52 protein-coding genes (2 of these 52 cut by a window edge) are annotated in these 57,671 nt (G+C 57.1%); 45 read left to right on the top strand and 7 right to left on the bottom strand.

Going from position 1 to position 57,671, the window contains the following annotated elements:
- The 20 genes from mltG to L6966_RS01920 all read left to right on the top strand — a co-directional run.
- Positions 1–1,036 carry the 3' portion of an endolytic transglycosylase MltG gene (gene mltG / locus L6966_RS02015; protein ID WP_083091088.1) on the top strand. It extends 182 nt beyond the left edge of the window, so only the last 1,036 of its 1,218 coding nucleotides appear in the window; the start codon falls outside the window, past its left edge; it ends in the stop codon at positions 1,034–1,036.
- A complete protein-coding gene (locus L6966_RS02010; protein WP_083091087.1) occupies positions 1,036–1,962 on the top strand; it encodes a shikimate dehydrogenase in 927 nt (308 codons plus the stop codon). Before mltG ends, L6966_RS02010 begins: the two co-directional genes overlap by 1 nt.
- Positions 1,963–2,069: 107 nt before the next feature.
- Positions 2,070–3,284: a chorismate synthase gene (aroC, locus tag L6966_RS02005; protein WP_083091086.1), complete on the top strand. Its 1,215-nt coding sequence runs from the start codon at positions 2,070–2,072 to the stop codon at positions 3,282–3,284.
- A 2-nt stretch (positions 3,285–3,286) separates the two neighbouring features.
- Complete coding sequence (locus tag L6966_RS02000) at positions 3,287–3,907, top strand: shikimate kinase (RefSeq protein WP_083091085.1); 621 nt, start codon at positions 3,287–3,289, stop codon at positions 3,905–3,907.
- Positions 3,904–4,998: a 3-dehydroquinate synthase gene (aroB, locus tag L6966_RS01995; protein ID WP_083091084.1), complete on the top strand. Its 1,095-nt coding sequence runs from the start codon at positions 3,904–3,906 to the stop codon at positions 4,996–4,998. Before L6966_RS02000 ends, aroB begins: the two co-directional genes overlap by 4 nt.
- Before the next feature lie 155 nt (positions 4,999–5,153).
- Positions 5,154–5,717: an elongation factor P gene (gene efp, locus L6966_RS01990; protein WP_083091083.1), complete on the top strand. Its 564-nt coding sequence runs from the start codon at positions 5,154–5,156 to the stop codon at positions 5,715–5,717.
- 5 nt (positions 5,718–5,722) lie between these two features.
- Positions 5,723–6,133 carry a transcription antitermination factor NusB gene (nusB, locus tag L6966_RS01985; protein ID WP_083091082.1) on the top strand — a complete coding sequence of 137 codons (411 nt, stop codon included), beginning with the start codon at positions 5,723–5,725 and terminating at the stop codon, positions 6,131–6,133.
- A gap of 175 nt (positions 6,134–6,308) precedes the next feature.
- Entirely contained in the window at positions 6,309–6,938 is a 630-nt protein-coding gene (pyrR, locus tag L6966_RS01980; protein WP_237223917.1) for a bifunctional pyr operon transcriptional regulator/uracil phosphoribosyltransferase PyrR, read from the top strand.
- A 4-nt stretch (positions 6,939–6,942) separates the two neighbouring features.
- Complete coding sequence (locus L6966_RS01975) at positions 6,943–7,926, top strand: aspartate carbamoyltransferase catalytic subunit (protein ID WP_237223915.1); 984 nt, start codon at positions 6,943–6,945, stop codon at positions 7,924–7,926.
- Between the two features lie 18 nt (positions 7,927–7,944).
- On the top strand, positions 7,945–9,255 hold the full coding sequence (locus L6966_RS01970; protein ID WP_083091079.1) for a dihydroorotase: 1,311 nt from the start codon (positions 7,945–7,947) through the stop codon (positions 9,253–9,255).
- A gap of 27 nt (positions 9,256–9,282) precedes the next feature.
- On the top strand, positions 9,283–9,807 hold the full coding sequence (locus L6966_RS01965; protein WP_083091078.1) for a PH-like domain-containing protein: 525 nt from the start codon (positions 9,283–9,285) through the stop codon (positions 9,805–9,807).
- Positions 9,808–9,854: 47 nt separating this feature from the next.
- A complete protein-coding gene (gene carA, locus L6966_RS01960) occupies positions 9,855–11,018 on the top strand; it encodes a glutamine-hydrolyzing carbamoyl-phosphate synthase small subunit (RefSeq protein WP_237232789.1) in 1,164 nt (387 codons plus the stop codon).
- A gap of 12 nt (positions 11,019–11,030) precedes the next feature.
- Complete coding sequence (gene carB, locus L6966_RS01955; RefSeq protein WP_237223912.1) at positions 11,031–14,336, top strand: carbamoyl-phosphate synthase large subunit; 3,306 nt, start codon at positions 11,031–11,033, stop codon at positions 14,334–14,336.
- Positions 14,336–15,178, top strand: a complete 843-nt coding sequence (pyrF, locus tag L6966_RS01950; RefSeq protein WP_237223910.1) for an orotidine-5'-phosphate decarboxylase — start codon at positions 14,336–14,338, stop codon at positions 15,176–15,178. The genes carB and pyrF overlap by 1 nt, the downstream gene beginning before the upstream one ends.
- 252 nt (positions 15,179–15,430) lie before the next feature.
- Entirely contained in the window at positions 15,431–15,745 is a 315-nt protein-coding gene (mihF, locus tag L6966_RS01945) for an integration host factor, actinobacterial type (protein ID WP_083091074.1), read from the top strand.
- 9 nt (positions 15,746–15,754) lie between these two features.
- Positions 15,755–16,327 carry a guanylate kinase gene (gmk, locus tag L6966_RS01940; protein WP_083091073.1) on the top strand — a complete coding sequence of 191 codons (573 nt, stop codon included), beginning with the start codon at positions 15,755–15,757 and terminating at the stop codon, positions 16,325–16,327.
- A 249-nt stretch (positions 16,328–16,576) separates the two neighbouring features.
- Positions 16,577–16,963, top strand: a complete 387-nt coding sequence (gene rpoZ / locus L6966_RS01935) for a DNA-directed RNA polymerase subunit omega (RefSeq protein ID WP_336603620.1) — start codon at positions 16,577–16,579, stop codon at positions 16,961–16,963.
- A 14-nt stretch (positions 16,964–16,977) separates the two neighbouring features.
- The gene (gene coaBC, locus L6966_RS01930) at positions 16,978–18,285 is read left to right on the top strand and encodes a bifunctional phosphopantothenoylcysteine decarboxylase/phosphopantothenate--cysteine ligase CoaBC (RefSeq protein WP_237223909.1); all 1,308 of its coding nucleotides are present in this window, start codon (positions 16,978–16,980) and stop codon (positions 18,283–18,285) included.
- Positions 18,286–18,289: 4 nt separating this feature from the next.
- Positions 18,290–19,495: a methionine adenosyltransferase gene (gene metK, locus L6966_RS01925; protein ID WP_083091070.1), complete on the top strand. Its 1,206-nt coding sequence runs from the start codon at positions 18,290–18,292 to the stop codon at positions 19,493–19,495.
- Between the two features lie 24 nt (positions 19,496–19,519).
- A complete protein-coding gene (locus L6966_RS01920) occupies positions 19,520–21,619 on the top strand; it encodes a primosomal protein N' (protein WP_237223907.1) in 2,100 nt (699 codons plus the stop codon).
- Between the two features lie 58 nt (positions 21,620–21,677).
- On the opposite strand, the gene L6966_RS01915 is transcribed toward L6966_RS01920, so the two are convergent.
- Positions 21,678–22,796, bottom strand: a complete 1,119-nt coding sequence (locus L6966_RS01915) for a glycosyltransferase family 4 protein (protein WP_237223905.1) — start codon at positions 22,794–22,796, stop codon at positions 21,678–21,680.
- A complete protein-coding gene (locus tag L6966_RS01910; RefSeq protein ID WP_237223903.1) occupies positions 22,793–23,683 on the bottom strand; it encodes an alpha/beta fold hydrolase in 891 nt (296 codons plus the stop codon). The genes L6966_RS01915 and L6966_RS01910 overlap by 4 nt, the downstream gene beginning before the upstream one ends.
- Positions 23,684–23,952: 269 nt before the next feature.
- Here L6966_RS01910 and leuS point away from each other — a divergent pair, with 269 nt between their 5' ends.
- The 6 genes from leuS (at position 23,953) to holA (ending at position 32,275) form a co-directional block, all read left to right on the top strand.
- Positions 23,953–26,391: a leucine--tRNA ligase gene (leuS, locus tag L6966_RS01905; RefSeq protein WP_237224051.1), complete on the top strand. Its 2,439-nt coding sequence runs from the start codon at positions 23,953–23,955 to the stop codon at positions 26,389–26,391.
- A gap of 92 nt (positions 26,392–26,483) precedes the next feature.
- Positions 26,484–27,413 (top strand): DegV family protein, encoded by a 930-nt coding sequence (locus L6966_RS01900; RefSeq protein ID WP_237223902.1) that lies wholly within the window; start codon positions 26,484–26,486, stop codon positions 27,411–27,413.
- Positions 27,414–27,781: 368 nt separating this feature from the next.
- The gene (locus L6966_RS01895; protein ID WP_237223901.1) at positions 27,782–28,630 is read left to right on the top strand and encodes a helix-hairpin-helix domain-containing protein; all 849 of its coding nucleotides are present in this window, start codon (positions 27,782–27,784) and stop codon (positions 28,628–28,630) included.
- Positions 28,627–30,249: a ComEC/Rec2 family competence protein gene (locus L6966_RS01890; RefSeq protein WP_237223900.1), complete on the top strand. Its 1,623-nt coding sequence runs from the start codon at positions 28,627–28,629 to the stop codon at positions 30,247–30,249. The genes L6966_RS01895 and L6966_RS01890 overlap by 4 nt, the downstream gene beginning before the upstream one ends.
- Complete coding sequence (locus L6966_RS01885; RefSeq protein ID WP_180377804.1) at positions 30,246–31,211, top strand: ComEC/Rec2 family competence protein; 966 nt, start codon at positions 30,246–30,248, stop codon at positions 31,209–31,211. Before L6966_RS01890 ends, L6966_RS01885 begins: the two co-directional genes overlap by 4 nt.
- A 53-nt stretch (positions 31,212–31,264) precedes the next feature.
- Entirely contained in the window at positions 31,265–32,275 is a 1,011-nt protein-coding gene (gene holA / locus L6966_RS01880) for a DNA polymerase III subunit delta (RefSeq protein ID WP_237232788.1), read from the top strand.
- Between the two features lie 87 nt (positions 32,276–32,362).
- Here the strand turns inward: holA and rpsT are convergent, their stop codons facing one another.
- Complete coding sequence (gene rpsT / locus L6966_RS01875; RefSeq protein ID WP_083091062.1) at positions 32,363–32,626, bottom strand: 30S ribosomal protein S20; 264 nt, start codon at positions 32,624–32,626, stop codon at positions 32,363–32,365.
- Between the two features lie 189 nt (positions 32,627–32,815).
- Positions 32,816–33,499 carry a type II toxin-antitoxin system PemK/MazF family toxin gene (locus L6966_RS01870; protein ID WP_083091061.1) on the bottom strand — a complete coding sequence of 228 codons (684 nt, stop codon included), beginning with the start codon at positions 33,497–33,499 and terminating at the stop codon, positions 32,816–32,818.
- 156 nt (positions 33,500–33,655) lie between these two features.
- Between L6966_RS01870 and lepA the strand changes: the two genes are divergently transcribed.
- Entirely contained in the window at positions 33,656–35,512 is a 1,857-nt protein-coding gene (gene lepA / locus L6966_RS01865) for a translation elongation factor 4 (protein WP_083091060.1), read from the top strand.
- A complete protein-coding gene (hemW, locus tag L6966_RS01860; RefSeq protein WP_237232787.1) occupies positions 35,512–36,759 on the top strand; it encodes a radical SAM family heme chaperone HemW in 1,248 nt (415 codons plus the stop codon). The genes lepA and hemW overlap by 1 nt, the downstream gene beginning before the upstream one ends.
- 87 nt (positions 36,760–36,846) lie before the next feature.
- Here hemW and L6966_RS01855 read toward each other — a convergent pair whose 3' ends face one another.
- Both L6966_RS01855 and L6966_RS01850 read right to left on the bottom strand, forming a co-directional pair.
- Positions 36,847–37,269 (bottom strand): DUF4870 domain-containing protein, encoded by a 423-nt coding sequence (locus L6966_RS01855; protein WP_237224913.1) that lies wholly within the window; start codon positions 37,267–37,269, stop codon positions 36,847–36,849.
- Positions 37,270–37,443: 174 nt separating this feature from the next.
- Positions 37,444–38,304, bottom strand: coding sequence for a DUF3097 family protein (locus L6966_RS01850; RefSeq protein ID WP_237232786.1), 861 nt, complete (start codon positions 38,302–38,304; stop codon positions 37,444–37,446).
- A gap of 177 nt (positions 38,305–38,481) precedes the next feature.
- Here L6966_RS01850 and hrcA point away from each other — a divergent pair, with 177 nt between their 5' ends.
- The 12 genes from hrcA to L6966_RS01790 all read left to right on the top strand — a co-directional run bounded on the left by hrcA (position 38,482) and on the right by L6966_RS01790 (position 52,217).
- Positions 38,482–39,477, top strand: coding sequence for a heat-inducible transcriptional repressor HrcA (hrcA, locus tag L6966_RS01845; RefSeq protein WP_237232785.1), 996 nt, complete (start codon positions 38,482–38,484; stop codon positions 39,475–39,477).
- 49 nt (positions 39,478–39,526) lie between these two features.
- Positions 39,527–40,654, top strand: coding sequence for a molecular chaperone DnaJ (dnaJ, locus tag L6966_RS01840; protein ID WP_237232784.1), 1,128 nt, complete (start codon positions 39,527–39,529; stop codon positions 40,652–40,654).
- Between the two features lie 5 nt (positions 40,655–40,659).
- The gene (locus L6966_RS01835; protein ID WP_237232783.1) at positions 40,660–41,421 is read left to right on the top strand and encodes a 16S rRNA (uracil(1498)-N(3))-methyltransferase; all 762 of its coding nucleotides are present in this window, start codon (positions 40,660–40,662) and stop codon (positions 41,419–41,421) included.
- A 180-nt stretch (positions 41,422–41,601) separates the two neighbouring features.
- Positions 41,602–42,699, top strand: a complete 1,098-nt coding sequence (locus L6966_RS01830; protein ID WP_237224918.1) for a PhoH family protein — start codon at positions 41,602–41,604, stop codon at positions 42,697–42,699.
- Between the two features lie 5 nt (positions 42,700–42,704).
- Entirely contained in the window at positions 42,705–43,211 is a 507-nt protein-coding gene (gene ybeY / locus L6966_RS01825; protein ID WP_083091053.1) for an rRNA maturation RNase YbeY, read from the top strand.
- A gap of 5 nt (positions 43,212–43,216) precedes the next feature.
- Positions 43,217–44,509: a hemolysin family protein gene (locus L6966_RS01820; RefSeq protein WP_237224919.1), complete on the top strand. Its 1,293-nt coding sequence runs from the start codon at positions 43,217–43,219 to the stop codon at positions 44,507–44,509.
- 153 nt (positions 44,510–44,662) lie between these two features.
- The gene (locus tag L6966_RS01815) at positions 44,663–45,745 is read left to right on the top strand and encodes a GTPase Era (protein WP_237224920.1); all 1,083 of its coding nucleotides are present in this window, start codon (positions 44,663–44,665) and stop codon (positions 45,743–45,745) included.
- Positions 45,746–45,849: 104 nt separating this feature from the next.
- Positions 45,850–47,319 (top strand): LCP family protein, encoded by a 1,470-nt coding sequence (locus L6966_RS01810; RefSeq protein WP_237232782.1) that lies wholly within the window; start codon positions 45,850–45,852, stop codon positions 47,317–47,319.
- 188 nt (positions 47,320–47,507) lie between these two features.
- The gene (gene leuA, locus L6966_RS01805; RefSeq protein WP_237232781.1) at positions 47,508–49,250 is read left to right on the top strand and encodes a 2-isopropylmalate synthase; all 1,743 of its coding nucleotides are present in this window, start codon (positions 47,508–47,510) and stop codon (positions 49,248–49,250) included.
- Positions 49,251–49,536: 286 nt separating this feature from the next.
- Positions 49,537–50,301 (top strand): DNA repair protein RecO, encoded by a 765-nt coding sequence (gene recO / locus L6966_RS01800; RefSeq protein WP_237224923.1) that lies wholly within the window; start codon positions 49,537–49,539, stop codon positions 50,299–50,301.
- A 5-nt stretch (positions 50,302–50,306) separates the two neighbouring features.
- Positions 50,307–51,107 carry an isoprenyl transferase gene (locus tag L6966_RS01795; protein WP_083091048.1) on the top strand — a complete coding sequence of 267 codons (801 nt, stop codon included), beginning with the start codon at positions 50,307–50,309 and terminating at the stop codon, positions 51,105–51,107.
- Between the two features lie 24 nt (positions 51,108–51,131).
- The gene (locus L6966_RS01790) at positions 51,132–52,217 is read left to right on the top strand and encodes a quinone-dependent dihydroorotate dehydrogenase (protein WP_237224924.1); all 1,086 of its coding nucleotides are present in this window, start codon (positions 51,132–51,134) and stop codon (positions 52,215–52,217) included.
- 86 nt (positions 52,218–52,303) lie between these two features.
- On the opposite strand, the gene L6966_RS01785 is transcribed toward L6966_RS01790, so the two are convergent.
- A complete protein-coding gene (locus tag L6966_RS01785; protein WP_237224925.1) occupies positions 52,304–52,915 on the bottom strand; it encodes a DUF3043 domain-containing protein in 612 nt (203 codons plus the stop codon).
- 58 nt (positions 52,916–52,973) lie between these two features.
- On the opposite strand from L6966_RS01785, the gene L6966_RS01780 reads away from it, so the two are divergent.
- From L6966_RS01780 to L6966_RS01760, 5 genes are all read left to right on the top strand, one after another.
- A complete protein-coding gene (locus L6966_RS01780) occupies positions 52,974–54,371 on the top strand; it encodes a dipeptidase (RefSeq protein ID WP_237224926.1) in 1,398 nt (465 codons plus the stop codon).
- 80 nt (positions 54,372–54,451) lie between these two features.
- Entirely contained in the window at positions 54,452–54,808 is a 357-nt protein-coding gene (locus tag L6966_RS01775) for a HesB/IscA family protein (protein ID WP_237224927.1), read from the top strand.
- Between the two features lie 225 nt (positions 54,809–55,033).
- Positions 55,034–55,903, top strand: a complete 870-nt coding sequence (ctaC, locus tag L6966_RS01770; RefSeq protein WP_083091043.1) for an aa3-type cytochrome oxidase subunit II — start codon at positions 55,034–55,036, stop codon at positions 55,901–55,903.
- 10 nt (positions 55,904–55,913) lie between these two features.
- On the top strand, positions 55,914–57,614 hold the full coding sequence (gene ctaD, locus L6966_RS01765; protein WP_083091042.1) for an aa3-type cytochrome oxidase subunit I: 1,701 nt from the start codon (positions 55,914–55,916) through the stop codon (positions 57,612–57,614).
- A 9-nt stretch (positions 57,615–57,623) separates the two neighbouring features.
- On the top strand, positions 57,624–57,671 hold the beginning of the coding sequence (locus tag L6966_RS01760; RefSeq protein ID WP_083091041.1) for a cytochrome c oxidase subunit 4. It continues 354 nt past the right edge of the window; the window shows 48 of its 402 coding nt (coding positions 1–48); the start codon lies at positions 57,624–57,626; its stop codon lies off the right edge, out of view.

Below are 57,671 nucleotides of genomic sequence, written 5' to 3'. Positions count from 1 at the left end.
CCTCATTTCCGCAGGTATCCTTTTCACCGTGGCTCTCATCTTGGTGCTCTCTGTGCTAGCCCCTCAATTTGGCTGGTTCGAGCGGAAAGATTACGCCGGTGAAGGTAACGGAACTGAAGTGACCTTTGTTGTTAAGGAAGGCGAGGGAGCTATTTCCATCGCTGCTGCCCTCGAAGAGCAGGGCATCATTGCCAACGCTGACCGCTTCCTTGATGTCTACAGTGAGACCGCGCCCGGCCAGTACTTCCAACCCGGTGAATACAAGCTCCAAGAAGAGATGAGTAGCTCATCCGCCCTAAGCAAGCTCCTGCGCTTTGACGATGCCAACACAAACTACGTAGCCGTTGACCGTACCTGGCGTATGGACAAGACCTTCGAGGCCTTGGCCACCGGCACCGGTATTAGCGTGCAAGAATTTAAGTCTCTGGGGGAGAACCCCGAGGAATTTGGTATTCCCTCCCAGTTCCCCACGATAGAGGGCTTCCTCTACCCGGGTGAGTACAGATTCCCCAAGGACGCAGGTGCCAAGGAAATCCTGCAGATGATGGTCGATAACACCAAGCAGCAGCTTGAGGCTGATGGTGTAACCGGTGACGACCGTATCTTCCATGTCATTACAGTCGCGTCTATTCTGGAGTTTGAGGGTAGAGAGGCTGACTACAAACCCATCGCTGGTGCTATTGAAAATCGTATGAATAATCCCGACGGTGAAACCAGCGGCTTCTTGCAGTCAGACGCTACTGTAGCCTACGGTCTGGGTATTCAGAGCTACCATATCTCGAATGAGCAGAAGCAGGACGCCAGCAACAAATACAACACCTTCTACTACAAGGGACTACCGGCTGGCCCCATTGGTTCACCCGGTGCAGCAGCCATCAAGGCGGCAGCTGATCCAGAAAAGAATAATTACTACTTCTGGGTGACAGTTGATCTTTTCACCGGTGAGACCCTCTTTGCCGAGACCTATGAAGAGCACCTCCAGAACGTAGAGATCTACGATAGGTTCTGTGAGACTCACGAAGGCGTCTGTTCCTAATGACGTGTGAACCGATTGCGTGCCCCAAGGCTTTTGTCTTGGGGCACCCCATTAAGCACAGCAAGTCACCCCTGCTGCACCGGGCCGCCTACCAGCAGCTCAATGAGCACATCATCTATGAGCGGCGTGACACTACGGAGGAGCAGGTAGCGGCCGTTTTCGACGAGCTTGGCCCAGATGCGGGCACCTGCGGTTTTTCGGTCACTATGCCGCTCAAGACCGTGGTCATGGAACACCTAGACGAGCTGACCCCTTTCGCGCAGGCCGTGGGAGTGGTCAACACCGTCTTCTGGCGCAAGAACGCCGAGGGGAATAGACGAGCCTACGGGCACAACACGGACGTATCGGGTATCGTCAATGCCCTGCGTCAGGCCGGAGTGGAAGGAGCACCCCGTTCTGCAGCCATTATTGGTGGCGGGGGTACCGCAACAGCAGCACTAGCTGCCTTAGCCTACCTGGGCACGGAAAACGTCCTGGTCTTCGTACGTGACCCAGCACGAGCCCTCGGCGTATCGGATGCTGCGGCCCGTCTGGGCCTGAACATCAACTTTGCCAATATCGCCAGTTTCAGCCAGCTTTACCAGAGCTTTGATGTGACCGTATCCACCCTACCCTCCGGGGCAGCCGATGCCTTACTGATGGGAGCTCCCCGGCACCCGGCCAAAGTGCTCCTTGATGTCTCGTATGACCCCTGGCCCTCACCGCTTGCCAGCGCCTGGCAACAGCGAGGAGGGGCGGTCACCAGTGGGCTAGAGATGCTCATGTACCAGGCCGTCGACCAGGTTAAGCTCTTTACCGGGCGCACCCTGGAGGAGCGGTTACCGAACCAGGCTGAGGTTCTAGCCGCTATGCGCCAGGCTATCGGGTTAGCTGTAACTGGTTTTGCCCCCGAACTCGTGAGCGATCCCGCCAAGCTCACCCGCTAATACGAAATCTCTCGCATGGTGAAGCCAAGGTTTGCTATCAGCGCCCAGATTTGCCAATCTTAGAACACTAGACCCACAAAGTAACGGCACAACAAAGAAGGTTAGAGATGCTGCGTTGGCTCACAGCCGGGGAATCACACGGTGAAGCTCTGGTCGGAATTATTGAAGGTGTACCCGCAGGCGTCGAACTGACCAGTGAGATGGTCCGCGATGCCCTGGCCCGCCGCCGTCTCGGTTACGGCCGCGGTGCCCGCATGAAGTTTGAAGAGGACCGCGTCCGCATCCTTGGCGGCGTGCGCCACGGTCTTACCCAGGGCGGGCCCGTTGCTCTTGAAATCGCCAACACGGAGTGGCCCAAGTGGGTTGATGTTATGTCATCTGATCCCGTAGATCCAGCTCTCATCGAGAACCGTGCCCGCAATGCGGCGCTGACCCGCCCCCGCCCGGGCCACGCCGACTTTGCCGGTATGCAGAAGTACGGCTTTGACGAATCCCGCCCCGTATTGGAACGCGCCAGTGCCCGCGAGACCGCAACCCGCGTAGCCCTGGGTGTTGTCGCGGCCCAGATCCTCAAGGCTCTAGGAGTAGAGCTGGTCAGCCACACCACCGCTATTGCCGAGGTGGCAGCGCCGATTGACGCGCCGCGTCCTACCCCTCGCGATGTAGCCGCCCTCGATGCTGACCCCCTGCGCTGCTTCGACGCAGCTACCTCTGAAGCTATGGTAGCTACTGTCGATAAGGCTCACAAGGACGGTGAAACCCTGGGCGGTGTGGTTGAAGTTCTGGCCTACGGCCTGCCCCCGGGCCTTGGCTCCTACGTGCACTGGGACCGCCGCCTTGACGCGCGTTTAGCCGCGGCCCTCATGGGTATTCAAGCCATCAAGGGTGTAGAAGTTGGCGACGGCTTTGAAACCGCCAAGCGCCCCGGCACCCGCGCCCACGACGAAATTGTACCCGGCGAACACGGGGTACACCGCGTCTCTAACCGCGCAGGAGGCATTGAAGGTGGCATGACCATCGGTGACCTTCTCCGCGTTCGCGCGGCCATGAAGCCTATCGCCACCGTACCTAAGGCTTTGGCCACCATCGACACCTCTACCGGTGAGGTGGCCCGAGCCCACCATCAGCGCTCAGATGTATGTGCGGTGCCAGCAGCCGGCGTCGTTGCAGAAGCCATGGTCGCCCTGGTGCTGGCCGAAGCCGCCCTCGAAAAGTTTGGCGGAGACTCCATCACCGAAACCCGCCGTAATATGGATTCCTACCTGGCAGCCATCCCTGAGTCCCTTGCCTGGGAATCAAACGTAGCAGGGTGGAACGACTAGAGATGCCCAACCGATCACGTGACCGCGCGATCGACATGACCGAGGCGCTCGCGCCCAACCAGGTGCGCGAGGTGCAAGAAACCTATATCGAAAAATCTCGCCCGGTCGTGATTATCGGCCCTATGGCAGCGGGTAAATCCTACATAGGTACGCATCTGGCGCGCTTCTACGGCTACGAATTCCTCGACTCTGACTATCTCATCGTCGAGAAATACGGTGAGGTATCGCAGCTTTTCGTTGACTACGGTGAAGCCGAGTTTAGACGCATTGAGGCGGAGATTATCAAGGACGTGCTCACCTCGCCCTCCCGCCGCAACACCATTTTCTCCCTGGGAGGGGGAGCGCCTATGACCCCGGCCGTCGCTGATATGCTGGCCGCCGAAACCGTTATCTACATTAAGGTTGACGCTGAAACCGTGGCACCTCGCATTCAAAACAGCAAGACCCGGCCCCTGCTGCAACCCAACCCAATTGAAAAATGGACCCAGATTTTCGAGGCCCGCCGCCACCGCTACGAAGAGCTCGCCAGCTATACCCTAGATGCTTGCGGTGGCCGCGGTATCGCAGATATGGCCGCAGAAATTCAGAACTTCATCATCAACAGTCGCAAGGAGACGGCATGAGCGAAGCCCCAACCACCGTCATTTCCGTCACCGGCAATCAGCCTTCTGAGAACTACGACGTTTTAGTTGGCCATAATTTGCTCGGTGAAATCCCCGGCATACTCGGGCCACGCACCCAGCGGATTCTCGTGATTCATCCCCGGGCCCTGCGTTCGACCGGTGAGCTGGTTATGGACCAGATGCGCACTGCGGGGTTTGATGCCTTTTCGGCTGAAATTCCGGATGCTGAAGAAGGTAAACATATTCAGGTCGCAGCCTTCTGCTGGCAGGTGCTGGGCCAAAACGACTTCACCCGCACCGACGCTATCATCGCTGTAGGCGGCGGCGCCGTCACCGACCTCGCAGGCTTTGTAGCAGCCACCTGGTTGCGCGGCGTCCGCGTCATTCACGTCCCCACCACCCTGCTGGGTATGGTCGATGCGGCTGTGGGTGGTAAAACCGGTATCAATACCGCCGAGGGCAAGAATCTGGTGGGGGCCTTCCACCCGCCCGCCGCTGTGCTGTGCGAACTGGGTGTGTTACGTACCCTGCCTCTCAATGAGCTGTTGACCGGTATGGCCGAGGTGATTAAATGCGGCTTTATTGCCGACCCGGTCATTCTTGACCTGCTGGAGGCTAAACCTGGCGAGATTCGTGATTCTCAGTCTGACGTGGTGCGTGAACTGATTGAAAGGTCCATCCGTGTTAAGGCTAAGGTCGTCTCAGAAGACCTCAAGGAGTCAGGCCGCCGAGAGTTCCTCAACTACGGCCATACTCTGGGCCACGCTATCGAACACGCAGAGCGCTACCAGTGGCGACACGGTGCCGCTGTTGCTGTGGGCATGGTTTTCGCAGCGGAGCTTTCTTTGGCCGCTGGCTACCTGGACGAGGCCACTGTTGAGCGAACCCGCACCATTTGCGCCGCCCTGGACCTGCCCACGTCCTACCCCGCAGACCGCTGGCCCAAGCTGCTTGAAACCATGCGCCGTGACAAAAAAGCTCGCGGCAATATGCTCCGGTTCGTTGTGCTCGAAGGCGTCGGCCGCCCCCGCATCTATGAGGTACCCGATGACTCTATTCTCTTTATGACCTACCAAGAGATCGCCGCCTAACCCTTCGGCGAAAGCCGTCCTCCCAATATCTCGTGTGAGTCTCACCAAGAAACCCCGCAAAGGCGTGGAGCACACGGTAGACTTGTCTACGGTTTATCGCGGGAAGCCCCGCAACGATTATTGAAAACTTAAATTTTTTTTTAGAGGAGAGTCTGTTGGCTACTACCGCAGATATCAAGAACGGTGTCGTACTCAAGATTGACGGAAATCTCTGGTCTGTCATTGAATTTCAGCATGTCAAGCCCGGTAAGGGCGGTGCTTTTGTGCGCACCAAGCTGCGCAACGTCACCTCCGGTAAGGTCGTCGATAAGACCTTCAACGCAGGCGCTAAGGTTGAGACCGCAACCGTCGACCGCTCCGACTACCAGTACCTCTACCAGGACGGCACCGACTATGTCTTTATGGATATGAAGACCTACGACCAGATTAATGTATCTGAGGTCACCGTCGGTGATGCCGCCAAATACATGCTCGAAAATCAGACCGCAACCATCGCCATGCACGAAGGTTCACCCCTCTACATCGAGCTACCTGCCTCTGTCGTCCTCGAAATCACCTACACCGAACCCGGCCTGCAGGGTGATCGCTCCACAGGCGGAACCAAGCCAGCGACCGTTGAAACCGGCGCCGAAATTCAGGTTCCCCTTTTCCTTGAGACCGGCACCAGGGTCAAGGTCGATACCCGCACAGGCGACTACCTCGGCCGCGTCAACGACTAAGCACCGTGAATTCAAGAACTAAAGCTCGACTTCGCGCCCTCGAAGTTCTGTTTGAGGCAGATCAGCGGGGCGACGATATCATCGACGTTCTGGTTCGTCGCCGTGCCTACACTGCCGCGCAGATTTCCCTCTATTCTGAGCAGATTGTTCGTGGAGTGCGTGACCATGATGAAGAGATTCGAGAGTACATAGAAACATATGCCCAGGACTGGACTATGGATCGCATGCCCTCCGTTGATCGCGTTGCCCTGCGCTTAGGTGCCTGGGAGCTACTTTTTAACGACGAGATTCCTGATGCGGTAGCTATTTCAGAAGCCACCGGGCTGGTTCGGCTGCTGTCAACGGGTGACTCACCCAAGTTCGTCAACGGCCTGCTCGACCGTCTGCGTCAGGTCAAGCCGACCCTGCTGGCCTAGACCCATAGGTACCATCTAAGTCAGAAAAACCCACCAACTAGGTGGGTTTTTCTGACTTAGATGGTACCTACTGAAATGTGTCTCAAATTTAGCCGTCGTGAGGGTGGACGTGGTAAATTGTGTGGTGACAGCAACCTTTAAGTCCGTCCTGTGAGGCGGGAAAGGAGGCCGGCATATGACCGATACCACCGGTGTACCCACACCCAGCGCATCAGATGCGACCCAGCGGACTATTCTCGAAGCAGCCGATATCGAGCGTGCGCTTACCCGTATTGCCCACGAAATTCTAGAGGCTAACAAGGGTAGCCAGGGCCTGGTTCTTCTCGGTATTCCGCGCCGTGGTTTTCCTTTAGCGCAGCGTCTAGCGGCAAAGATTGCCCAGACTGACTCAGACTTTGACCCAGCTTTTTCTCTCGGGCAGCTTGATATCACCATGTACCGGGATGACCTACGCACTAAGCCCGGGCGAACCCCCGAACCCACCCGCCTGCCGGCATCCGGTCTGGAAGGCAAAAGAGTCGTACTGGTTGACGACGTTCTTTACTCCGGGCGTACGATTCGTTCGGCCCTCGACGCCCTGAAAGATTACGGACGCCCGGCTGTAGTCCGCCTTGCGGTTTTGGTTGACCGGGGGCACCGACAACTTCCCATCAGGGCAGATCATGTGGGTAAAAACCTCCCCACGAGCTCTGACGAGGCAGTCAAAGTTCTCCTTGAATCCATTGACGGGGTCAGCGATCGCGTCATCATTGCCCAAGCCGAACACGCGACAGCCCAGATCACCGACCAGCAATCGGGGGAGTAGTTCCGTGCGCCATTTACTTGACACTAAAGACCTGACCCTGGGCGATGCCCTCAACATTCTTGACACCGCCGACTATATGGGCGAGGTTGGCAGGCGCGAGGTTAAGAAGCTACCCGTACTGCAGGGCCGTACCGTGGTCAACCTCTTCTTTGAAGACTCCACCCGCACGAGGCTTTCCTTTGAAGCCGCAGAAAAGCGCTTGTCAGCCGACATTATTAACTTTTCAGCCAAGGGTTCTTCGGTATCAAAGGGTGAGTCGCTGAAAGACACCGCTCAGACTTTGGCCGCTATTAACGCCGACGCTGTCGTCATTCGGCATTCGGCTTCGGGCGCTCCGCAACGGTTGGCAGAAACCGCCTGGATTGATGTTCCCGTACTCAACGCTGGTGATGGTACCCATGCCCACCCAACCCAGGCCCTGCTGGATGCCATGACTCTGCGCCAGTTCAAGGCTCAGGTCGAGGGCGTAGCGACCCGGGGGCTCACCCTTGAAGGTATGCGTGTGGCAATCGTGGGGGATATTCTGCACTCCCGTGTGGCGCGTTCAAACCTTTGGTTACTTCATACCCTGGGGGCCGCTGTAAAGTTTGTTGCTCCTCCCACCCTGCTACCCGTTGACATTGCACACTGGCCTGCTGAGGTCTACTACAGTCTTGATGATGCCATCGAGTCTGGTGTGGATGCGGTGATGATGCTCCGTATTCAAAAGGAGCGCATGAACTCAGCCTTTTTCCCGTCATCTCAGGAATACTCTCGCCTGTGGGGGCTGACGCCCGAGCGTTTTTCCGCCCTTGATACAGCGGGCCACGAAACCGCAATTTTGCACCCGGGCCCGATGAACCGAGGCCTCGAGATTTGTGCTGAGGCTGCTGACTCACCCCGCTCCTGGGTACTGCGCCAGGTCACTAACGGTGTCTCTGTGCGTATGGCTGTGCTTTACCTGCTCATGACCGGTGGTTCTGCCGCCGACTTTTACCCCGGCATCTAAGCGATGAAAGAGAAGAACATGACTGAAACTGCGTACCTCATCAAGGGCGCCTCACTGCTGGGCGAGAAAACCGCCGATATCCTGATTAGCGCTGGGCTTATTGCGCAGGTTGGTGAGAACCTCCAGGACGACACCGCACAGGTCATCGAGGCTGGAGGGCTAATCGCTTTGCCTGGGTTGGTTGATCTGCACACCCACCTGCGCGAGCCCGGTCAAGAAGATGCCGAGACCGTTGAAACCGGTACCCGGGCGGCGGCCCTGGGCGGCTACACCGCAGTCTTTGCGATGGCTAACTCTAACCCTGTGGCAGATACAGCAGGTGTGGTGGAACAGGTCTACGAGCTGGGTAAGAATTCTGGCTGGGTCAAGGTGCAGCCCATTGGCGCTGTGACTGTTGGCCTGGCGGGGGAGCGGTTGAGTGAGATTGGTGCTATGGCGGAGTCTCGCGCCCAGGTGCGTGTCTTCTCTGACGATGGTATGTGTGTCTGGGACCCGGCCCTCATGCGCCGGGCCCTCGAATACGTGAAGACCTTCAAAGGCGTCATTGCCCAGCACGCTCAGGAGCCCCGCCTGACCGAGGGCGCTCAGATGAATGAGGGCAGGGTATCGGCTGAGCTGGGCCTAGCTGGCTGGCCCGCAGTAGCCGAGGAGTCTATTATCGCCCGCGACGTTCTGCTGGCCGAGCACGTTGGCTCCCGCCTGCACATCTGCCACTTGTCTACCAAGGGGTCGGTTGAGATTGTGCGCTGGGCTAAGGAGCGCGGTATCGAGGTGACTGCTGAGGTAACCCCTCATCACCTGCTCCTGACCGATGAGCTGGTACGCACCTATGACCCCGTGTATAAGGTCAACCCGCCCCTGCGCACCGAGGAGGACGTGCTGGCTCTGCGCCAGGCTGTTGCTGACGGCATCATCGACATTATCGGTACCGACCATGCACCCCATCCCGCTGAATCTAAAGACTGCGAGTGGGCCTGTGCAGCCAACGGTATGACCGGTCTGGAGCAGGCTCTGTCCATCGTTCAGAAGACCCTGGTCGATACCGGGTACATCACCTGGTCTGATGTTGCGCGCATCATGAGCACCAGGCCCGCCGAGATTGGGTTGGCAGCTGATCAGGGGCGGCCGCTCGAAGAGGGCGAACCCGCCCACCTGGTGCTGGTTGATCCCTCAGCCGTCCGCGTCATCGACCCTGCCACTCAGGCCACCAAGGGCAAGAATAACCCCTACCGAGGCCTCGAAGTACCCGGTTCGGTCGTGGCTACCTTCTTTGGCGGCCACCCAACAGTGCTTGACGGCAAACTCAACACCCCCGTAAACCGGTCCTAAACCTCTCACGTCTGGTAGGAGAAACCCGTGACTGACAAGCTGATACCCACCCTGATTCTTGCTCTGCTCTGCGTCCTGATTTTCTGGGCTATGCGCAGGGGCTGGCGTGGCCGCCAAACCCGTCAGGCAGGGGTGGGGGAGCTGGCACCGGTTCCGAATCAGTATGAGGATGCCGAGTCAGCCCTGGCCGTTCCAGGTGTGTATATTGCCACCACCGCTATGGGAGACTGGCTCGATCGCATCGCCACCCATACCCTGGGCGTGAAGGCCACTGGCACCTTCTTCATCTTTGACGACGCTGCCATTATTGCCCGTGATGGGGCCGAAGACGTCTTTATTCCCGCTACCGATATTCTTGCTGTGCGCACCGAAGCCGGTATGAGTGGCAAGTTCGTAGAAAAGGACGGCCTGGTGGTCGTCACATGGTCGCTGGCAGGCACCCCGGTCGATACCGGCTTCCGCACCCAGTTCGCTGCCGACAAGGCGTCCCTCACTCAAGCCCTTCACCACATAGCACCCGCCGCAGCTGACCAGCTACCAGCCCACCCCTAAGTTTTCCGCCGGTTCACCGGCGAACCAACCCACAGGAAGTGTGTGAATTGTTCCACCTAGACTCTACCCAGAATGCCGCCATCCTGGTCCTTGAAGATGGCACCTACTATCGCGGTGAAAGCTACGGAGCTCGTGGCTGTACCCTGGGCGAAGCGGTTTTCTCCACCGGTATGACCGGTTACCAGGAAACTCTGACAGACCCCTCCTATGCCGGTCAGATTGTCGTGCAGACTGCGCCCCACATCGGTAATACCGGGGTAAATGACGAGGACGCCGAGTCCCGCAAAATTTGGGTTGCCGGTTATGCTGTACGTGATGCCGCCCGCCGCCCCTCTAACTGGCGTTCTGAGCGTTCACTCGATGACGAACTGGTCGAACAGGGGATTGTTGGCATTCAGGGTATCGACACCCGCGCCCTTACCCGCCACCTGCGTAGCGCCGGTGCCATGCGTGCCGGCATCTTCACCGGCGCTGAGGCTGAACTTCCTGTAGCTGAACTCGTAGCAAAAGTCCAGGCCTCAGCAGAAATGAAGGGCCAGAAGCTAGCTGACTCGGTGTCTATCGAGGAAGCCTACGTTGTAGAGCCTGCTGACCATGGGTGGGAGGGAGAGATTAAAGCCACCCTAGTTGCCCTCGACCTGGGCATCAAGGCCATGACTCCTAAGCGCTTTGCCGAGCGCGGCGTCCGCGTGCACGTACTGCCCGCAACCGCCGCCTTGGAGGACATCACCGCCCTGAACCCCGACGGGGTCTTCTTCTCCAACGGGCCCGGCGACCCCGCGACTGCGGACGACCAGGTTCAGCTACTCCGGTCAGTGCTGCGTACCGGCACCCCCTTCTTCGGCATCTGCTTTGGCAACCAGCTACTGGGCCGGGCACTGGGATTTGGCACCTACAAGCTGCCTTTCGGTCACCGCGGCATCAACCAGCCCGTCATGGACCGCACCACAGGCAAGGTAGAAATCACCGCCCAGAACCACGGCTTCGCCGTAGACGCCCCCCTTGATGGAGCCGTCACCGCACCCAATGCTGAATTCGGTCGCGTCGAAGTTTCCCACGTAGGACTCAACGACCGGGTAGTCGAGGGGCTGCGCTGCCTTGATATTCCTGCTTTCTCCGTGCAGTACCACCCCGAGGCAGCCGCAGGACCTCATGACGCTGCCTACCTCTTTGACCGTTTCATCGACCTCATGCTCGAGAAGAAGAACTAAGGACACCGAACCATGCCCAAGCGTAACGATCTCAACTCAATTCTCGTCATAGGTTCCGGCCCGATTGTCATTGGTCAGGCCGCCGAATTCGACTACTCGGGCACCCAGGCCCTACGCGTGCTCAAGGAAGAAGGCGTGCGCGTTATTCTGGTCAACTCCAACCCGGCCACTATCATGACCGACCCCGAGTTTGCCGATGCCACCTACATCGAACCGATTACCCCCGAGGTCATCGAAAAGATTATCGCCAAGGAAAAGCCGGACGCCATTCTGCCCACCCTCGGTGGTCAGACCGCCCTCAACGCCGCTATCGCCCTCGATGAGCAGGGCATTCTCGATAGATACGGGGTTGAGCTGATCGGTGCCAACATCGAAGCCATCAACCTGGGCGAAGACCGCGAGGCCTTCAAGGGGGTTGTCGAACGTGCCGGTGGCGAGTCTGCCCGCTCCGTCATCGTCCACACCATGGACGAAGCCCTCGAAGCCGCCAAGGAACTGGGCTACCCCATGGTAGTGCGCCCCTCCTTCACTATGGGCGGCCTGGGCTCGGGTATGGCCTACAACGAAGAAGACCTGCACCGCATCGCAGGTGCCGGTATCCAGTACAGCCCCACCAGCGAGGTTCTGCTCGAAGAATCCATCCTGGGCTGGAAGGAATACGAACTGGAAATGATGCGAGATAAGAACGACAACGTGGTTGTCGTCTGCTCCATCGAAAACTTCGACCCCGTAGGTGTGCACACCGGCGACTCCATCACCGTAGCCCCTGCTCTGACCCTAACCGACCGCGAGTACCAGAAGCTACGCGACATCGCTATCAACGTGATTCGCGAAGTTGGCGTCGATACCGGTGGCTGCAACATCCAGTTCGCTATCGACCCGGCAACCGGCCGCGTCATCGTCATTGAGATGAACCCCCGTGTCTCCCGCTCGTCCGCTCTGGCCTCTAAGGCAACCGGTTTTCCCATTGCCAAGATCGCTACCAAGCTCTCCCTGGGCTACACTCTGGATGAAATTCCCAACGATATCACCCAGAAGACCCCGGCCTCCTTCGAGCCCACCCTCGACTATGTTGTGGTCAAGGTACCCCGCTTTGCCTTTGAAAAGTTCCCCGCGGCAGACCCCACCCTGACCACCACCATGAAGTCAGTAGGTGAGGCCATGGCCCTGGGCCGTAACTTCACCGAGGCCCTGCAGAAGGCCATGCGCTCTATGGAGCAGAAGGGCTCAACCTTCCGTTTCGACAACCCCGAGCTGGGCGCAGACCAGCTGGCTGCCCTGATTGAGCAGACCAAGACCGCGACCACTAACCGCATCTTCCAGGTACAGCGAGCCCTGCTGGCAGGTGCCACTGTTGAAGAGATGTACGAGGCAACCGCCATCGACCCCTGGTTCCTGGATCAGCTGGTGCTACTCAACGAGGTAGCCGCAGAAATCGCTGCCTCCAAGACCTTGGACGAGCGCACCCTGCGCCTGGCCAAGCGTCACGGTTTCTCCGACGCCCAGATTGGTGAGATTCTGGGCATGAACGAGGCAGTAGTGCGCGGTATCCGCCACGCCCTGAACATCCGCCCCGTCTTCAAGACCGTTGATACCTGCGCCGCCGAGTTTGAGGCCTTCACCCCCTACCACTACTCCTCCTACGACCAGGAGGACGAGGTAGCCCACCATGAGAAGCCCTCCATCATGATTCTGGGTTCCGGCCCCAACCGAATCGGTCAGGGTATCGAATTTGACTACTCCTGTGTTCACGCCTCCATGGTGTTGCGTGAAGCCGGCTATGAGACCGTGATGGTCAACTGCAACCCCGAGACCGTATCTACCGACTACGACATCTCAACCCGCCTCTATTTTGAGCCCCTCACCCTAGAAGATGTGCTTGAAATTGTTGAGGCCGAGCGCCGTACCGGTGGCCTGCTGGGCGTCTTCGTTCAGCTCGGTGGTCAGACCCCGCTCAAGCTTGCTCAGGAACTTAAGGTAGCCGGTATCCCGATTCTGGGTACCTCACCCGAGGCGATCGACCTGGCTGAGGACCGCGGCGAATTCTCCCGGGTGCTCGAAGAAGCTGGTTTGCTTTCTCCCAAGAACGGCACCGCCTACACCTTCGAGAATGCCAAGAAGATTGCGGACGAGATCGGCTACCCCGTGCTGGTACGCCCCTCTTACGTGCTGGGCGGCCGCGGCATGGAAATTGTCTACTCAGAAGCCCAGCTGGCCCGCTACCTAGAGAACGCAACCGAGGTTTCCCCCTCCCAACCCGCTCTCATTGATAAGTTCCTCGAAGACGCCGTTGAAATTGACGTTGATGCCCTCTTTGACGGTGAAGAGCTCTACCTGGGCGGCGTCATGGAGCACATCGAAGAGGCCGGTATTCACTCGGGTGACTCCGCCTGCACCCTGCCTCCCATTACCCTGGGCCCGGATGTCATCGAGCAGGTCAAGGAGGCGACCTACAAGATTGCCGCCGGTGTGGGCGTGCGCGGTCTGATTAACATTCAGTTCGCTGTAGCTTCAGAGATTCTCTACGTGATTGAGGCTAACCCCCGTGCCTCTCGCACCGTGCCCTTTGTCTCTAAGGCAACCGGTGTGCAGCTGGCTAAGGCAGCTGCCCTCATTGGTACCGGCAAGTCCCTTGCCGATCTCAAGGGCGAAGACTACCTGCCTGTTAACATGGATGGCGCCACTCTGCCCGCTGAGACCGCTATTGCTGTCAAGGAAGCTGTGCTGCCCTTTAGCCGCTTCCGCACCCCTGAGGGCGTTGTGGTTGACTCCCTGCTCGGCCCAGAAATGCGCTCCACCGGCGAGGTCATGGGCCTGGATCGCCACTTCGACACTGCCTTTGCCAAGGCCGAAGCATCGGCTGGTTCCAAGCTGCCGACCGAGGGCAAGGTCTTCGTCTCGGTTGCCAACCGCGATAAGCGCAATTCGATTATCTACGTGAAGATGTTGCAGCAGCTGGGCTTTGAGATAGTCTCCACCGGCGGTACCGCTGATGTGCTACGCCGTAACGGGGTTGAGTCGCTGGTGGTCCCCAAGATTGCAGAGACCAAGGAGGGGGAGCGTTCTATCGTCGACATGATACGCGATGGCGACATCGACCTGATTTTCAACACTCCCTCTGGCGGTCAGGCTCGCGGTGATGGCTATGAAATTCGGGCAGCAGCCACCTCGGTGGGCTGCCCCGTGATGACCACCGTCTCTGAGTTCGGTGCCGCAGTTCAGGGTATCAACGCACTGCGCGAATACAGCTGGGATGTGATGAGCCTGCAGGAACACGGTGCTTCAATTGAAGCTGCCCTGGAAGCGCGGGAGGCCTAATGTCACGCGGTTTTGGTGATCGCCTGGCTGCGGCCATGGGGGAGAAGGGGCCCCTGTGCGTGGGAATTGACCCCCACCCCGCCCTGCTTGAGGCGTGGGGGCTACCCGATGCGGCGGCGTCCTTAAGCACCTTTGCCTCGGCCGTGCTTGAAGCCTGCGGCCCGGTGGCCGCCGCCCTCAAGCCCCAGGTGGCACTCTTTGAACGCCACGGCTCGGCGGGCTTAGCTGCTCTGGAGCAACTGCAGCGGGATGCTGCGGACGCTGGCGTGCTGGTGGTTGCCGACGCCAAGCGCGGCGATATTGGCTCCACGATGGCCGCCTATGCGGACGCCTGGCTGGGGGAGACTTCACCTTTGGGTACCGACTCAGTAACCCTCAGCCCCTATCTGGGTTTTGAGTCCCTGCGCCCGGCCCTGGACCTGGCAGACCGTAATAATCGGGGCATCTTTGTGCTGGCTCTAACCTCTAACCCGGAGGGCAAGAGCGTTCAGCATGTGGGTGGGAGCAGCTCTGTTGCCAAGTCCATTATTGAGGCGGCTCGCATCGAGAATGAGACCTGCTCCTGGCAGGCCATGGGCCCTACCGGCTTGGTTATTGGCGCAACGGTCGGTGATGCGATCAAGGCGCTAGAGATTGATTTATCAACCTTCAACGGCCCCATCCTGGCTCCCGGTTATGGGGCCCAGGGGGCAACGGCAGCAGACCTGCACCGGGTCTTTGCTGGAATCGAGAGCCAGGTACTGGTTAATTCCTCTCGCGGAGTGCTTTCCGCCGGGCCGCACGTAGGTAATGTACGTAACACAGCAAAAAGGGCACGTGACCAGCTGGTAACCACGCTCTAAGCATAAATTTCAGGTAAAAATGGTGGGGTTTTGGGAGGAATCTCACCATTTTCTTTTAAATATTTGGTTACTCACCAGTAACATACTTCCCTAACTGTTTCTGACATGCTATTTTGTAAGTGTTGGTTCGCAAGAAGTTCGCACACCCCCCCCCAATAGAGGTGAGCAAACCTTTGTTTTACCTCAGGTGCGTTCTCCCAACACTACTCAATTACAAGCCGAACCCGGCTTCTCGCACAGAAGGATCTAAATATGCCTCTTAAGCCCCTCACCGAAGAACAGCGCGCCGCAGCCCGCGAAAAGGCCAAGAAAGCCCGAGTTGCCCGCGCTGAAGTCAAAGATGCCGTGAAGAACAAGAAAATCACCATCGCTGAAGTTCTCAAGCGTTCCGAAAGCGATGAAGCAATCGCTAGACTTAAGGTAACTGACCTGCTCACTTCCCTGCCGGGTGTGGGTGAGGTTCGGACCGAAAACATCTTGAACGAACTTAACATCGCAGCCTCACGTCGTTTGCGTGGTCTTGGAATCCACCAGCGTAAGGCTTTGATTAACCTTCTCGACCGATAGGGTAGAACCATGGCAGAACAGACAACCGCTCCTATGCTCACCGTACTTGCCGGCCCCACCGCTGTAGGTAAGGGCACTGTGTCGGCCTACATCCGTGAGCATTACCCCCAGGTTTGGTTTTCTGTTTCTGCCACTACTCGCGACCCCCGCCCAGGCGAAGAGGACGGCGTCCACTACTACTTCGTATCAGACGAAGAGTTTGACTCAATGGTAGAGAACCGCCAGATGCTGGAATGGGCTACCGTGCACAACTCCTATAAGTACGGCACCATTCGCTCTATGGTGCAGAAGCAGCTGGACGCCGGCAAGCACGTTCTACTTGAAATTGACCTGCAGGGTGCCCGTCAGGTACGCAATGCTATGCCCGAGGCCCAGCTCATCTTCTTGGCACCACCGAGCTGGGATGAATTAGTCTCACGGCTTGCTGGCCGTGGCACTGAATCACCTCAGGAGCAGGAGGCTCGCCTCGATACCGCAAAGATTGAGCTAGCCGCCGAACCCGAATTTGACCACACTGTAGTCAACCAGACAGTAGACGAAGCTGCCCAAGAGATTGTTCGTCTCATGGGTATAAATCGCTAGACCGGTTGTTGGGAGGCTTGTTCAAAGGCTCTTATCCTTGGCGCCCCGGGCTCGTGTTCAAACACGAGCCCGGGGCGCCTTGTTGCATTTTTGAATAACCGCAAGGGGTAGCAAGGTGGGTGGGCCGGTGTCACCGGCGCCACCGCCCTTGTGCGTGACAAAGAAACAGTTGACAGCTAGTATTAGGTAGAGTTTTATGCCGCCGGAAGCGCCGGTGGCGAGCAAGCACAGTCAAACATGGAGTCTTACGTGGCCAACGCACACAACGATGAAGGTATCATCAATCCCAGCGCAGACGCTCTCATTCAAAAAGCTGAGTCGAAGTACGGTTTGGTGATTTTCGGTGCTCGCCGTGCCCGCCAGATTAACGCCTACTACGCGCAACTTCACGAGAATCTCTATGATTATGTAGGCCCACTGGTTGATTCAGAGCCCAACGAGAAGTCACTCTCAGTAGCCATGCGCGAAATTAATGAGGGACTGATTGAAGCCCGCCACATCCAGGACGGCCAGTTTGATGAAAACGGCTCCCTGGTTCACGATGAAGAGCCCAGCGCCTTCCTCGCTGGCGGTGATTTCTACATGGACGAGCCCTACGTCGAGTATGTTGATGCCGAAGACGCAGACCAGGCGTAAAGCACTCTAAACTCATGCGAGTTGTTATTGGTATTGGAGGGGGCATCGCTGCGTATAAGGCAGCGATGCTCCTTCGTCTTTTTAGCAAAGCCGGTCACGAGGTTATCGCCATCCCCACCGAGGCAGCTTTGAAATTTGTGGGAGCCCCGACTCTTGAGGCGCTCAGCGGCAACGCCGTATCAGTAGACGTCTTCGAGCGGGTGCCCGAGGTCAACCATGTGCGCCAGGCTGAACTGGCTGACGCGGTAATTATCGCACCGGCTACCGCCGACCTACTGGCTCGTCTGGCTGTGGGCCGGGCCAACGACCTTTTGACTGCTACGGTGCTGACTACTCACGCACCGGTCGTCCTTGCCCCCGCTATGCATACGCAAATGTGGGAGCATCCCGCGACACGGGCCAACGTGGCGACTTTGCGTGGTTTTGGCTATCACGTAATTGAGCCCGCTGTTGGCCGGCTGACCGGCCCTGATTCGGGTGTAGGCCGCCTCCCTGAACCCGAAGATATTTTTACACAGGCACTTGAGATTCTGAGCTGGGAACAGGGGAGTAGCCCCATGAATCAGCTCCGGCAGGACGCCGGGGCCGACGCCCTGCCACTGGCAGGGCAACGCCTGCTAGTAACCGCCGGTGGAACTAGAGAAGCCCTCGATCCGGTTCGTTTTCTAGGTAACCGCTCCTCCGGTAAGCAGGGGCTTGCCTTGGCTTTGGCCGCTCAAGATCTCGGAGCTGAGGTGCATGTGGTCGCCGCCCACCTTGAGGTTCCGTTACCTGGTCAGTTGACTGCCGTTACCCGGGTATCTAGTGCGCAGGATCTTAAGCAGGCAGTCTTCGAGCGGCTGGCTGAAACCGATATTCTGGTGATGACTGCCGCTGTCGCGGACTTTCGCCCAGCTAGCTATGAAACTTCTAAAATTAAAAAAACAGAAGACCCAGCTTCAGACCCGGTCATTAAGCTAGTGCGTAACCCCGATATCCTGCGCGAAGCTGTACTACACCGCCAGTCCAACCCGGCAGCGTCCCCGCACACAATCGTGGGTTTTGCAGCCGAAACCGGCGACGAGACAAGTAGCCCGCTAGACTATGGCAAGACCAAACTAGCGCGTAAGGGGTGCGACTGGCTGGCCGTTAACACCGTCAGCGAATCCCAGGGGTTTGGCACCGACACCAACCGCATCACGCTGCTTGCCTCCGACGGTGCAGACCCTCTGGTGACCGAAGGAAGTAAGGCGAGAGTAGCTGAAGACATGTTGCGTCACATCGCAACGCGGCTCAACAAACGGCCATTGATAGACCGCACGCCACCGAGAGAAGTACCCTAGAACAGTGACTGAAACAAACCATCTTCGACTCTTTACATCAGAATCGGTGACCGAGGGGCACCCTGACAAGATCTGTGACCAAATCTCAGATTCAATCCTAGATGCTCTGCTGACCGTTGATCCACTCTCCAACGTAGCAGTTGAGACTCTAGTAACTACCGGTCAGGTTCACGTTGCCGGTGAGGTAACTACCAAAGGCTACGTCGATATCCCTCGCATCGTACGCCAAACCATTCTCGATATCGGCTATAACTCCTCAACCCACGGGTTCGACGGCGAGTTCTGCGGTGTCTCGGTATCCATCGGCGAGCAGTCATCCGACATCAACTCCGGCGTGTATAATTCGCTGGAAGCACGCCAGGGCACTGCCACTGACGACCTCGACCGCCAGGGTGCCGGTGACCAGGGCATTATGTTCGGTTACGCCACCAACGAGACTGACGTGCTGATGCCTGCCCCCATCTATGTGGCCCACCGCCTGGCTGAACAGTTAACCAAGGTACGCAAGGACGGCACGCTTCCGAATCTGCGACCCGACGGTAAGACTCAGGTCACCCTGGGTTACGATGAAAACTTCAAGCCCGTCATGATTGACACCGTAGTAGTCTCTACCCAGCACACCGCTGATTATGACCTAGACCAGCTAGCAGCCGATATCAAGAAGCATGTAATTGAGCCTGTGCTAGCTAGCGTTGACTTCGATTCCTCGAAGGCCACGTTCATCATTAACCCCGCAGGCCGCTTCGTACAGGGTGGCCCCGTAGGTGATGCCGGCCTGACCGGTCGCAAGATTATCGTTGATACCTACGGCGGTATGGCTCGCCACGGTGGCGGCGCCTTCTCCGGTAAAGACCCCTCCAAAGTCGACCGCTCTGCAGCCTACGCTATGCGCTGGGTCGCCAAGAACATTGTGGCAGCAGGGCTGGCCGACCGCGCAGAGGTCCAGGTTGCCTATGCCATTGGTCAGGCCGCTCCGGTCGGTATCTACGTAGAGACCTTTGGCACTGAAAAGGTGGAGGTTCACTCGATTGAACGGGCCATTCGTGAAGTCTTTGACTTGCGCCCTCTGGCTATTATTCGTGACCTTGAACTGCGCCGCCCCATCTATGCTAAAACAGCAGCCAACGGCCATTTCGGCCGAGAAGAACACGAGTTCACCTGGGAGCAGACCAACCGCGTCAGTGAGCTCAAAGCAGCCGTAGGCCTCTAAGCCGGTTTTCTCTATAATGGGTGTATGACTGGCGAGCCCACCACCGAATCCCTGCAACCCGATCTGTTGCAGGGGTTCTCTGTACCCGAGCCCAAGCTCGTCGGCTCCACTGCCGCCGAGGACGCTAGCGTGGTGCGCCCTATCGCACGGGTGCATATTGACACCCATGTGCCGCACCTGGACCGTCTCTTTGACTACACGGTACCCGCCGCACTCGACGAAGCGGCCCAGCCGGGCGTGCGCGTGCGTGTCAAATTCGGTGCCCGTGAGGTCAACGGCTGGTTGCGTGAACGGAGCGAACGTTCAGACGCCCCTGCCCGCCTGATACCTCTACATAAGGTTATCTCGCCCCTGCCCGTGGTCAGCCCAGAAGTTTTCGAGCTGGCAGACGACCTAGCCAACCGCTATGCAGGTTTAGTGCCCGATGTACTCCGACTGGCTGTACCCTCCCGGGTTGCCTCAGCAGAAGAACCCTACCTATCGAGTACTCACACCGCAGAACCTGACCCCGCACAGGAAGATGAGCTCATCTGCCCTGACCTCACAGACTTTAACGACTACACCGGCGGCCCTGAATTCTGTGATGATCTCCTAGCAGGAGCTGAAGCTAGGGGCGTTATGGCCGTACTGCCTTCTCACCCCGAGCACTCTTGGGAACATCTGCTTGCCGCTGCGCTGGCGGCCACAGCTTCTACCGGCAGGGGAGCTCTGGCCGTTGTACCCGATCATAAGAGCCTCGACAGGCTCTGTGCCGCCCTCCACGCTCTTGTTCCTGCTGACACCTACGTGCGCCTGACAGCCACTGATAAGCCGACCCCACGCTACACCAACTACCTCAAGGCACTTACCGGGCAGGCTAAGATCGTGGTCGGTACTCGCTCCGCAGCCTATGCTCCCGTAGCTCACCTTGGGCTGGTAGCCTGCTGGGACGACGGTGACTTCTCCCTTATTGAACAGCGTGCCCCTTACTGCCATGCCCGAGACGTGCTATTGCTCCGTGCAACTCGCGAAAAGACCGCGGCTCTTTTTATGGGCTACACGGTCTCCAGCGAAGCTGCCCGCCTTGTACGCACCCGATGGGCCTCTTTCATCGGCCCGGACCGTCCCACCCTCCGTGCCCGTACCCCCCGCATCATGCCTACCGGAGATAACTTCCAACTTGCCCGTGACCCCCTCGCTGCCATCGCACGTATACCTCACCAGGCCTTTGCTGTTGCCCAAGATGCCCTCAAGCACGGCCCGGTTCTCGTCCAGGTTGCCCGTGCAGGCTACATACCTGCCCTAGCCTGCCAACGTTGCCGTATGCCAGCCCGGTGCGACACCTGCCGCGGCCCCCTAACCCAACCTGCCGGTGGCTCGGCCCCCCAATGCGGCTGGTGCGGCCATCTCGCTCACCACTGGCACTGCTTCGACTGCGGCTACGACCGCTGGCGCACCGGTGCAGCAGGAGCTCTCCGCACTGCCGAAGAACTTGGCCGCGCTTTTCCTGACGTCCCCGTGATTACCTCCAGCGGCGAAAACATTAAAACTACCGTTGGGCCTGAGCCCGCCCTGGTCATCGCAACGCCCGGGGGTGAACCGGTTGCAGCAGGGGGCTACGCCGCCGCCCTTCTGCTTGACGCAGATCGGATGCTTCACTTCGACTCACTCCGAGCCCCTGAAACAGCCCTCCGCCGCTGGTTCAACTCCGCCGCCCTCGTACGCCCCTTTGCCCAGGGCGGCCAAGTCGTGACCACGGCCTCGCCCTCACCCGCGCTCGAAGCTCTCATCCGTTGGGATCCCGCCGGATTTGCACACTGGGAAATGGAAGAGCGCGCTGAAATAGGCCTGCCACCAGCCGTGCGCACCGCGGCCATTACCGGCAGCGAAAGTGCTGTGCGTACCTATCTTGACTTCATCGAAATCCCCGACGGAGCCCGCGTCAGTGGCCCTGTACCGTTGGGTGACCCCACTGGCTACTACGAAGGCGAAGCTGACGGCCAACTATACCGTGCCATCATCTTTTTCACCTACGCCCAAGGCCCAACCCTGACCCACCATCTACGCTCCCTTAAAGCCTCACTCTCTGCCCTGAAAAAAAGCGAACCCGTGCAGATACGCTGCGACGGGCTCGATATTCTCTAGAGTACCGGGAATAGTCGAAAGGGCGCTGGCTGGACGTTTCACTGCTCCCAGCCTGACCTCAACTTTTCGTTGAAGTCAGGGAGCTGGCAAGGCCAACCAGAGTCAAGGCGCTACTTTCCCAGCTGTAGCGGGAGGCGTCCTCTAAACCAGCGTGTATCGCCCGTAATTGTACTTCTCGGTTTTCAAGATCGCGTACTGCCTGAGCAAAAGCGAAAGGTGAATCGGTTTCAGCGAAGCGGGCACTGGGAGCGATTTCCCGGAAAATCGGAATATCAGCGAGTATCACCGGGCACCCCGCTGACTGGGCCTCTACCACTGGCAGACCGTAGCCTTCCTCTCGGCTGGCAGTGAGCAGGGCAGCGGCTCTACCCAAGAGTCTTCGATAGTCCTCATCGCTGATCCCCTGATGGAAAACCACGTTCTCCCCGGCCAGGGGTTGAAGCTCTGCCAGGCGTGCGGGAGAAATTTTTGACAGGAGGTGCAGGCGGTAGTCCGGCAGAAACTTCATAGCTCCCAATAGCGTCTCTACGTTCTTGTAGGGCATAAAGGAGCCCATGTACAGCAGGTCCTTCATGCGGCTACCGGCCAGCTCCACAGCCTGTGCTGATGAAACGAAGCCCTCGGGCTGGGGGGCGTTGGGAATTACTGTGATGGGCCGTTTCGTCAGGGTGCGCTCTCTCATGAGCTCCGCCGTGGTCTGCGAGACTGTGGCCACGGCGTCCGCAGAATTGAGCAAATACCGCTGCGGGGTGTAGGTGGTGTGAAAAAGCCGCCACCCCGCGCGCACCTGTGCCGGTAGAAAGCCCGGAGGGGTTGGGTGAGAATAGTAAATGAGGTCGTGCAGGGTGAGTATCAGTTTGAAACGACGGCCTAACCCGCCCAACCCCAGTGTCTGCATGGGGGAGAAGACTACATCGGGTGAAAAGCGATTGAGCTGTAACGCAGCGGTGGGCTCCAGGGGTGAGGTCGGCGAACAAATTACCACGTGCGGCAGATCAGGGAGCATCTGCAGCTGGCGCTCATCAGAGATGACCATCGTTAACTCAAGCCCGTCAGGCAGGCGCGGGTCACGGGCGTCGATCAGATTTTTTAAGGCTGACAGCAAGGATGCCGTGTAACGGCTAATCCCATCGTGGAAACCAATGCGTGTATAGCGGGCATCTACACAAAGTTTCACGGGCCCTCCTGGCGGTGAAAGTCAGAAATGAGCGAAGCAGCACGGAGAGGAGCTTCGTAGTGAATCAGATGACCCACCCGCGGAATTATATCGAGGCGTCCGTGCTGTAGCGAAGTAGCCATCTCATGTTGAAGCTCAAGCGTTCCCAAGTCGTCCTTCTCAGCCACAATCATCTGAACCGGGAGCGGCAGAGCCGCCACAAACTCAGCAGCAGTTGCAGAAATTGATGCTCGGTAGGCTTGTAACACCGCATCGCGAGAGGCAAAAGCCCCAAAATAGGCGTCATGCTGACCATTGATGAAGGTGCGTAGTTGTGGATCGGTAGTTTTCATCATGAACTCGCTCGACACCCGAGTAATCAGGCGTGATCGAAGAAGGGCAAATCCCACAGAAGCAGGCAAGGCAGCCCCTGCCCCGTAGTAGAACTCAGCCAGGCGAATCATCACCTTCTGCTGGCCCTCCAGAGCGGGCTGGCAGATGGGATTAATGAGGGTTAAGCGCTCCACCAGTTGCGGGCGAACCAGCGCCAGGTACGCAACCACTATGGACCCAAAAGAATGACCGACCAGGTGTACCGGCCTACCCACTGCGGTTTCAATAAAGTCAATCAGCCAGGCAGCGTAGGTTGAAACCGTATGCTCCGCATCCGGAATCGGTTCAGAGCGCCCAAAACCGGGCAAATCAGGGATATAAACCTCAAACTCCTGTAGACCAGAGGCAATAATCTCAAGTCCGTGATGATCGCCTCTGAAACCGTGCACTAAAAGTAGGGGAGCGGTGCCAGGGTTATCTGACTGCCCGTAAACCCACCAGCGGCTCCGTGTACCGCCTACCAGCCCCTCCCGCAAGGAACCCGCAGGCACACAAGCCGGAACCGGTTCGAACACAGACTCCTGCGTGGGCAAGGTGTGCTGCTTTATATCCAACTTCTTCACACAACCACTGTACCGCCTTGACCCGCTAGCTCTCCGCCAGCCCAAGCGGCCATCGGGCGCAGTCAGGCTAGGCACGGTACACTAGAGAACAAACCATTGACAGTTTTGACTTTTGCGCGCCCAAAAACCGGGCTACAGCAAAACCGCAACAGACAGGAAACACCGTGACTGGTCAGGTAGAGCCTACCGAACAGAACGAAACCACCTGGGACTTTTCAGCTATGGAAGCCAAATGGCAGCCCTACTGGGAAGAGACCAAGGTCTTCGAACCCACCAACGAAGAAGGTAGGGAGACCCGCTACGTAGCGGACATGTTCCCCTACCCCTCAGGTGATCTACACATGGGCCACGCCGAAGCTTTCGCTATCGGCGACGTTATTGCCCGTTTCTGGAAGCAGAAGGGGTTTAATGTGTTGCACCCCATCGGCTGGGACTCCTTCGGTCTACCCGCGGAAAACGCAGCAATCAAAAACAATACCCACCCGAAAGAGTGGACCTACAAAAACATCGCAACCCAGGCGGACTCATTCAAACGGTACGGCATCATGGTCGATTGGTCACGCCGCTTGCACACTTCAGACCCTGAGTACTACAGGTGGACCCAGTGGCTCTTTCAGCAGTTCTATAAGAAGGGTCTGGCCTATCGTAAGTACTCCCAGGTCAACTGGTGCCCCAAAGATCAGACCGTTCTCGCTAACGAGCAGGTCGTCAACGGAGCCTGCGAGCGTTGCGGCACTACCGTCACTAAAAAGTCACTGAACCAGTGGTACTTCAAAATCACCGACTATGCCCAGGAGCTACTGGATGACATGAAGGAGCTGGAGGGCCACTGGCCCGACCGTGTTCTGGCTATGCAGCGTAACTGGATTGGTCGTTCCGAGGGTGCAGAAGTAACCTTTCAGGTTGAAGCTACTGAGGAAAAGCCCGCAACCACCGTGGACGTCTTCACCACCCGCCCCGATACCCTCTACGGCGCTACTTTCTTTATTGTCGCGGCTGACGCTAATCTGGCCCTTGAGCTGGTGACCGATGAGCAACGTGAAGCCCTCGAGGCCTACCGTGAAGAGATTAAGGTTCTCTCGGACATCGACCGCCAGTCCACCGACCGCGAGAAGACCGGCGTCTTCCTGGGCCGTTACGCCATTAACCCGCTGACCGGGGCCAAGCTGCCCCTGTGGGCCTCCGACTACGCCCTGGCCGACTACGGCACCGGTGCCCTCATGGCAGTTCCCGCCCACGACCAGCGCGACCTTGACTTTGCCCGTACCTTCGATATTCCCGTCATCACTGTTGTTGATACCGGCGAAGGCGACCCCGCCGAAACCGGCGTGGCAACCACCGGCGACGGCCTGCATATCAACTCCGGCCCCCTTAACGGCCTCAACAAAACCGAAGCCATCACCAAGGTGGTTGGCATACTCGAAGAAAAAGGTATTGGAACCGGTAAGGTCAACTACCGCCTGCGCGACTGGCTCCTTTCCCGCCAGCGTTTCTGGGGTTGCCCCATTCCCGTCATTCACTGCGAAGAACACGGCGAACAGCTGGTGCCCGAGGACCAGCTGCCCGTGCTGTTGCCCGATAACCTTTCCGGTGAGGATTTAGCTCCCAGGGGCCAATCACCCCTTGCTGCAACCACCGAGTGGAACACCGTTCCCTGCCCCGTCTGCGGCAGAGACGCTCAGCGTGACTCAGATACCATGGACACCTTCGTGGACTCCTCCTGGTACTTTATGCGCTACGTCTCGCCCCATGATGACCGGGAAATCTTCGACCCTGCACAGATGAAAAAGTGGAACCAGGTCGACATGTATGTCGGTGGCGTTGAGCACGCAATTTTGCACCTGCTGTACGCTCGCTTTTTCACCAAAGTGATTCGTGACCTGGGTCTGATTGAGCACTCCGAGCCCTTTAAGGCCTTGATGAATCAGGGGCAGGTGCTGAATCAGGGCAAGGCTATGTCTAAGTCTCTAGGTAATGGTGTTGATCTCGGCCAGCAGCTTGATGAGTTCGGTGTTGACGCTATCCGCACCGTAATGGTGTTTGCCTCCCCGCCTGAGGACGACGTTGACTGGGCAGATGTTTCCCCAGCGGGTATGCAGAAGTTCCTGGCCCGCGCCTGGCGCGTAGCCAATGACGTTACCAGTCAGGTGGGTGCGGACGGGGCAACCGGCGACGCGACCCTGCACAAACTGGTACACCGCACTATTCATGATGTTGATTCACTGGTTGAAAACGGCAAGTTCAACGTTGCTGTTGCCAGAACCATGGAACTAGTCAACGCCACCCGAAAGGCTATTGATTCAGGTACAGGTTCAGCAGACCCTGCCGTGCGAGAAGCGGCCGAGGCTATCGCCATTTTGCTTTCCCTTTACGCCCCCTACACTGCTGAGGACGCCTGGCACCTGCTCGGTCACGATACTCCGGTGCTCACCGCAGGCTGGCCCAACGTAGACCCCGCTCAGCTGATTGACGATACCGTCACCGCCATCGTTCAGGTCAGGGGCAAGGTTAAGGATCGTTTGGAGGTAGCCAAAGATATTTCCGAGGCCGACCTTGAGACTCTGGCCCTGGAATCTGAGGCCGTGCAGCGTGCCCTGGGGGGCGCAGATATCCTCAAAGTTATTGTGCGAGCACCCAAACTGGTGAATATCGTTATCTAAATCCCCAGGGGTAAGGAATAATAGGGTGCCCCACCGAGAAATCGGTGGGGCACCCTATCTTTAGGAGCTGTCATACGGGTAAGGTGAGCTTTTTGGCCTGTACAGTTGATAGGGTGCGTTCATTAGCTTTGGTCACCGATTCTTCGGCCGCCATACCAGCTGCCCTCGTTGCATCACTTAAAGCTGAGGGTGGTTTTGCTGTTGCCCACCTTCCGGTTACGGTTGGGGGCCGTCACCTTGATACTCTGTCTGCTGACCAGCTTGATGAAGCTATCGCCATGGCTCACGTGCAGGGCCAGCAGGTGACGACCTCGGGGGCGTCACCTGGGCAGTTTGTTGATCTCTACGAGCAGCTAGCTGAGCAGGGTTATAGCGGCGTTGTATCTATGCACTTATCAGGGCAGCTTTCGGGTACCTGTGACGCTGCCCGGGTGGCAGCCAATATGGTCGATATTCCTGTGGCCGTGGTTGATTCTTTGAACCTGGCGATGGGGCTGGGGGAGCCGGTGGTACGCCTGCACCGCTTGCTGGCCCACGAGAATAATCTTGAGAAAGCTATCGCTCTGGCTGAGGAGCTCTGCGCTACCACTGACCTTTACTTCTTTATCCCTACCCTGGACGCGCTGAAACGGGGTGGGCGGGTTAGCCCGGCTCTAGCTATGGTGGGGCAAATGTTCCAGATTCGACCGGTGGCTACGGTGCTTGACGGTCGTTTACATTACATTGAGCGCCCGCGTACTACGGCAAAGGCCATAGAACGCCTGGTTGCTATTACTCAAAAGGCTTGTGCCTCCCGATACGGGGAGCTACCCTTGGATGCACCCTTAGAACACAGGGACGCTCCGGCTTTGCTCCAGCGCGCTGGGCAGGTTGTCGCCATTCATTACTCAGGCAACTACAAGCAGGCCCAGAAGCTCAAGCAAGACCTTGGCCCCATCGCTCACGATGCCCAGCTCACTCCGCTACCAGCCGTTCTTTCGGCTCATGCCGGTTTAGGGGCCTTAGCTACTGTTATTTTTTAGCGCTATCAGTTGTACCTCTCCGCTAACAAGGGGTGTGGACAAGTCCGTCATAGACGTGTCATTACTGCACCGATATGGCCCTGATTACGGGGCTAACCACTGTTATAGCGCGGGGCCACTTATCCACAACCGGGTTTAAGCTCGCGCTGGTAGCTTTAGAGTCCTACCCTGAGGGCATGAAGCACCGTCAGCCTACTACCTCATATGACTCGCTCCCTCGTTCAGGGGCTGTTTCGCCCCCTGGGCTGAGCCAGCAGCTTGACTATTTGCTGGCTAGTCGGGGGCCCCAAAGAGCAGCCTCGCAAGAGCAGGAAGACGGGCCTTTAGCCGAAGCTAGCTCACGCAAGAGTGAAGAGACATCCTCAGGCGTGTCCACGACAGCTGTTGCGGGGAGTAAATCTGGCTCACCACGGCACCGCGCTCTACTGGAGCGGGCTCTCGAGGCTACACCTAAGCACACTAACAAGTCTTTAGCCGATCCTCACCGCTCCGTGACCCGCTGGCAGGTGCCGACCGGGGCACTCATCGTCCTTGTGGTTATATTGGCAGGTGTGCTGGCCTGGCCCCTACTGACAGGAGGCTTTGGTGCAGGTGGAACAGTGCCTGGGTCAGCAGGTAGCCAGCAGACCCTGCCAATACCGGCTCCCTCTACCGAGGGGGATGGCACTCAGTTTATGGGTGGTTCAGATGGTGGGCAGGAGGCCGATCGATCACCGGTTACCGCCCCTGTGTCAGCTTCGGCCTTGGGGTCTCCACCCCCGGTAATCGTTGTACACATCACCGGAGCAGTAGTTAGCCCCGGCGTGTACGAAGTGCCTGCAGGTAGCAGGCTCCACCAGGCCGTTGAGGCTGCCGGTGGGCCGCTGCCTGAGGCCAACACCGGAGCTATCAACCTGGCCGGTCAGGTTGAGGACGGCACCCAGGTATACATTCCTGTACAGGGTGAAGACACCACAAATCTGTCTCAGAACCCTGGGCGGGTTCAGTCAGGTGCTGCAACCGCCCCTCAGAATCAGGGTGCAGGCGGTATGGTGAATATCAACACAGCTACTGCCGAAGAGCTTCAAACCCTGCCTAAGGTTGGGCCTGTACTAGCCCAGGCTATTATTAGCTGGCGGGAGGAATACGGCGGTTTTACCAGCGTGGACGAGCTTGACCAGGTTTCAGGGATTGGGCCGGCAACCCTTGAGGCCCTGCGACCCCTGGTGACAGTATGAGCCCGCTAACGGGTCTCTCGTTTCGATGGAGAAAGGCCCATCACGCGCTGTTAAGGCGGTGGCACAGTGCTCAAGAAAAAGCTGAACACCGCCGCCTACAGCCCCGCCACTTAGATGCCCGTCTTCTCATTCCAGTAGGTTGTGCCTGGGTACTGACCTCCCTGTGGATTCTCTGCGGAGTGGTCAGCACCCTGATGGTGGTTATCTGTTTAGTTCTAGCTTGTGCTCTGGCCTGTAGTATTAGCCTTCTGCGACCGGCAGGTTCCCCCGAGTGGCTACGAACGCTGGCTCAGAATACGGTTTCTATTAGCCTCTTAGCTCTTCTACTCTGCTCCTTACAAGGAGTCAATATCACTGCTCGGGGCTACAGTAGCCAGTGGCAGACTCTCACCAACCTCAATGGGCAGGGAGTCCGTATCAAGGGTAGCGTGGTGGATTCTGAACTGGCACCTCTGGGTGGTCACCTCACCACGGTGAAAACAGAGGGTATCAGTCATCGAGGGCATGACTACAGTTTGACGGTGACGGTCCATGTCTATACAGATTCGCTAGTAACCCCCGGCACTCAGATATCTGGTACGGGAACCCTACAGGCCAGTGGAACCTACTATCGGCTCAAAGGGAATATTCATCTCGTAGCACCTCCTGACCGGGAGCCGGCTGCCTTCAGTCTTAAGCGCCAGGTCAGAGAAAATGCAGTCGCTCGAATCGGCCCTGACTCAGCAGGGCTTTTGCTGGGCATGGGCTATGGTGATGATTCCAGTTTGAGCCCCGAAGCTTTAACGTCGTTGCGTGCAGCTGGTCTAACCCATCTGACTGCTGTATCAGGCTCTAATATCACGCTTATTTTTGTGCTGATCTACCGTACCTTGTACCCACTGGTAAGTCGCAGAAGCATGCTCATTTTGTTTTCGCTCGCTGCTACCGGTGTGTATGCACTCTTGGTGGGCCCCGACGGCTCTGTGGTGAGAGCCTGGACCATGGGGGTGCTGGGGGCATTAGGTATGGTTCTGGGCCACGGTACCTACCGCACAGCCTTACTTGCCACCTGCGTTGTAGCCCTGGTCATTCTCTCGCCTCCGCTGGCTACCTCTTTTGGGTTTGTGCTCTCTGTGGTTGCCACCGCGTCACTTCTGATTCTTGCACCAGCTATTTCGCGCTTGTTCAGTCATAGGCTCCCTCTGCTTCTGTCCGACCTGGTTGCTATGCCTCTAGCGGCTTCACTCTGGTGCGCCCCGGTCGTCCTGCTTCTTTCAGATTCACTGTACCCCTACACTGTGCTCGCAAATGTACTGGCAGCACCCTGGGTTGCACCGGTCACCCTGTTCGGGCTGGCTGTGCTTGTAGCAACCGCGCTTGGGTTTCCCGAGGGTATGATTATGTTTCTCTGTGAGCTTGGTGCCCTGGGAGGCAGAGCGGTGCAGAGCGTCGCAGACTTTTGTTGGGGGCTACCCGCAAGCCAGCTAGCCTTACAGACTAATCCGGCTACCCTTACCGCTACTGGATTAGTTGTTGCGGGTCTCACTGTAGCTCTATTAATCTACGACCACCGAGTCAATGGTCAGAAGCACTATCGCAGACCTCAGCTGATGACGGTGCAGGGAGGGGAGTCCCTGTGAGATACCAGAAGCTACTTCGTAACCTGCTCCTAGCGGCCATAGGCCTGTTGCTGGTGCTACTACTGGCTCAACGGCAGGCGGGTAGCCAGCTTGTAGCGCCAACGACCTGGCAGTGGATCAGCTGTGATGTGGGGCAGGGGGATGCCCACCTTATCAGGACCGGGCCTGAATCTGCCTACCTGCTCGACACCGGTAATAACTACTCTGCTCTGACAGAGTGTCTCAGCTGGGCAGGTGTCAGAGAGCTCGATGCCATCGTACTCACTCATGCCCACAGCGATCACGACGGAGCTGTTCAGCACATCAGCCAGCGGTTCCCCTCAGCACCCGTTATGACCTCAGCCCACTACGATGGGCAACTGATGGGGGCTCTGCAACTGAGTCGAGACGGCAACCATCGCCGCATAGGGGGCACGGAAGAGCAGAGTTCTCAACAGCAGGGCCACAGCGGGCCCGGTCATAGCGGTAGCCCCCACGGTTACCCAGAGTCTGCTGATCAGGAATCCAACACCCACGGTACGGTGTTATGGCCACCGGCAGAACCCCAGCAGGTTCCAGGGAAAACTGGCTCGTCATCCCGAATTAACAATACCTCTCTGGTCATTTACTGGACGGTGAAACCTCGTGGCCCGGGGCAGCGCTCCCTCACCGTGCTCTCTACCGGTGACCTTGAGGCGGACGCTGCCCACCGTCTGCTCTCACTATCGGCCGGTGACCTTGAGGCTAACGTCCTGAAAATAGCCCATCACGGGTCAGCGAGTAGCGGAACAGACCTCATCACCGCTACCCAACCTGTTCTCACCCTGATTCCGGTCGGTAGGGATAACCCCCACGGCCACCCCCACCATGAGATCACCGATTACCTGGCCGAGCGGCAGTTGACCGCACTGCGAACCGACACCCACGGGCATATAGCTGTCACTTCTGGCCACCAGGGGCTCACTGTTGCGACCAGTCGCTGAACCTGCACAAGCTCCCAGAATCTGACAAGATAGGAGAGCATACAAGGAGGAACATGGCTCGCTCACCCCGCACTCGCTCAACCGGCTCCACCACCGGATGGCGCACCGTCACCCCAGCCCCGGTCGTCCTGCTCTATGGGCCCGAAGAATATTTTGTCTCCCGCGCCAGGCAGCGTCTACGCGGACTCTTTGCAGAAACTAACGGCACTTACGAGTTAACAACGCTCTCAGCTAAGGACTACCGAATAGGTCAGCTGGAGGTGGTCGCCAGCCCCTCCCTCTTTGACGAGCCCAAAATCATCGAAGTAGAAAACGTAGCTCAGATGAGTGAGGCCTTTCTTGCCGATGCCCTGACCTACCTGCAGGCACCACACGACTCAACCCTGATTATTCTGCACCATGCGGGGGGCAATCGGGGTAAAAAGCTCATCGACTCCATCAAAGCAAACAAGGCCTACCCGGTTGTCGAGTGTAAAGCCCTCAAAAACGAGCGCGACCGCCTGGACTTTGTCATCCATGAGTTCCGGGCAACCGGCCGCACCATTGATTCATCGGCAGCACAGGCTCTCGCTATGGCCTCAAGTGATATCGCTGAGCTAGCCTCAGCCGCCCGCCAACTCATCGCCGATGAACCCGGTAACATCACAGTTGATACCATCGACCGCTATTTTGGTGGCCGAACCGAAGTCACTGCCTTCAAAGTGGGCGATGCAGCGGCAGCCGGGAACCGCCGTGAGGCCATCAAGCTCCTGCGTCAGGCCCTTGATACCGGCAGCGACCCCATTCCTATACTGGGCGCTTTGGCTATGCGGATGCGCAACATCGCGCGAGTTTACGGGGTTCGGGGGAACGCACATCAGTTAGCGGGGGACCTCAAAATGGCTCCCTGGCAGATTGAAGCCGCCCAGCGAGATTCACGCCGCTTTGCACCGGCCGATCTAGCCCGCGTCCTTGCCCTTCTGGCAGATACAGACGCTCAGCTCAAAGGTGAGAACGTTGACTCGTTCTACCCGCTCGAAAAAGCTGTTTTAGCAATTTCTCAAGCAGCACGCGCCTCCTCATAGCCATAAAGCACAGCGCCCGCCCCTTAAGGGGCGGGCGCTGTGTCACTTCGCTCTTAGACACCGGCTAGAGGGGCCGGAAACCAGAACTTAGGAAAGCTTGTTAACGAGTACGGTCAGGCCGGACTTCTTGTTGGCTGCGTTCTTCTTGTGCAGTACACCTTTAGAAACAGCCTTGTCCAGCTTGCGGTTCGCAACACGAAGGGCGTCAGTTGCTGCCTCGACGTTTTGAGCTGCAACTGCCTCGTTGACCTTACGGATGGAGGTCTTGAGATCTGACTTGATTGCGTTGTTACGCAGACGAGCCTTTTCATTGGTGAGGATGCGCTTCTTCTGGGACTTGATGTTAGCCACGATTGAAAACTTTCTGTTTTTGTCTAATTGGTCGGTGAGGGCTACGCTGACCGGTTATCGACTGAGCGGCGTGGGGATGCCTATGGCAACCGGTTCAGCAGTGCCCGATGACCATCGGACACACAAACATTAACTGTACCAGCTAGTATCAAGATAAGAGCAGAGATATAGGCAACAATTTAGCTGGGATCAACGCTGTTGAAAGGCCTGGGCGATAGCATCAAAGATGGCTCGATCCATCACGGCCCCTTCGCGGCGAATCCCTCCCGGGTTCAGCTGGATGACACGGTCAAGTTTGACCTCGGAGTCTCGGCCTTCTTTGTCCCACACCCCGGAGCCGATATCGAGGTAGTTAGAGTCAGCCCCGCGACCTTCGGTGTGGTCCTTGCTGGTCAACATCAGGCCAAGCAGGTAGCTATCTGAACGGCCAACAATCAGCACAGGGCGATCCTTGCCCTGGCTATAGTCTTCTTCAAAGGGAACCCAGGCCCACACAATCTCACCGGGGTCGGCGTCCCCGTCAAGAGCGGGGGAGTAGTCGAAGGCTACAGAGCCAAAGTAGTCACCAGGGTAGCCACCGTTTTGCCAGCTACCGCTATCAGAGGAAGGCTGGGCTTCTCCATAGGGGCTACCGCTGGCGTACGGGTTAGAAGGAGGCGCTGGGCGGGCTGTTTCGGCAGGACGTTGTTGCTCGGCCTGGGTGCCAAAAGCACCAAAGTCCCCCTGTCCGTTGGAACGGGCTCCGGCGTCCCTGCCAGCCTGAGGCTCAGAGGTACGCGGCGAGGTTTGCTGGCCATTTTTCTTTTTCTGGTACTTGTTCCATTCCCGGTAGACTTTCTGGCCCAGATTGAGCGCCTGACTGATAGTTCTCATATTGATCTTCATGGTCACTAGAATAATCGCTTAGCCCCGGCGCGGGCACTGACACACACTGGCAAGAGTATGAGAAACTGGTTAATCGATTTCTACACCGTCTGAGACTTGGCAGATAGGTACTGCCTGTTGCTGTCGTGAAAGGACAACACCCACGTGTCACCCATGGCGACCAATCCGCCCAAACCTGCGGCGACTGACCCGTCTATCATCCGTAACTTCTGCATCATTGCGCACATTGACCACGGCAAGTCCACTCTGGCAGACCGCATGTTGCAGGCAACCGGTGTGGTAACTCCCCGCGAGATGAAGGCTCAGTACCTGGATCGTATGGATATTGAGCGTGAGCGGGGCATCACTATCAAGTCTCAGGCTGTGCGTATGCCCTGGGAAGTGGGCGGTGTCAACTACGCGCTGAACATGATAGATACCCCCGGTCACGTGGACTTCACCTATGAAGTTTCACGTTCGTTGGCTGCCTGTGAGGGTGCGCTGTTGCTGGTCGACGCTGCTCAGGGGATTGAGGCCCAGACCCTGGCCAATCTTTATCTGGCCATGGAAAATGATTTGACCATTATTCCGGTGCTCAACAAAATAGATCTCCCCGCTGCCCAGCCCGATAAGTATGCCGAAGAACTAGCCAATCTGATTGGAGTTGCCCCCGAGGACGTTCTGCGCGTGTCAGGTAAGACCGGCGAGGGGGTGCCCGAACTCCTTGACCGGATTGTTGAGTTGCTACCTGCCCCTGAGGGGCACGCCGATGCCCCCGCCCGCGCCATGATTTTTGACTCGGTCTACGATTCTTACCGCGGCGTTGTCACGTACGTTCGCGTGGTGGACGGTAAGCTACAGCCCCGCCAGAAGATTAAGATGATGTCGACCGGCGCTGAGCATGATTTGCTCGAAATTGGTGTGATTTCTCCGGAGCCCAGACCCACCGAAGGCCTGGGTGTGGGCGAGGTGGGCTACCTGATTACCGGTGTGAAGGACGTCCGCCTTTCCCGGGTGGGTGATACCGTTACCGGAGCCCATAGGCCCGCCGCCGAGGAGCTGGGCGGCTATGAGGACCCCAAGCCCATGGTTTTCTCGGGCCTCTTCCCCATTGACGGCTCTGACTACCCGGCCCTGCGCGATGCTCTCGATAAGCTCCAGCTTAACGATGCCGCGCTGATTTACGAGCCTGAAACTTCAGCAGCTCTGGGCTTTGGTTTCCGTTGCGGCTTTTTGGGCCTGTTGCACCTTGAGATTGTGCGCGAACGTCTGGAACGTGAGTTTAACCTCGACCTGATTTCTACGGCCCCCAACGTCATCTATGATGTTGTAGCCGAGGACGGCACCGCCCAGCGAGTGACCAACCCGTCTGAGTTCCCCGAGGGCAAGGTCGCCACCATCCGTGAACCCATGGTGGCCTGTACCATCATTGCTCCCAACGAATTTGTGGGTGCCATTATGGAGCTGTGCCAGTCCCGTCGCGGCACCATGGGTGGCATGGACTACCTCTCCCAGGATCGCGTGGAGCTGCGCTATCGCCTGCCCCTGGCCGAAATTGTCTTTGACTTCTTCGACCAGCTCAAGTCCAAGACCCGCGGTTACGCCTCGCTGGACTGGAAGTTTGACGGTGAGGAAGAGGCTGATTTGGTTAAGGTCGATATCCTCTTGCAGGGCGAGAAGGTTGATGCCTTTTCGGCGATTACCCACCGCGATAAGGCCTACTCCTACGGCGTGATGATGACCGGTAAGCTGCGTGAGCTGATCCCTCGTCAGCAGTTCGAGGTGCCGATTCAGGCCGCTATAGGCTCCCGCATTATTGCTCGTGAAAACATCCGAGCCATGCGTAAGGACGTTCTGTCCAAGTGTTACGGTGGCGATATTTCGCGTAAGCGTAAGCTGCTAGAGAAGCAGAAGGAAGGTAAGAAGCGTATGAAGATGGTGGGTCGTGTTGAGGTTCCCCAGGAGGCCTTCATCGCTGCCCTGTCTTCGGGTGAAGAGTCTAAGGACAAGGGCAAGAAGTAATGCCAGCCCAGCCTCTGGGCGCTCCGGCTCCTTTGGACGGCAGAATCCCTCTTGATTCTGCCGTCTGCCTGTTAGAGCGCGATTTTTCTTTGTACGTGCACGTGCCCTTTTGTTCGGTGCGGTGTGGCTACTGTGATTTCAATACCTACGCTACCGAGGATTTCGGTAACGGCGTGGGCTTGGGTACCTATGCCCAGGACGCCATGGCCGAGCTTCGCTTTGCCCGGCGGGTATTGCGAGAGTCAGGGGCACCGAGTCGTAAGCTGTTTACGGTTTTTTTCGGGGGTGGTACCCCCACTAAACTGCCGGCTGTGGATTTGGTGAGCATTCTGCGTGAGGCTATAGACCTTTTTGGTCTTGAAGAAGGAGCTGAGGTGACGACAGAGGCCAATCCCGATTCTGTGACACGGGAGGATTTGTTCACGCTAAAGGCCGGTGGGTTTACCCGGGTGTCATTCGGTATGCAGTCGGTAGTTCCAGAAGTGCTTGAGGTGCTTGACCGCACCCATACGCCAGCCAATGTGCCCAAGGTGATTACATGGGCTCGGGAGGCTGGTCTTCAGGTTTCGGTTGACCTCATTTATGGGTCGCCGGGGGAGTCTCTGGCTCAGTGGGAACAGTCGCTACGAGCAGCGGTGTCTTACAACCCCGATCATATTTCGGCTTACTCCCTGATTGTTGAGGAGGGAACTAAACTGGCTGCCCAGATTCGCAGGGGCGACTATGAGATGCCCGATGAGGATTTGATGGCCGATATGTATCTGCTGGCTGAGCAGATTTTGACCGAGGCTGGCTACCGGTGGTACGAGGTTTCAAACTATTCTAAGACCCCACAGACTCGCTCGCGCCATAACTATGCCTACTGGCGCAACCAGGACTGGTGGGGCATTGGCCCCGGAGCCCATTCTCATGTGAATGGCACCCGCTGGTGGAACCTCAAGCACCCGGTTCCCTATGCCAGCCGGGTGCGGGAGGGGCTGAGCCCGGCTGCTGCCCGCGAAGTACTGAGCCCCGAAAGCAGACGGTTTGAAGACATTATGCTCATGGTTAGAGTCATTGACGGCCTGCCTATTGCCCGCCTGCTGGAGGGGGGCGATGAAAGTCAGATTGCGGCGTCCTTGGACTGGCTAGAGGCTCAGGGGCTCATTGATACTGATGCCCGCGTGGACGGCCGCGTGCAGCTAACCCTCCAAGGCAGGCTACTGGGGGATGCCGTGACCCGCGAGCTACTACCTGAGACAGACTAAAAACCTGTGCCGCAAATGTAGATTTTTAACGGTAGGGGGCCGGGCACGTATCCATACGTGCCCGGCCCCCTACCCAGGTTCTAGCTACTACTTTTTCATCTTGCGAGCGAGTAGCTTGGAGAACAGACGGGTATTCCCTCTGTATTGGTGGGGGTTGCTACGGCTTACCTTGATGCCAGCAATCAGAGCTGAGACTGCAAGATAGGTCCAGGTCAAAGCGGCGGTCAAACCGAAAAACCAGCCGACGGCCGGTAGGCTACTGAGCGCAATTGCCAGGGCAAGAACCAGAGTAGGTAGCAGGGTGAAATCGAGAGCTTCACGGGATTCCTGCTCAGTAAAGGGGCCGCGGCCGCGGTAAAGATAGTAAATAACGGCGGAAGGAATGCACCCCAGTACACCCCCAAAGTGGGCGACTGTCGCAATGTTACGGTCTGAGGTCACCGATAGGTGGGTGGCGGTTGCGGGGGATCCCTTGTATGCGGTCTGAGAAGGTGCTGTTGCGGTCTTCAAGAAAATTCTCTTTTTGGGGTTAAAAACAAGTGGTGTAAAACCGGAAGGCTCAAAGCCCACACCACACCAGTTTAGCTAAAGCCTAGGAGGCTGGGTATAGAGATAAACCAGTTTTGCGCATCTGAAGCACACGATGTTGGTCACACTGCCGGTCACATGTATCTCATCGGTGCACTAGCTCTCTGGTTCAAGGGTCACAAAGTCAATTAAATGCTCGACCGGACCGAGTAGGGCCGGTTCTAAATCGGTGTAAGTCGAGACTCTGCCAAGGATGCTGTCCCAGCCTGCACGTACGTCCTCAGGTGTGGCATGGGGGAGCCCCAATCGTTTAAGCACGCCCTGTTTCCACTCTTCGCTGCGGGGAACGGTTGGCCAGGCGGTAATGCCTATGGCGGAGGGCCTTACCGCCTGCCAAATATCGACAAAGGGGTGCCCAACAATCAGGACGTTATCAGCCACATCTGCTTGTGACATGGCCTGCTGCACGATACGGGACTCTTTTGATCCATCAACCAGGTGGTCAACCAAGATACCCAGCTTGCGGTGCGGGGCAGGGCCAAAGGCCGCAACCGCACCGGCCAGGTCATCCACACCGTGGAGCGGTTCGACTACAATGCCTTCAAGCCGCAGATCGTGCCCCCACACTTTTTCAAGTAGCTCAGCATCGTGGATGCCCTCAACCCAGATACGACTGGCTCGGGCGGTTCGTGCCGGGGCTGACTCCACCGCTATCGATCCTGAGCGAGAAACTTGTCGGGTAGCGGCAGATTGCGGTTTTGCGGCTGGGGGAACTAAGTCTATAGGCTGGCCTTCTAAGAGAAACCCAGGCCCTAAGGGAAAAGCCTTGATGCGCCCGTGGCGGTCTTCAAGGCCTACCTGCAGAGCTGCCCCGGCCGCACGCAGGCCGATTACCATTCCCACAAAACCGGTGGCAACGTCCTCAAGCACCATACCCCTAGCCACGGTAACCTGCCGTAGGGTAGAGCGGTGGGATCGCCCCAAATCAGTTTGGCCCCACGAGTCTCTATAGTCCACTGTTTCTCCTCACCCCATAGCGGTAGTTACCACGCTCTGTGACCTTAGCCGTGAGCGTACCAAGTTCTGATTCTAACCGACTCAGTATTAGAGTTAATCGGGTAACTTAGCACTCCCATCACAGCAGTGCTAACTGACTGAAACCAGCTCAAAGAATTGCAATGATTAGGAGGTGCCGTGAACCACCCCAGGCGATTGCAGGTACTCCAAGCCATTGTTGAAGAGTACGTACATACGCGTGAACCTGTCGGCTCTAAGACCCTCCTTGAACGGCACCAGCTCGGGGTTTCCAGCGCCACGGTGCGTAATGATATGGCCGCGCTTGAGGAACAGGGGCTAATCCAAGCACCCCACGCGAGTGCAGGGCGTGTGCCCACAGATAGGGGCTACCGACTTTTCGTTGATCAGATTTCTGCCCTACAGCCGCTTTCCCCGGCTGAAAAACGCGCTATTCATACGCTACTCGACAGCGCCGAATCAGTAGACGATATGATGAGAAACAGCGTTCGTTTGCTTTCAACGCTCACCCACCAGGTAGCTTTGGTGCAGTATCCGAACGGCCCACGAGCATCAGTGCGTCACATTGAACTTATCTCGCTCGCTACGTCAACCGTACTCCTGGTCCTCATAACCGACTCTGGTCAGGTCAGCCAGCGCACGGTTACTGCCGGGCACACCCCCGAAGATTTAGCTACTCTTCGTGCGCAACTTCTCGAGATCGCTGTGGGGCGGCCTCTTGAACAGCTGGTAGCAGGTGGATTGCACTCCACGGTGGAGCAGACACTGGCAGATGCCGTTATTGAAGCTTTGCTGGCCCTGGCTGCTGAGGCAGCATCGTCGCAGGTAGTCATCGCAGGCACGGCGTATCTGGCTGAGTCAACCATCGACTTCACCGGCTCCATCGCTCCGGTGCTTGATGCACTTGAAGAGCAGGTAGTACTTCTCAAACTACTCACCGACCTAGACCACGACGAACGCGGTTTTGCGGTATCTATTGGTTCTGAGAACCGGGATCGGTCACTGGCTGAAACCTCGGTGGTTGCCGCCAGCTATGGCCCCGGGGGCACGGCCCATGTGGGAGTGATGGGCCCTACCCGTATGGATTACCCCCGAACCGCTTCCAAGGTCAACGCTGTGGCTCGTTACCTCTCCAAAATTCTGGATCAGGCCTAGCCTATTAGCCCCTCAACCAGTTCAAAGAACACATCTGAAAGAGAACACTGTGAGCAACCACTACGAAACCCTGGGCGTTTCTCGCGACGCCAGCCCCGAAGAAATCAAAAAGGCCTACCGTAAGAAGGCTCGCCAGCTCCACCCAGATATTAACCCTTCGCAAGAGGCTGCTGAGGAGTTCAAACGGGTCTCCCTGGCACATGATGTTCTCTCTGACCCCGATAAGCGCCGTATCTACGACCAGACCGGCAACGAAAACGGTACGGCAGGCGGCTATGGAAGCGCCGGTGGCTTCAGCGGCGGGTTTGGTGGCTTCCAAGATATCTTCGATACCTTCTTCAATACTTCACCGCGCGGCCCCCAATCTCGCGTACGCCAGGGGCAGGACGCGCTGATCAACGTCCGTATTGACCTTAGGGATTCCGTGTTCGGCGCGAACAAGTCTATTACTGTCGATACTGCGGTGACCTGCGACCTCTGCCATGGCGAGGGTACTGCTGAGGGCACCCACCCCGAGACCTGCCAGACCTGCCAGGGGCAGGGCTACATGCAACGTCAGGTTCAGTCAATTCTGGGCACTGTTGTACAGCCCGTTGAGTGCCCTACCTGCCGTGGCTTTGGAACCGTCATCACGCATCCCTGCGCGGAGTGCTACGGCGAAGGTCGCGTACGCGAGCGCAAGCCGCTCACAATCAAGATTCCAGCCGGTGTCACCAATGGTGCCCGTATTAGGCTGGCAGGCCAGGGGGAGGCTGGTACGGCAGGTGGCCCCAACGGGGATCTCTATGTGGACTTGCGGGTGAACCCCGATCCCACCTTTAGTCGTGATGGTGACGACTTGGTTGCCACGGTTGGTGTCCCTATGACCGCAGCAGCGCTGGGCACTACCGTCACCCTAGATACCTTTGATGGCCCCCAGCAGGTGCAGATTCCTACCGGCACCCAAGCCGGTGACGTTATCACTCTTAAAGATTTGGGGGTCACCCACCTGCGCGGGGTCGGCCGCGGTGATTTGCGTGTTCAGGTTGAGGTGAGAACCCCTACTAACTTGAGCGATGAGCAGAAGGAGCTGCTAATGCAATTCTCCCAGCTCCGGGGTGAAGATCTGGAGGTGAGCGAGACCGTTACTCATAAGCAGGGCGGCTTTTTCTCACGTCTTAAGGACCATCTCAAGTAGGCCCTATGAGCAACCCTGTCTATTACATTGACCCAGCTGATTTTTCTGCCCTCGCTCCGGGCGTTGTCTACCAGCTCACCGGGGACGAGGGGCACCACGCCAAAACCGTCAAACGGGCAGAGCTCGGTGAGAACATTGATGTGGTGGATGGTCAGGGCAACCGGGCTGTCACGGTGGTTACCCACCTGGTGGGCGACGGCTTGGGGCTCACCGTACTCTCCCTCCAGCGGGAAGATGAGAACGTACAGGTTTATCTAGTACAGGCTCTGGCCAAAGGGGACCGCGATATTCAGGCTATCGAGATGGCAACCGAACTCGGGGCGCATGGAGTTGTTCCCTGGAGCGCTGATCGTTCTATCGTTCGGTGGAAGAAGGAACGGGCCGTAAAGGCCCACGCCAAGTGGCAAAATACGGTACGAGCTGCCGCTAAGCAGTCCCGCCGGTCTTTTCTACCGCAGGTCTACGAGGCGCATTCCACTCGCGACCTGGCAGCTTTGGCCCTGGAGCTGGGGTCCAGTGCTCTCTTTCTTGTGTTGCATGAGCAGGCTAGTTCCCGGCTGACCGCAGTTTTGAGTGAGCACCTGACCGAGACGGTGCGCGAGGTCTACTTTGTGGTGGGGCCTGAGGGTGGCATTAGCTCTCAGGAGCTTGAGCTTCTTGAGGACGTTGGTGCCCACACCGTCCTGCTGGGCAGTGAGGTGCTCCGTAGCTCAACTGCCGGTGCCGCCGCTCTTTCAGTCCTCAACGTATCTTTGGGCCGCTGGTAGGGCGGACGGGGTAGATAGCTCAAGGAGCGCCCGGTTGTCATGAGCTGAACAAAACCTGAACTTCTTAATCGCTGCCCGCTCAAACCGGTCCGGTGCCAAACTGTGGCAGGTAGAGTAGGGCTCAACAGTAGCCCACCCTTTTGATGACCAAGGAGCTCTGAACGCCCGCTCAAGGGCCTTATGACTACAGCACCTAGCGCTACCAGCCGCCCCCTCTCCGTCGCCCGAACCTTCTCGTTCAGGTCCACCGAAGAAATGGTCGCCGTTCTTGGCCCCCATGACGGCAATATCGCCCTCATTGAACAGGCTTTCCCCGGTCTGACCTTGCACCCTAAGGGCCTTGATGTGGTCGTTACTGGGCCATCAGAAGCGGTAACAACCATTCTGCGCCTGCTTGCTGAGCTGACCGTACTGGTGGAGAATGACACCCAGGTTACCTCTGAGGTTGTCAAGCGCATCATGGGGATGATGACGGATTCGCTCAGCCACCCCGCTACCGCTATCAGCCAGAACATTCTGAGTTCACGCGGCAAGAATATTCGCCCCAAGACCATTAATCAGAAAACCTATGTTGATGCGATTGATGCCAATACCGTGGTTTTCGGTATCGGTCCTGCAGGAACCGGTAAAACCTATCTGGCTATGGCTAAGGCTGTGCAGGCCCTGCAGGCCAAAGAGGTCAACCGTATTATTCTCACGCGACCTGCGGTTGAAGCAGGGGAGCGGCTGGGGTTTCTGCCCGGTTCTCTCAGCGAAAAGATTGACCCCTACCTGCGCCCTCTCTACGATGCTCTACACGACATGATGGATCCCGAGACCATCCCCAAACTCATGGAGACCGGCACGATTGAAGTAGCGCCCTTAGCCTATATGCGCGGCCGTACCCTCAACGATGCCTTCATTATTTTGGATGAAGCTCAGAACACCACGGTGGAGCAGATGAAGATGTTCCTGACCCGTCTGGGTTTTGGGTCCAAAATGGTGATTACCGGCGACATCACCCAGGTGGATCTCCCCGGCGGGCAGGCTTCGGGCCTCAAGCAGGTACGCAATATTCTTGACGGCCTAGACGATATTCATTTCTCCCTGCTGACCTCTGAGGACGTGGTGCGCCACTCTCTCGTCTCTGATATCGTCTCAGCCTATGATAAATGGGACGGGGCTAAGGCCTCCATGGAACGCCGCCGTAACCGCAAGGTCAAGCGTCAAACTATCGAGGCTGCTGCTGAGCGCCTGCTTGCACAATCAGGTATTGACATTGATAAAGAGAAATCCTAAAAACTATGAATCTGGAATTTGAGATTGAAGAGGTAGGCGCGGACGCTCCGCAGGAGGTCCGTGAATCCTTTGCAGCTGTCGATATTACGGTGCTCGAAAGCCTGGTCGCCCACGCTTTTGACCGGATGCATGTATCGCCCGAAACTGAACTCTCAATCAGCGTGGTGGGTATGAGCGAAATGGAGCGGCTTCACCTTGAATGGATGGGCTTGTCTGGGCCCACCGATGTGATGAGTTTTCCTATGGATGAGCTTGCACCGGGCACTCCCGCAGAACCGGCCACCGGCGTTTTGGGTGATATTGTGCTCTGCCCACCCGTTGCAGCCCGGCAGGGGGCTGAGGCTGGCCATTCGACCCTCGATGAGCTCTGTCTACTCACAACGCACGGTATTTTGCATTGCCTAGGTTACGATCACGCTACAGCCGAAGAGGAGGCTGAGATGTTCGCTATCCAGCGAAGTATTCTCGAAGAATTCCTAGGGCGCCCTGCACCCGTTGAGACGAGGCATTAGGCTCTATGGTAACGTCCTTTCTTCTTGCTGCTGCTGTTCTTGGACTGGTGCTTGTGGGCTACCTTTTCACAGCGGTCGAATCGTCCTATACCTACCTGCCCCGCTCTGAGGCCCAGGGACTGGCCGAGGAGTCGGGTAAAAAGAGCGTGCAGGTCATCCTGTCTGACCCCGAACCCTATTTCAGGTCTCTTCGCATCTGGCGTGTGCTAGCAGAGGTTTCTGCTGTGGTCTGTTTCTTTGTGATGATTCAGGGTCTTTTCAACCGAACCTGGGTGAGTGTACTGGTGACACTACTGGTGATGACCGCAATGGTTTTCGCCTTCTTTGGTGTGGCACCCCGCCTGGTGGGACGTACTAAGCACGTACAGGTGTTCTTGGCTATGGCCGGGGTGGTCTATGCTCTGGGTAGGCTAACCCGCCCTTTCTCCTCGGTGCTCACTGCTCTCTCTCGCAAGTTCAGCCCCCGTGATTCTGAGCGGGTGGTCGGTATTTTCACTGAGGATGAGATTCTCGAGTTTGTTGATCGAGCCAGTACTTCTGAGGCGATTGAGAACGATGAGGCCGAGATGGTTCAATCTATCTTCGAGCTTGACGAGACCCGTATACGCTCCGTGATGGTTCCTCGCATCGACATGGTGACAATCAACATTGATGAGCCCCTGGACGACGCGCTCTCGCTCTTTCTTCGGTCAGGTTATTCGCGTGTGCCGGTTCTGGGAGATTCCTTCGATGATGTGCGCGGCATACTCTATCTCAAGGACGCCGTCGCGGCCATTCGTGAGGTTCGCTCGGGCACTCTTACCCCGGCAATATCACACCTGATGCGCCCGGCTAGGTTCGAGCCCGAGTCTAAACGGGTCATGGATTTGCTCAAGGAGATGCAGCGAGAGTCTACACATGTGGCTATCGTGATTGATGAGTACGGTGGCACCGCTGGTCTGGTCACTCTTGAAGATCTCATCGAGGAGCTGGTCGGCGATATCTCAGATGAGTACGACCAAGAAAAACCCGAGATCACCATGCAGGAAGACGGAACGTTCAAGATTAGTTCCCGCCTCAGCATCTGGGAGCTAGGTGATCTCTTTGGCAGAGAGATTGATGACGAAGACGTCGATACAGTCGGGGGGCTACTCGCTAAGCATCTGGGTCGCGTCCCTATCATCGGTAGCGAGGTTGAGGTTGAGGGTATACACATTCGGGCGGTCGGTTCCCGCGGCCGCCGTAATAAGATTGGTACCCTGCATGTCTGGGCGCAGCCGCATGATGTGGCCGTTGGCGAACCGGCGCCTGACCGCTAGTATGCCGTGAGGTAGGCTGAGGTATCCTCTGCCTGTTTCGTCACATAGAGCCGCGAAGGGTGGGTAGGATGCGAGTTTTACCCAACGCTACAGTCAGCCAGCCTGTAAAGTGATGGCTAGAGAAATCGAGAGACCTACCCCAGGAGCTGCTGAGTGGATTTTGCGCCTTTTCCCGATGATTACACCGCTGGCTTTGCTGTGCTTGTTGGGCGCCCCAACGCCGGAAAGTCAACACTGACCAACGCGCTGGTCGGGCAGAAGGTAGCAATTACATCGAACCGTCCTCAGACGACCCGCCACACCATTCGCGGCATTGTGCACAGGGATGATTTTCAGCTGGTCCTTGTAGATACCCCAGGTTTGCACCGCCCCCGCACCCTTCTGGGTGAGCGTCTTAACGATTTGGTGGCCCAAACTCTCTCCGAGGTCGATGTTATTGGGTTCTGCATTCCTGCCGATGAGAAAATTGGCCCCGGGGACCGCTACATCGCGCAGCAACTTGCAGCCTCGGGTAATAAGCCCATCGTGGCGATTGTGACCAAGGCCGATACGGTGAGTCACGAGGCACTGGCCGAGCAGTTGCTTGCCGTTTCTGCCCTGGGCGATGAAATTATGAGCGCCGAGCGTGCTACTCGCGCTCAGCGCCGTGAACGGCTGGAGCGTAAAGCTCAGGGTCAAGAGCTCCCTTTCCGCAAGGGGAGCGGCCCCGCAGCGTCCAGGGCCAAAGGTACTCAGCAGACCCCAGCGGTCAGTGACGGGCGTGGTGGCTGGGCAGACATCATCCCCGTTTCTGCTGTGAAAGATTATCAGGTTGAAGAGGTAGCCCAGCTACTTGCCTCCCATCTGCCGACCTCTCCGCCGCTGTATCCCACCGGTGAACTCACTGACGAGCCAGAGGCAACCCTCGTGGCCGAACTGGTGCGCGAAGCAGCGCTTGAGGGCGTTCAGGACGAGCTACCCCACTCTGTGGCTGTGACAGTTGAGGAGATGGGACTACGCGAGGGCCGTAGCCAAGATAACCCCCTACTCGATATCCATGTGAATCTTTACGTAGAGCGTGATTCGCAAAAGGGCATCATTATCGGCAGGCGGGGTGCTCGTCTGAAGGAAATAGGACGAACCGCCCGTCAGAATATCGAGGCGTTGCTAGGAACCAAGGTTTTCCTTTCTATCCATGTCAAGGTAGCTAAGGACTGGCAGCGTGACCCCCGCGCTTTGGGAAAGTTAGGTTTCTAAACTTCTGCCCAGACCCCTCCCCATCAAATTTTCAGTTTCAGCACTACACTGACTATTTTGATACCCCACCCCCACAATCGTCACCGAAACGGAGATAAGCTGCTATGGCGACCATGGGTCAGCAACCCACCCCCACTTCGCTCACCGGTGTAGCGCCACTTGGCCGTCATATGAGCAACGAACCGCTCAAGTCTCGGCGTAACACCTGGATGGCACTGTCATTAGTCGCCCTGCTGGTTTTTGTGCTGGCACTTGGTGGCTTTGCCCTTCTCCGTTTACGTAGCAATGTGCAGACGGCTGAAATGAATATTGGTGAGCTCTCCTCAAACTTGGCGAGTGGGCCCTTAGATATTTTGGTGATTGGTTCTGACACACGCTCGGGAAGCAATAGCGCCTACGGCGATGCAGAAGATGCCGGAGCCCGCTCAGACGTGATGATGCTGGTTCAGGTCAGCCAAGACCGCTCAACGGTCAATGTGATTTCCTTCCCTCGCGACCTCATGGTCAGCATTCCTAAGTGCACAGACCCCGAGACCGGTGAGGTATACGAGGCTACGGACGACACTCAGATTAATGAATCCCTAGGCCGCGGTGGCCCCGGATGCACCGTGGCCACCATAAGCAATCTAACCGGTGTGGCCATTGACCACTTTATGCTGGTCGATTTCAACGCGGTTAAGGCACTTTCTACCGTGGTAGGGGGTGTTCAGGTATGCGTCACTGAGCCAATCGACGATACCTACAGCGGTCTCAAGCTACCTGCAGGGACCTCCACGGTTGAGGGGGAGCAGGCCCTCGCCTTCCTCCGCTCACGGCACGGCTTTGGCGACGGCTCTGATACTGCCCGTATTCAGGCCCAGCAGAGCTTCCTGGCTTCGCTTTTACGCAAGGTGCAGTCAGAAGGTACCCTCTCCAACCCGCGTATGCTTCTCAGTATTGCTGAGGCCATTACTCAGAACGCCACCGTAGATAAGGAATTGACCAACCTGGGTAACCTGGTGTCTATAGGTTCCATCTTCGCAACCGTAGATTTGGGCAGGGTTGTTTTTGCCACGGTGCCTAACGAGCCCTATGCCTATGACGAGAATAAGCTACAGCTTTCTGCTGAGGCTCAGACCTTCTTCTCAAAGCTTCAGAATGACCAGTCACTGGTGGATTCAGAAACACCCACGCCCAGTGAAACCACCCCTGAAACGAGCTCTGCCGCGGCCCTGTCTTACGACCTTGGGGTCAGCGTCACAGATGCCACCGGCGAGCAGGGTGTAGCTGACGAGTTGGTGTCAGCCCTTGAGGAGGCCGGTTTTACCAATGTGACGACCGCACAGGCGCAGGATACATATACGGCTTCAGAGATTTACTACCCCTACGGCTATGAGTCTGAGGCTCAGGCAATTGCTGATCTTTTCGGAATTACCAACCTCATCCCCTCTGACCAGTACGCGGGTGTCGCGGTGATACTTGGCTCTGATGTAGCCAAGGACGGCTCGGCTTCGGCTTCCAGCACAGAAATCGCCGGGGGAGCGAGCGGCCAAACCGCTGACCAGGTGACCTGTCAGCAGTCTTTCGGCTACTAAAAAATATTTCATCATATGGAAGGGGGCGGGCTAAAGCGTCCTGCCCCTTTTCCATCCGTGGTACCGTGAGTGTATGCGTGAGATGACTCATAAGTTGCTTATCTGCCGTAGCGAAGCGCCCCGGGTGTAGCTTCGCTACGGGTCAGTGCTACCCGGGCTATCCCCTCACCACCGACTAAGGTAAAGCCATGAAGAATTATCAGAAACCCTCACCCATGCCCGTACACAAGTACGTTCCTTTTGACCAGCAGATTAAGGTATCGTTACCCGATCGCACATGGCCTGATCAGACCATGATAAAGGCGCCCCGCTGGTGCGCTGTTGACCTGCGCGACGGTAATCAGGCCCTCATTGATCCTATGGACACCGAGCGTAAGCTGGCCATGTTCAAGCTGCTTGTGAGGATGGGCTATAAGGAAATCGAGGTTGGTTTCCCTTCAGCGTCAGCTACTGACTTCAACTTTGTGCGCACACTCATTGAAGAGGGCCACATCCCTAACGACGTCACCATACAGGTGCTGGTGCAGTGCCGTGAGCATCTTATCCAAAAAACTTTCGAGGCTATTGACGGCGCTCCGCGCGCCATTGTCCACTTCTATAACTCCACCTCGGTGCTTCAGCGCCGTGTGGTCTTTAACCAGGACCAGGACGGCATTCTCGATATCGCCCTCACCGGTGCCCGTCTTTGCAAGAAGTACGAAGAACAACTGGCCGGTGACACCAAGGTTATCTACGAGTACTCGCCCGAGTCTTTTACCGGCACCGAACTTGAATACGCTGTGCGTGTCTGCAACGCCGTGACCGATGAGCTCGGTATTGGTGAACGTAACGAGGTTATTATCAACCTGCCTGCCACCGTTGAAATGGCAACCCCCAATGTCTATGCTGACTCGGTCGAGTGGATGAGCCGGCACCTGACCAACCGCGAACACGTAGTGCTATCCCTACACCCCCACAATGACCGTGGAACGGGTGTTGCTGCGGCCGAGCTGGGTTATCTGGCTGGTGCAGACCGCATTGAGGGCTGTCTCTTTGGCAACGGAGAACGGACCGGCAATGTTGACCTCGTGACTCTGGGCCTCAACCTGTACACGCAGGGCATCGACCCAGAGATTGACTTCTCGGATATCGACGAGATTCGGCGCACGGTTGAGTACTGCAACCAGTTGCCCGTTCATGAGCGTTCACCCTACGGTGGCGACCTTGTCTTCACCGCCTTTTCTGGCTCCCACCAGGATGCCATCAAGAAGGGTTTTGAGCGTATGGATAAGGACGCTGCCGAGCAGGGTAAGAGCGTGGAAGAGCTGGCCTGGGCTGTACCCTACCTGCCAATTGACCCCAAGGATCTGGGCCGCACCTACGAGGCCGTGATCCGGGTGAACTCGCAGTCTGGCAAGGGCGGTGTAGCCTACCTGCTCAAAAAGGACTTTGGCTTGGACTTGCCTAAGCGCGCCCAGCAGGAGTTCTCAGCTATTGTGCAGGCACGCACAGATGCTGAAGGCGGTGAGGTCGCCAGTAAGGCCCTCTGGGATATTTTCGCCGATGAGTATCTGCCCAGTAGTGAGGCTGAAAGCCGCTGGGGCAAGTACCGCATCGAGTCGCTCTCCATCGATTCAGAAGAACACGGTGAAACTACCATGCGCGTGGGCCTCAACATCGATGGGCATACCTACAACCGTTCAGCCGTGGGTAGCGGCCCCATCGAAGCATTGCAGTCTATCTTGGCTCAGGAGGGCGTGGACGTCCGTGTGCTTGACTACAGTGAACATACCCTAGCATCAGCAGCAAACGCGCAGGCAGCCTCTTATATTGAGGCCGCCGTAGGTAGCCGTGTGCTCTGGGGAGTCGGTATTGACAGCTCCACTACGCGAGCTTCGCTCAAGGCTATGATTTCTGCTGTAAACCGCACGCTGAGAGACGCCGATAGCTAGCTCTCACAAGATCTGTGGGCCAGCCACCTGGGCAGGGTGGCTGGCCCTGAACTATATTCGGTGATGTTGTGAGGCTTATTCAAAAGCCTGATAGCTTAAGGGGCGCGGCAGAAAGGTGAACTGGCTGGGTCTGGCATGAATTGCCGAGTGAACGTCAGCGAACCAGGCAAGAAGGTTAGTTCACCGTTGCCGTGCCCGAAGCTATCTTAGAGACTTTTGAATAAGCCTCTTTGAGCTTTTTGCCCGGTAAAAGCTCAAAGTCTGCGGGGTGTGGCACAATAGAAGGGTGACTTCAGCGCTTTCAACGACCAAGACAGTTCGTGATAGCGCTATTGTTTTGCGTACCCAGGATTTGGGGGAGCACGACCGCATCGTCATCTTAGCTACCCAGCATCACGGTCTGCTACACGCTGTGGCTAAGGGGGTGCGCAGGCCATCCTCTAAGGTCGGTGCCAGGCTCGAACCCTTCATGCTGGTAGATATCTCGGCAGCTCAGGGTAAGAAGCTAGCCACCATTGCACAGGTTGTCACCCGGAGGGCCTACCTGGGGCCCATCGTAGCTAGCTATGTGCGATTCACGGTAGCCACCGTGATAAGTGAGGTGGCTGAGCAGGTACTCAATCATGAGACTGACCGTGTTCAACAGCAGTTTTCCCTGCTTGCCGGGGCGCTTTCCTCACTAGCCAAAGGTATTTTGCCGCCCCACCGCGTCCTTGATTCCTATCTTCTGCGAGCCCTGCATACTGCGGGCTGGAGCATGGCAATCACCTACTGTGGTAGCTGCGGTGAGCAGGCTGTTAACTATTTTTCTCCGGAAGTCGGTGCGCTGTGCACCGCCTGCTCCCGCGCAGGAGCCTTTACCCGTCTCACCCCCTTGCCACCGCAGTCCCCGGCCTATCTGGCGGCTCTTGCAAGCGGGCATTGGGACGCTCTCACCCCGACTCCGTCGCTAGCCTTTAGACAGCGGATGAGCGGGCATATTATGGACTATGTACAGTGGCAACTCGACAGGCCGCTCAAGACGCTGACGACTCTCGAAAAGGAAAACTAATCGTTATGACCTTCGTCAAGCCCTACGCCCATCCCTCCGGGGCGCTTGCCCCTTCCATACCGGCTAAGTTTGTACCCCGGCACGTGGCTGTAGTGATGGACGGTAACGGACGCTGGGCCAACGAACGCGGGCTACCCCGCAATGAGGGCCACCGAGCGGGTGAAGCTGCCCTGCTCGACGTCGTCGCTGGCGCTATCGAGATGGGTATACCCTATGTTTCGGCTTATGCTTTCTCCACCGAGAACTGGAAGCGTAGCCCCGACGAAGTAGCCTTTCTGATGCGTTTTTCTGCTGAGGTTCTTGAACGCCAGCTTGAAACTCTCAAGAGCTGGGGAGTCCGTATCCGCTGGGCAGGCCGTAGGCCTAAGCTCTGGAAGTCGGTAATTAAACTACTGGAGAAGTGCGAAGAGGAGACCAGGGGTAATACTCTGTGTACCCTCACTATGTGCGTCAACTACGGCGGGCGCGCCGAAATCGCAGATGCCGCCTCCCTCATTGCCGAGGAGGTCGCGGCGGGGCGCCTCAAACCCAAGCACGTTAACGAAAAAATCTTTCAGCGCTACCTCGACGAGCCTGACCTACCCGATGTCGATCTCTTCCTGCGCACCAGCGGCGAGCAGCGCTTCTCTAACTTTTTACTCTGGCAAAGCGCCTACGCAGAAATGGTTTTCATGAATGTGCTCTGGCCCGATGTCGACCGGCGTACCCTCTGGCAGGCCGTTGAAGAGTATGCCCGCCGTGACCGCCGCTACGGCGGTGCTATCGACCAGGTGAAAACCTCCGAAGTTTCCCACTCACTAGGCTAAAGCCGTTGCTGAAAGGGGTCCCGCATGCGGATTTACCCAACCATTTTTAAGATATTCTTCAAACCCATGGACGCTGAAAAGGCACACCACGTGGGTATGTGGGGCGTCCAGGCCTTACGTCGCACCGGTATCACCCGTCTCGGGGGGCGCTTTCTCGCGCCAGCCCCCTCCTTGAGCACCGAAGTCATGGGCCTGACTTTTCCTTCACCTTTTGGCCTTGCAGCTGGTTTCGACAAGGGCGGTAAGGCAATTGCTGCTCTGAGCAACCTGGGCTTCGGGCACATTGAAATTGGTACCGTTACAGGCCAAGCACAGCCGGGTAACCCGCAGCCCCGTCTCTTCCGCCTTGTTGAAGACGAGGCCATTATCAACCGTATGGGTTTTAACAACGACGGCGCTGCGGTAGTAGGGCCACGGGTGGCAGCAGCCCGCGCCGACCTTGAGGCTGAGTACCGCGGTAAAGTTCGCCCCATCATTGGTGTGAATATTGGCAAGACTAAGGTCGTAGCGCTCGATGATGCCATTGACGACTATCTGGTCAGTACCCGCATCCTTGCTCCTCAAGCTGACTATTTAGCTGTCAATGTCAGTTCTCCTAATACGCCGGGGCTCCGCGACTTGCAGGCTATTGAAACTCTAGAGCCACTGCTCAAGGCTGTACGGGAGGAGGCTGACCGAGTGGTAACGGGGCGGCGCGTGCCCCTGGTGGTCAAGATTGCACCTGACCTGGCAGATGAAGATATTAAGGACGTTGCCGCTATGGCCCTTAGGTTGGGGCTTGACGGTATTATCGCGACAAATACCACTATCAAGCGTGAGGGGTTGGGGTTGATTACCCCCTTGAGCAAAGTTCGTGAAATTGGCGCAGGCGGACTCTCAGGGGCACCGCTTCAACAAAGATCTCTTGACGTGCTCCGTTTGCTCAAGCGCGAGGTGGGGGAGCAGCTTGCCATTATCTCGGTGGGGGGCGTTTCAACCGCTAACGATGTTGCAGAACGGTTAGAGGCAGGAGCCGATTTGGTGCAGGGCTACTCTGCGTTTATCTATCAGGGGCCGCTCTGGGCAGCTCATATCAATCGTGGGCTTTTTACAGTGAGAGGTTCCCGCTAAGTCGGGCTTATGACGTTATGGGTAAAAGGGTCGCTACCGGGCTTTGGTAGCGACCCTTCGGTCTTTCAGGTGAGTCGGTTGCTGAGTCAGCTAGGGTACTGCCCGCGGGAAACCTGAGGCTTGGGCAGGCGGAAGCGCCGAATCATCATGACGCGGTTAAAGGCGTAGAAGGCCGAGCGAGGTTCGAGCGAACCGAATTTAGCCAGGAGCTTCTTTTTGAGGCCGCGCCACATGACCCAGTAGTCGGCTAGCCAAAGCAGAATCATGGCCCACATGAAGAGTGACGAATACTGGGTCCACCCGGGAACAAGGAGACCGACAATGAAGGCTGCCAGGATCACAATGAGCATCACATCACCCAGGTTGAAGCGGGCGTCCACATAGTCGCGGATGTAGCGGCGTTGAGGGCCACGGTCGTTGACCGGCAGATAACGCTCGTCTCCGGTTTGTAGGGCATGCTGTTGCTTTGCTCGGTTCTCTCGGTCGGCTTCACGCTGAGCTTCCTTAGCGGCCTTACGGTCAGCAGGAACCAGAGGGGTACGTCGCGCTGCCTCACGCTCCTTGCGCGAGGGGGTGGGGCGTCCCTTGGGTGCGGTGTACCCAGGGTGACCGACCTCTACCTCAGCTTCCTTGTTGGGGGAGGATTCTGCCTCAGCAGAACCGGCGTTTTCACTAGTTTTCTTATTACGACCAAACACCCCTTAAGAATAACCAAGAAGGTGCTGATATATACAGTTAGAGCGTATTCTGAGATGTATGACAGAACACGGTTTTGACTTTTCGCGGCGCAAAGAACTTTCCCGCGCGCTAGAAACACGCTTTGACTCAGAACTTGAGCTACTTTCAGAGCTCGTAGCTATTCCCTCGGTTGCGTGGGAATCCTTTGACTTGACCCAGGTGCATCGCAGCGCCGAGAAGGTCCGACAGCTGGCGCTTGATGCCGGCTTTGAAACCGCTGAGGTGCTATCTGCACCCTACGGTGAGGGTAAGCAAGGTATGCCAGCTGTTGTAGCCCATAAAGAAGCAGCACCCGGGTCACCAACGTTCTTGCTCTACGCTCACCACGACGTCCAACCTGCTGGCGATGTTTCGCTGTGGGAAACTGCGCCCTTTGAGGCTACCCGCGTCGGGGACCGATTGTACGGGCGAGGTGCCGCAGATGACAAGGCGGGGATTATCGTGCACCTTGCTGCTTTCAGAGCAGTGAGTGAAGTGCTGGGGGAGTCCTTCACCGCGGGAGTCACCCTATTTATTGAGGGCGAAGAAGAGGCAGGCTCACCGAGTTTCGAGGCTTTTCTTGAAACCTACCGTGACAGGCTGGCGGGGGACTACATTGTAGTTGCAGACTCGGCAAACTGGAAGACCGGTATACCTGCCTTGACTACCGGGTTACGCGGTGTAGCAAGCGGTGACGTAGCAGTTCGAGTTAGTTCTCATTCTGTGCACTCAGGTATGTTCGGCGGGCCTCTGCTCGATGCCAACACCGTTTTAGTGCACCTCTTGGCCTCCCTTCATAACTCTCAGGGTTCAGTTGCAGTTGAAGGTTTAATATCAGCACCTGAACCTGAAGTTGAATATGCTGAGGCAGACTTTCGCACCGACTCTGGAATCCTTGATTCGATGAAGTTGGCTGGAACTGGTTCAGTATCATCCCGGCTCTGGGCCCAACCAGCTATCTCCATCATTGGCATGGACATCACCCCGATTGCAGAATCTTCGAACACCATCGCTTCCACCGCAAAAGCACGCCTCAGCGTCCGCCTAGCCCCCGGCCAGGATCCAGAAATCGCTCACCGTGCAGTTGCCCGCCACCTCCAGTCCGCTAACCACTGGGGGGCTGAAGTGACCTACACGGCTGAGGATTCCGGTCGCCCCTACCAGGCCGACCTTTCCGATGAAGGTGCACAGCTGGCTCTGGCCGCACTCAAAGAAGCCTGGGGAGTGGACCCTGTCACCATTGGCATGGGCGGGTCCATCCCTTTTATCGCCACTCTCAGACAGGCATACCCGCAAGCCCATATTTTGATTACGGGGGTTGAGGATCCTGACACCAGGGCGCACAGCCCCAATGAGTCTCTCTATCTACCCGATTTCAAGAAGGCCATACTCGCTGAAGCCCTCATGCTGGCCGCAGTTTCGCAACCGTCTAACTAGTTCACTTGACCGCGAACATCTAGCACAGTCTAGAGAACCGGCGTAAGATTGGGAACAAGATTTCCGACGAAAGGAACAGCATGCCTGAGGCAGTTCTCGAAGACCTTCCCACCCACGGCGTTAACCTCACCGACGTTGCCGCTGATAAGGTGCGCACCCTACTTGAGCAAGAAGGTCGCACTGATTTACGTCTACGTATTGCAGTACAACCCGGTGGATGCTCGGGTCTGATTTACCAGCTCTACTTTGACGAGCGTGTGCTCGACGGGGACGCAGTGCGTGAGTTCGATGGTGTAGAGGTCATCGTTGATCGCATGAGCGTTCCCTATCTTGATGGTTCAACTATTGACTTTGAAGATAGCATCTCAAAGCAGGGTTTCTCCATTGACAACCCCAATGCCCAGGGCTCCTGTGCCTGCGGTGACTCCTTCCACTAAAAACGTCGTCAGATACTGAACGGGGGCATGCTCAGCATGCCCCCGTTCAGTATGCGCTGAAGATATCGTGAAATACTTCTGTAATGACACGTCTATTCAGCGACAGGTTGTCACTTTCGACGCCCATTTACGGGTAAGCTCGTATTGAAAGATTTAACACCTGGGTTCATGCTGTCCACACTCAGTAACCAGGTGACACGCACATCGCTACAGGAAGGGCCGTCTGTGAGTTCGCAGCATCGAACCAGCAGCAAGGGGCTAAAAGGTAAGGCAGTAGCCGTAGCCACCGCAGCCTCGGCACTGCTCTTGACCGGTTGTTCAGAACAGGCATCGGTGGGCTGGCTGCCCACCCGGCGTGGTGTAACCGATAACGTAGATACCATCATGGACCTCTGGATTGGTACATGGATTGCTGCCTTGGCAGTAGGCCTTGTAACGTGGGGGCTTATGCTGTGGTGTATCATCGCCTACCGCCGCCGCAAATACGAAACCGGCTACCCCCGTCAAGTGAGCTACCATGCTCCACTCGAGATCTTTTACACTGCCATCCCCATCATCCTCATCGTCAGCTTCTTCACCTTCTCTGACCGGGCAGAGCGCGAAATCACCGCTCCTAAGTCAGAAACTGCTGACGTCACTATCGAGGTTTACGGTAAGCAGTGGGCGTGGGACTTCAACTACCTTGATGAAAATGTCTACTTTGCCGGTGTTCAGGCTCGCTTGGACAAGCAGGGGAACGAGGGTGTAGAAGAAACCCTCCCCACTCTTTACCTGCCCGTAGACTCAACTGTTGACCTCCAGCTTAAGTCTCGCGATGTCATCCACTCCTTCTGGGTTCCCGCTTTCCTTGAGAAACGCGATACCGTTCCCGGTATGACTAATCACATGTACTTCACCACCGGTTCTGAGCCCGCTACCTACGCTGGCAAGTGTGCTGAGCTTTGCGGCGAGTATCACTCCGAAATGCTGTTCAACGTGAAGGTTGTCAGCCAGGAGGACTACGATATTTACATTGAGTCACTGCGTCAAGCCGATCAAGAAGGCCGCCTTGGTGACGAGTACAACCGTAACCCCAACATGAACACCAACAACTAAGAGGTGCCCCGTGACTACTCTTGAGTATTCAGCGGAAACAGCCGGTAGCGTTGTTCCGCGGGTGGTTCCCAAGTCCAAGGGACGAATCATCGTCAACTGGCTGACATCCACCGACCACAAGACCATCGGGTACATGTACCTGATTGCTGCGTTTATTTTCTTCTGCTTCGCTGGCGTGATGGCGCTTCTTATGCGCTTGGAGCTGTTCACCCCGGGCATGCAGATTCTTGAAACCAAGGAGCAGTTCAACCAGCTGTTCACCATGCACGGCACTTTGATGTTGCTCATGTTTGGTACTCCTCTCTTCACTGGCTTCGCTAACGTCCTCGTGCCATTGCAGATCGGTGCACCCGATGTTGCCTTCCCCCGTTTGAACTCGCTTGCCTTCTGGTTCTTCCTGTTTGGTTCGCTGGTTGCTATCGCGGGCTTCCTGACCCCTCAGGGCGCCGCTTCCTTCGGCTGGTTTGCCTATGCTCCGCTGAACAGCACTACCTATAGCCCCTCAGTCGGCGGAGACCTTTGGATTTTTGGTCTAGCTTTGCAGGGCTTTGGCACCATTATGGGTGGCGTCAACTTTTTGACCACCATCCTCTGCATGCGTGCACCGGGCATGACCATGTGGCGTATGTCCATTTTCACTTGGACCAGCCTCATCACTGCGATTCTGATTATCATGATCTTTCCCCCTCTGGCATCAGCTCTGTTTGCCTTGGGTATGGATCGTCGCTTGGGCGGGCACATCTTTGATCCTGAAAACGGTGGTGCCATTCTCTGGCAGCACCTCTTCTGGTTCTTTGGCCACCCTGAGGTCTACGTTCTGGCCCTGCCCTTCTTTGGTATCGTTTCAGAAATTATTCCAGTCTTCTCACGTAAACCGATTTTTGGTTACAAGGGGCTGATTTTTGCAACTATCGCGATTGCTGCCCTGTCAGTAACCGTGTGGGCACACCACATGTATGTCACCGGTGCAGTCATGCTCCCCTTCTTCTCCTTCATGACTATGCTGATTGGTATTCCCACCGGTGTGAAGTTCTTCAACTGGATTGGCACCATGTGGCAGGGATCCATTACGTTTGAGACGCCCATGCTCTGGGTCATCGGCTTCCTAATCACCTTCCTCTTTGGTGGAATCACCGGTGTTATCCTGGCAACCCCGCCGCTGGATTTCCACCTCTCGGATTCCTACTTTGTCGTGGCTCACTTCCACTACGTCATTTTCGGAACCCTGGTCTTCGGCATGTTCGCCGCTTTCTACTTCTGGTGGCCCAAGTTCACCGGAAAGATGTTGAATGAGCGCCTAGGAAAAATCCACTTCTGGATGCTTTTCATTGGCTTCCATATGACCTTCCTCATCCAGCACTGGTTGGGTGTCGATGGCATGCCGCGCCGCTATGCTGACTACATGCCAGAAGACGGTTTCACCTGGATGAACCAGCTTTCAACTGTGGGGTCAATGATTCTTGCGATTTCTATGATTCCCTGGTTCTGGAACGTCTTCATAACCGCTCGTCACGGTAAGCGTGTTGAAGTGGATGACCCCTGGGGCTTCGGTGGCTCCCTGGAGTGGGCAACTTCTTGCCCGCCTCCCCGCCACAACTTCACTGCTTTGCCCCGCATCCGTTCAGAGCGGCCTGCACTCGACCTGCATCACCCTGAACTGTCCACCAATACTGATATCGCGGCCGCAGCCCGTCAGGCAAGCGCGCGATAGGGGGCTACTGTGAAACTTCTTGCTAATATTTTTGCTTTCATCGGTGTCTTCCTGATT

The organism is Rothia nasisuis (genome assembly GCF_928381405.1).
Classification (GTDB): domain Bacteria; phylum Actinomycetota; class Actinomycetes; order Actinomycetales; family Micrococcaceae; genus Rothia; species Rothia nasisuis.
Note: the sequence above shows the minus strand (reverse complement) of the source record. Positions and strands in the feature narration are given on the sequence as shown.

Excerpts from the sequence above, each read along its gene's own strand:
- L6966_RS02010 (WP_083091087.1), top strand. The coding sequence starts at position 1,036 with ATGACGTGTGAACCGATTGCGTGCCCCAAGGCTTTTGTCTTGGGGCAC.
- aroC (WP_083091086.1), top strand. The coding sequence starts at position 2,070 with ATGCTGCGTTGGCTCACAGCCGGGGAATCACACGGTGAAGCTCTGGTC.
- L6966_RS02000 (WP_083091085.1), top strand. The coding sequence starts at position 3,287 with ATGCCCAACCGATCACGTGACCGCGCGATCGACATGACCGAGGCGCTC.
- aroB (WP_083091084.1), top strand. The coding sequence starts at position 3,904 with ATGAGCGAAGCCCCAACCACCGTCATTTCCGTCACCGGCAATCAGCCT.
- pyrR (WP_237223917.1), top strand. The coding sequence starts at position 6,309 with ATGACCGATACCACCGGTGTACCCACACCCAGCGCATCAGATGCGACC.
- L6966_RS01970 (WP_083091079.1), top strand. The coding sequence starts at position 7,945 with ATGACTGAAACTGCGTACCTCATCAAGGGCGCCTCACTGCTGGGCGAG.
- carB (WP_237223912.1), top strand. The coding sequence starts at position 11,031 with ATGCCCAAGCGTAACGATCTCAACTCAATTCTCGTCATAGGTTCCGGC.
- pyrF (WP_237223910.1), top strand. The coding sequence starts at position 14,336 with ATGTCACGCGGTTTTGGTGATCGCCTGGCTGCGGCCATGGGGGAGAAG.
- mihF (WP_083091074.1), top strand. The coding sequence starts at position 15,431 with ATGCCTCTTAAGCCCCTCACCGAAGAACAGCGCGCCGCAGCCCGCGAA.
- gmk (WP_083091073.1), top strand. The coding sequence starts at position 15,755 with ATGGCAGAACAGACAACCGCTCCTATGCTCACCGTACTTGCCGGCCCC.
- coaBC (WP_237223909.1), top strand. The coding sequence starts at position 16,978 with ATGCGAGTTGTTATTGGTATTGGAGGGGGCATCGCTGCGTATAAGGCA.
- L6966_RS01920 (WP_237223907.1), top strand. The coding sequence starts at position 19,520 with ATGACTGGCGAGCCCACCACCGAATCCCTGCAACCCGATCTGTTGCAG.
- leuS (WP_237224051.1), top strand. The coding sequence starts at position 23,953 with ATGGAAGCCAAATGGCAGCCCTACTGGGAAGAGACCAAGGTCTTCGAA.
- L6966_RS01890 (WP_237223900.1), top strand. The coding sequence starts at position 28,627 with ATGAGCCCGCTAACGGGTCTCTCGTTTCGATGGAGAAAGGCCCATCAC.
- holA (WP_237232788.1), top strand. The coding sequence starts at position 31,265 with ATGGCTCGCTCACCCCGCACTCGCTCAACCGGCTCCACCACCGGATGG.
- L6966_RS01870 (WP_083091061.1), bottom strand. The coding sequence starts at position 33,499 with ATGAGAACTATCAGTCAGGCGCTCAATCTGGGCCAGAAAGTCTACCGG.
- hemW (WP_237232787.1), top strand. The coding sequence starts at position 35,512 with ATGCCAGCCCAGCCTCTGGGCGCTCCGGCTCCTTTGGACGGCAGAATC.
- L6966_RS01835 (WP_237232783.1), top strand. The coding sequence starts at position 40,660 with ATGAGCAACCCTGTCTATTACATTGACCCAGCTGATTTTTCTGCCCTC.
- L6966_RS01830 (WP_237224918.1), top strand. The coding sequence starts at position 41,602 with ATGACTACAGCACCTAGCGCTACCAGCCGCCCCCTCTCCGTCGCCCGA.
- ybeY (WP_083091053.1), top strand. The coding sequence starts at position 42,705 with ATGAATCTGGAATTTGAGATTGAAGAGGTAGGCGCGGACGCTCCGCAG.
- L6966_RS01820 (WP_237224919.1), top strand. The coding sequence starts at position 43,217 with ATGGTAACGTCCTTTCTTCTTGCTGCTGCTGTTCTTGGACTGGTGCTT.
- L6966_RS01810 (WP_237232782.1), top strand. The coding sequence starts at position 45,850 with ATGGCGACCATGGGTCAGCAACCCACCCCCACTTCGCTCACCGGTGTA.
- leuA (WP_237232781.1), top strand. The coding sequence starts at position 47,508 with ATGAAGAATTATCAGAAACCCTCACCCATGCCCGTACACAAGTACGTT.
- L6966_RS01795 (WP_083091048.1), top strand. The coding sequence starts at position 50,307 with ATGACCTTCGTCAAGCCCTACGCCCATCCCTCCGGGGCGCTTGCCCCT.
- L6966_RS01790 (WP_237224924.1), top strand. The coding sequence starts at position 51,132 with ATGCGGATTTACCCAACCATTTTTAAGATATTCTTCAAACCCATGGAC.
- L6966_RS01780 (WP_237224926.1), top strand. The coding sequence starts at position 52,974 with ATGACAGAACACGGTTTTGACTTTTCGCGGCGCAAAGAACTTTCCCGC.
- L6966_RS01775 (WP_237224927.1), top strand. The coding sequence starts at position 54,452 with ATGCCTGAGGCAGTTCTCGAAGACCTTCCCACCCACGGCGTTAACCTC.